General features: G+C 58.7%; 50 protein-coding genes (2 of these 50 cut by a window edge). 28 read left to right on the plus strand and 22 right to left on the minus strand.

All coding sequences use genetic code 11. From position 1 onward, the window contains the following. The 3 genes from EXY20_RS27715 to EXY20_RS27725 all read left to right on the plus strand — a co-directional run. On the plus strand, window positions 1–167 hold the final stretch of the coding sequence (locus tag EXY20_RS27715) for an AAA family ATPase (RefSeq protein WP_135555384.1). It extends 1,915 nt beyond the left edge of the window; only the last 167 of its 2,082 coding nucleotides appear in the window; its start codon lies beyond the left edge, outside the window; the stop codon is at window positions 165–167. A 102-nt stretch (window positions 168–269) separates the two neighbouring features. Next, window positions 270–1,331 (plus strand): discoidin domain-containing protein, encoded by a 1,062-nt coding sequence (locus EXY20_RS27720; RefSeq protein WP_135555385.1) that lies wholly within the window; start codon window positions 270–272, stop codon window positions 1,329–1,331. A 143-nt stretch (window positions 1,332–1,474) separates the two neighbouring features. Further along, window positions 1,475–2,818, plus strand: coding sequence for a DEAD/DEAH box helicase (locus EXY20_RS27725; RefSeq protein WP_135555386.1), 1,344 nt, complete (start codon window positions 1,475–1,477; stop codon window positions 2,816–2,818). Between the two features lie 261 nt (window positions 2,819–3,079). On the opposite strand, the gene EXY20_RS27730 is transcribed toward EXY20_RS27725, so the two are convergent. Further along, window positions 3,080–3,283: a hypothetical protein gene (locus EXY20_RS27730; RefSeq protein WP_135555387.1), complete on the minus strand. Its 204-nt coding sequence runs from the start codon at window positions 3,281–3,283 to the stop codon at window positions 3,080–3,082. Between the two features lie 90 nt (window positions 3,284–3,373). Here EXY20_RS27730 and EXY20_RS27735 point away from each other — a divergent pair, with 90 nt between their 5' ends. The 5 genes from EXY20_RS27735 (at window position 3,374) to EXY20_RS27755 (ending at window position 8,242) form a co-directional block, all read left to right on the plus strand. Beyond that, entirely contained in the window at window positions 3,374–4,903 is a 1,530-nt protein-coding gene (locus tag EXY20_RS27735) for a spore germination protein (protein WP_235886227.1), read from the plus strand. Next, window positions 4,900–6,102, plus strand: a complete 1,203-nt coding sequence (locus tag EXY20_RS27740) for a Ger(x)C family spore germination protein (RefSeq protein ID WP_235886228.1) — start codon at window positions 4,900–4,902, stop codon at window positions 6,100–6,102. The genes EXY20_RS27735 and EXY20_RS27740 overlap by 4 nt, the downstream gene beginning before the upstream one ends. Continuing rightward, on the plus strand, window positions 6,099–7,202 hold the full coding sequence (locus tag EXY20_RS27745; protein WP_135555388.1) for a GerAB/ArcD/ProY family transporter: 1,104 nt from the start codon (window positions 6,099–6,101) through the stop codon (window positions 7,200–7,202). The genes EXY20_RS27740 and EXY20_RS27745 overlap by 4 nt, the downstream gene beginning before the upstream one ends. Window positions 7,203–7,338: 136 nt before the next feature. Beyond that, window positions 7,339–7,788 (plus strand): Rrf2 family transcriptional regulator, encoded by a 450-nt coding sequence (locus EXY20_RS27750; RefSeq protein WP_135555389.1) that lies wholly within the window; start codon window positions 7,339–7,341, stop codon window positions 7,786–7,788. A gap of 58 nt (window positions 7,789–7,846) precedes the next feature. Further along, entirely contained in the window at window positions 7,847–8,242 is a 396-nt protein-coding gene (locus tag EXY20_RS27755) for a hypothetical protein (RefSeq protein WP_135555390.1), read from the plus strand. 99 nt (window positions 8,243–8,341) lie between these two features. Here EXY20_RS27755 and EXY20_RS27760 read toward each other — a convergent pair whose 3' ends face one another. After that, a complete protein-coding gene (locus EXY20_RS27760) occupies window positions 8,342–9,163 on the minus strand; it encodes an AraC family transcriptional regulator (RefSeq protein WP_135555391.1) in 822 nt (273 codons plus the stop codon). Window positions 9,164–9,302: 139 nt separating this feature from the next. Here EXY20_RS27760 and EXY20_RS27765 point away from each other — a divergent pair, with 139 nt between their 5' ends. Continuing rightward, on the plus strand, window positions 9,303–10,178 hold the full coding sequence (locus EXY20_RS27765) for a phytanoyl-CoA dioxygenase family protein (protein WP_135555392.1): 876 nt from the start codon (window positions 9,303–9,305) through the stop codon (window positions 10,176–10,178). Between the two features lie 22 nt (window positions 10,179–10,200). On the opposite strand, the gene EXY20_RS27770 is transcribed toward EXY20_RS27765, so the two are convergent. The 4 genes from EXY20_RS27770 to EXY20_RS27785 all read right to left on the minus strand — a co-directional run bounded on the left by EXY20_RS27770 (window position 10,201) and on the right by EXY20_RS27785 (window position 14,264). Further along, window positions 10,201–10,554 carry a hypothetical protein gene (locus tag EXY20_RS27770; RefSeq protein WP_135555393.1) on the minus strand — a complete coding sequence of 118 codons (354 nt, stop codon included), beginning with the start codon at window positions 10,552–10,554 and terminating at the stop codon, window positions 10,201–10,203. 66 nt (window positions 10,555–10,620) lie between these two features. Continuing rightward, complete coding sequence (locus EXY20_RS27775; protein WP_167859567.1) at window positions 10,621–12,258, minus strand: type 2 periplasmic-binding domain-containing protein; 1,638 nt, start codon at window positions 12,256–12,258, stop codon at window positions 10,621–10,623. Window positions 12,259–12,383: 125 nt separating this feature from the next. Then, window positions 12,384–13,268: a carbohydrate ABC transporter permease gene (locus EXY20_RS27780; protein ID WP_135555395.1), complete on the minus strand. Its 885-nt coding sequence runs from the start codon at window positions 13,266–13,268 to the stop codon at window positions 12,384–12,386. A 15-nt stretch (window positions 13,269–13,283) separates the two neighbouring features. Continuing rightward, complete coding sequence (locus EXY20_RS27785; RefSeq protein ID WP_135555396.1) at window positions 13,284–14,264, minus strand: ABC transporter permease; 981 nt, start codon at window positions 14,262–14,264, stop codon at window positions 13,284–13,286. A gap of 217 nt (window positions 14,265–14,481) precedes the next feature. On the opposite strand from EXY20_RS27785, the gene EXY20_RS27790 reads away from it, so the two are divergent. Then, the gene (locus EXY20_RS27790; protein ID WP_135555397.1) at window positions 14,482–16,311 is read left to right on the plus strand and encodes a sensor histidine kinase; all 1,830 of its coding nucleotides are present in this window, start codon (window positions 14,482–14,484) and stop codon (window positions 16,309–16,311) included. Then, on the plus strand, window positions 16,289–17,059 hold the full coding sequence (locus EXY20_RS27795) for a response regulator transcription factor (RefSeq protein ID WP_135555398.1): 771 nt from the start codon (window positions 16,289–16,291) through the stop codon (window positions 17,057–17,059). Before EXY20_RS27790 ends, EXY20_RS27795 begins: the two co-directional genes overlap by 23 nt. An 85-nt stretch (window positions 17,060–17,144) precedes the next feature. Here the strand turns inward: EXY20_RS27795 and EXY20_RS27800 are convergent, their stop codons facing one another. Beyond that, entirely contained in the window at window positions 17,145–18,275 is a 1,131-nt protein-coding gene (locus EXY20_RS27800) for a glycoside hydrolase family 172 protein (protein WP_135555399.1), read from the minus strand. Window positions 18,276–18,420: 145 nt separating this feature from the next. Here EXY20_RS27800 and EXY20_RS27805 point away from each other — a divergent pair, with 145 nt between their 5' ends. The 7 genes from EXY20_RS27805 to EXY20_RS27840 all read left to right on the plus strand — a co-directional run bounded on the left by EXY20_RS27805 (window position 18,421) and on the right by EXY20_RS27840 (window position 26,999). Beyond that, window positions 18,421–19,284 carry an AraC family transcriptional regulator gene (locus EXY20_RS27805; RefSeq protein ID WP_135555400.1) on the plus strand — a complete coding sequence of 288 codons (864 nt, stop codon included), beginning with the start codon at window positions 18,421–18,423 and terminating at the stop codon, window positions 19,282–19,284. A 731-nt stretch (window positions 19,285–20,015) separates the two neighbouring features. Further along, on the plus strand, window positions 20,016–20,891 hold the full coding sequence (locus EXY20_RS27815) for a radical SAM/SPASM domain-containing protein (RefSeq protein ID WP_135555401.1): 876 nt from the start codon (window positions 20,016–20,018) through the stop codon (window positions 20,889–20,891). A gap of 179 nt (window positions 20,892–21,070) precedes the next feature. Continuing rightward, the gene (locus EXY20_RS27820; RefSeq protein WP_135555402.1) at window positions 21,071–21,784 is read left to right on the plus strand and encodes a polyphosphate polymerase domain-containing protein; all 714 of its coding nucleotides are present in this window, start codon (window positions 21,071–21,073) and stop codon (window positions 21,782–21,784) included. 1 nt (window position 21,785) lies between these two features. After that, the gene (locus EXY20_RS27825; protein ID WP_135555403.1) at window positions 21,786–22,475 is read left to right on the plus strand and encodes a DUF4956 domain-containing protein; all 690 of its coding nucleotides are present in this window, start codon (window positions 21,786–21,788) and stop codon (window positions 22,473–22,475) included. A gap of 20 nt (window positions 22,476–22,495) precedes the next feature. After that, window positions 22,496–24,280: a CotH kinase family protein gene (locus EXY20_RS27830; RefSeq protein ID WP_135555404.1), complete on the plus strand. Its 1,785-nt coding sequence runs from the start codon at window positions 22,496–22,498 to the stop codon at window positions 24,278–24,280. 325 nt (window positions 24,281–24,605) lie between these two features. Beyond that, entirely contained in the window at window positions 24,606–26,369 is a 1,764-nt protein-coding gene (locus EXY20_RS27835; RefSeq protein ID WP_135555405.1) for a methyl-accepting chemotaxis protein, read from the plus strand. Window positions 26,370–26,417: 48 nt separating this feature from the next. Next, window positions 26,418–26,999, plus strand: a complete 582-nt coding sequence (locus EXY20_RS27840) for a DUF1273 domain-containing protein (RefSeq protein ID WP_167859574.1) — start codon at window positions 26,418–26,420, stop codon at window positions 26,997–26,999. A gap of 34 nt (window positions 27,000–27,033) precedes the next feature. Here the strand turns inward: EXY20_RS27840 and glsA are convergent, their stop codons facing one another. Then, window positions 27,034–27,987 carry a glutaminase A gene (glsA, locus tag EXY20_RS27845; protein WP_135555407.1) on the minus strand — a complete coding sequence of 318 codons (954 nt, stop codon included), beginning with the start codon at window positions 27,985–27,987 and terminating at the stop codon, window positions 27,034–27,036. A 350-nt stretch (window positions 27,988–28,337) separates the two neighbouring features. Between glsA and EXY20_RS27850 the strand changes: the two genes are divergently transcribed. Genes EXY20_RS27850 through EXY20_RS27860 form a run of 3 tightly spaced genes read left to right on the plus strand, consistent with a single transcriptional unit; the run spans window position 28,338 to window position 30,273 of the window. Next, window positions 28,338–28,700 carry a GntR family transcriptional regulator gene (locus tag EXY20_RS27850; protein WP_407944940.1) on the plus strand — a complete coding sequence of 121 codons (363 nt, stop codon included), beginning with the start codon at window positions 28,338–28,340 and terminating at the stop codon, window positions 28,698–28,700. Continuing rightward, window positions 28,697–29,593, plus strand: a complete 897-nt coding sequence (locus tag EXY20_RS27855) for an ABC transporter ATP-binding protein (RefSeq protein WP_135555409.1) — start codon at window positions 28,697–28,699, stop codon at window positions 29,591–29,593. The genes EXY20_RS27850 and EXY20_RS27855 overlap by 4 nt, the downstream gene beginning before the upstream one ends. After that, on the plus strand, window positions 29,590–30,273 hold the full coding sequence (locus tag EXY20_RS27860; RefSeq protein WP_135555410.1) for a hypothetical protein: 684 nt from the start codon (window positions 29,590–29,592) through the stop codon (window positions 30,271–30,273). Before EXY20_RS27855 ends, EXY20_RS27860 begins: the two co-directional genes overlap by 4 nt. 126 nt (window positions 30,274–30,399) lie before the next feature. Here EXY20_RS27860 and EXY20_RS27865 read toward each other — a convergent pair whose 3' ends face one another. After that, window positions 30,400–31,248, minus strand: a complete 849-nt coding sequence (locus EXY20_RS27865) for an HAD-IIA family hydrolase (RefSeq protein WP_135555411.1) — start codon at window positions 31,246–31,248, stop codon at window positions 30,400–30,402. A 277-nt stretch (window positions 31,249–31,525) separates the two neighbouring features. On the opposite strand from EXY20_RS27865, the gene EXY20_RS27870 reads away from it, so the two are divergent. Then, complete coding sequence (locus EXY20_RS27870; RefSeq protein WP_235886229.1) at window positions 31,526–31,957, plus strand: hypothetical protein; 432 nt, start codon at window positions 31,526–31,528, stop codon at window positions 31,955–31,957. 110 nt (window positions 31,958–32,067) lie between these two features. Here EXY20_RS27870 and EXY20_RS27875 read toward each other — a convergent pair whose 3' ends face one another. The 4 genes from EXY20_RS27875 to EXY20_RS27890 all read right to left on the minus strand — a co-directional run bounded on the left by EXY20_RS27875 (window position 32,068) and on the right by EXY20_RS27890 (window position 36,958). Then, on the minus strand, window positions 32,068–33,315 hold the full coding sequence (locus EXY20_RS27875) for a WD40/YVTN/BNR-like repeat-containing protein (RefSeq protein WP_135555412.1): 1,248 nt from the start codon (window positions 33,313–33,315) through the stop codon (window positions 32,068–32,070). Between the two features lie 12 nt (window positions 33,316–33,327). Continuing rightward, window positions 33,328–34,947 (minus strand): extracellular solute-binding protein, encoded by a 1,620-nt coding sequence (locus EXY20_RS27880; RefSeq protein ID WP_167859568.1) that lies wholly within the window; start codon window positions 34,945–34,947, stop codon window positions 33,328–33,330. Between the two features lie 151 nt (window positions 34,948–35,098). After that, entirely contained in the window at window positions 35,099–35,989 is an 891-nt protein-coding gene (locus EXY20_RS27885; protein WP_135555414.1) for a carbohydrate ABC transporter permease, read from the minus strand. Between the two features lie 12 nt (window positions 35,990–36,001). Further along, on the minus strand, window positions 36,002–36,958 hold the full coding sequence (locus EXY20_RS27890; RefSeq protein WP_235886230.1) for an ABC transporter permease: 957 nt from the start codon (window positions 36,956–36,958) through the stop codon (window positions 36,002–36,004). Between the two features lie 288 nt (window positions 36,959–37,246). Between EXY20_RS27890 and EXY20_RS27895 the strand changes: the two genes are divergently transcribed. Continuing rightward, a complete protein-coding gene (locus EXY20_RS27895) occupies window positions 37,247–39,487 on the plus strand; it encodes a helix-turn-helix domain-containing protein (protein WP_167859569.1) in 2,241 nt (746 codons plus the stop codon). Between the two features lie 235 nt (window positions 39,488–39,722). On the opposite strand, the gene EXY20_RS27900 is transcribed toward EXY20_RS27895, so the two are convergent. The 5 genes from EXY20_RS27900 to EXY20_RS27920 form a co-directional block, all read right to left on the minus strand. Next, entirely contained in the window at window positions 39,723–43,271 is a 3,549-nt protein-coding gene (locus tag EXY20_RS27900; protein WP_135555416.1) for a glycoside hydrolase family 31 protein, read from the minus strand. A gap of 1 nt (window position 43,272) precedes the next feature. Then, window positions 43,273–44,097, minus strand: coding sequence for a carbohydrate ABC transporter permease (locus EXY20_RS27905; RefSeq protein WP_135555417.1), 825 nt, complete (start codon window positions 44,095–44,097; stop codon window positions 43,273–43,275). Further along, window positions 44,087–44,995, minus strand: coding sequence for a carbohydrate ABC transporter permease (locus EXY20_RS27910; RefSeq protein WP_135555418.1), 909 nt, complete (start codon window positions 44,993–44,995; stop codon window positions 44,087–44,089). The genes EXY20_RS27905 and EXY20_RS27910 overlap by 11 nt, the downstream gene beginning before the upstream one ends. An 85-nt stretch (window positions 44,996–45,080) precedes the next feature. Continuing rightward, window positions 45,081–46,367, minus strand: a complete 1,287-nt coding sequence (locus tag EXY20_RS27915) for an ABC transporter substrate-binding protein (protein WP_135555419.1) — start codon at window positions 46,365–46,367, stop codon at window positions 45,081–45,083. Window positions 46,368–46,562: 195 nt separating this feature from the next. After that, complete coding sequence (locus tag EXY20_RS27920; protein WP_135555420.1) at window positions 46,563–47,591, minus strand: LacI family DNA-binding transcriptional regulator; 1,029 nt, start codon at window positions 47,589–47,591, stop codon at window positions 46,563–46,565. A 374-nt stretch (window positions 47,592–47,965) separates the two neighbouring features. On the opposite strand from EXY20_RS27920, the gene EXY20_RS27925 reads away from it, so the two are divergent. From EXY20_RS27925 to EXY20_RS27935, 3 genes are all read left to right on the plus strand, one after another. After that, window positions 47,966–48,334 carry a DoxX family protein gene (locus EXY20_RS27925; RefSeq protein ID WP_135555421.1) on the plus strand — a complete coding sequence of 123 codons (369 nt, stop codon included), beginning with the start codon at window positions 47,966–47,968 and terminating at the stop codon, window positions 48,332–48,334. 714 nt (window positions 48,335–49,048) lie between these two features. Continuing rightward, the gene (locus tag EXY20_RS27930) at window positions 49,049–50,089 is read left to right on the plus strand and encodes an ABC transporter substrate-binding protein (protein WP_167859570.1); all 1,041 of its coding nucleotides are present in this window, start codon (window positions 49,049–49,051) and stop codon (window positions 50,087–50,089) included. A gap of 24 nt (window positions 50,090–50,113) precedes the next feature. Then, window positions 50,114–51,724, plus strand: coding sequence for a helix-turn-helix domain-containing protein (locus EXY20_RS27935; RefSeq protein WP_135555423.1), 1,611 nt, complete (start codon window positions 50,114–50,116; stop codon window positions 51,722–51,724). On the opposite strand, the gene EXY20_RS27940 is transcribed toward EXY20_RS27935, so the two are convergent. Beyond that, on the minus strand, window positions 51,718–52,878 hold the full coding sequence (locus EXY20_RS27940; RefSeq protein ID WP_135555424.1) for a PepSY domain-containing protein: 1,161 nt from the start codon (window positions 52,876–52,878) through the stop codon (window positions 51,718–51,720). The two genes, EXY20_RS27935 and EXY20_RS27940, sit on opposite strands and share 7 nt — an antisense overlap. 203 nt (window positions 52,879–53,081) lie before the next feature. On the opposite strand from EXY20_RS27940, the gene EXY20_RS40075 reads away from it, so the two are divergent. Both EXY20_RS40075 and EXY20_RS27950 read left to right on the plus strand, forming a co-directional pair. After that, window positions 53,082–54,611, plus strand: a complete 1,530-nt coding sequence (locus tag EXY20_RS40075; protein ID WP_235886231.1) for a methyltransferase domain-containing protein — start codon at window positions 53,082–53,084, stop codon at window positions 54,609–54,611. 19 nt (window positions 54,612–54,630) lie between these two features. Next, window positions 54,631–55,416, plus strand: coding sequence for an ABC transporter ATP-binding protein (locus tag EXY20_RS27950; protein WP_135555425.1), 786 nt, complete (start codon window positions 54,631–54,633; stop codon window positions 55,414–55,416). A gap of 161 nt (window positions 55,417–55,577) precedes the next feature. Here the strand turns inward: EXY20_RS27950 and EXY20_RS27955 are convergent, their stop codons facing one another. The 3 genes from EXY20_RS27955 to EXY20_RS27965 form a co-directional block, all read right to left on the minus strand. Continuing rightward, a complete protein-coding gene (locus tag EXY20_RS27955) occupies window positions 55,578–55,850 on the minus strand; it encodes a YciI family protein (protein ID WP_135555426.1) in 273 nt (90 codons plus the stop codon). Window positions 55,851–55,995: 145 nt separating this feature from the next. Beyond that, window positions 55,996–56,922, minus strand: a complete 927-nt coding sequence (locus tag EXY20_RS27960) for an HD-GYP domain-containing protein (RefSeq protein ID WP_167859571.1) — start codon at window positions 56,920–56,922, stop codon at window positions 55,996–55,998. Between the two features lie 152 nt (window positions 56,923–57,074). Beyond that, on the minus strand, window positions 57,075–57,671 hold the 3' portion of the coding sequence (locus EXY20_RS27965; protein WP_235886232.1) for a sugar phosphate isomerase/epimerase family protein. The gene runs 213 nt beyond the window's last position; only the last 597 of its 810 coding nucleotides appear in the window; the start codon falls outside the window, past its right edge; it ends in the stop codon at window positions 57,075–57,077.

The following is a 57,671-nucleotide window of genomic DNA, read 5'->3' on the forward strand; positions in this document are numbered from 1 at the left end:
AAACGATCGCCGAATACGAACGCAAGGGCGTGACCTTCTTGTCCGCTGCTATCGGCCAGGATAAAGAGATCATCGGCGACATCTACGGCGGGGAGCGGTTTCTCGACATCGCCGATTTGCGGCAATTTCCCGCGCAGCTGATTCGCGCCATTTCGCGCTATTTGTAAAAGAAAAATAAAGCGGTCGTCGTTGCAGGAGAGCGGAAGCCGGAAGTGGAATTATCTTTGTTATAGAAGCAAATTCCAACACCGTTCCTACAGGGGGCCAAGATGTCGAAACACCGCTCGCAACAAAAGCTTATCGCCTACGGATTGACAGCTTTCATCGCCATTGCGCTTTTTTTCGCTTCATCCGCGCGATCTTCCGCCGAAAGTTCGCCCAATTTTGCCTTGCATGCGAACGGAGCGGCCTATCCGTCGATTACCGCGTCTTACACATGCAATTGCGGCGATAATGTCTCCTATTTGAATGATGGATTGTACGACTTTAATGACGGCGCGCATCACCGCTGGACCTCATGGCCGCAAACTACCGTGCAAACGGTCGACATCGATTTTGGCCAGCCGGTGACGTTCAACCAGATCAATCTTTATTTGTTCAATGACGGCGGCGGCGTTCAACCGCCATCCAGCTACGCGATTCAATTCTGGGATGACGGCGCCTGGACGAATGTGGCCAACGAAACCCACACGCCGGCGATTCCGACCGCCAAGGAACTGTTGACGGCGAACTCCGTCAACACGCTGAATACAGCGCTGTTCGACGCCGTGACGTCAACAAAAGCGCGGATCGTGCTTACGCCGAAAGTCACCGCTTCCGTCGGCCTGGTGGAACTAGAAATATTCGGACCGCCGACGACCGACACGAAGTTGTTGACGGCTTTCGGCAGCTCGGCAGGCGGCAGCGTCTCCGTCACGGTTTCTTCCGTACTGGACGCCGCCTACAGTATGCAAGCCGATCGGTTCCAACTCGCCGCTAACGGCGTCCCAATTGAAATCGTGGACGCCTTGTACAACCCGTTCGACCCGGGCGGCCATACGTTGATGCTGCTCCTCCCGGATGGTGCGCTGCTGGGAAGCGGCCCGCATACGCTGAGCTTGTCAGAAGGAGCGATCCGCACGGCTGCCGGCCAAAGCAATCTCGCCATCCCGGCCGTGCCGGTCATCACGTTTGCGATGCTCGACCAAACGTCCGACTACCGGTTCGGCATCGACGATCTTGTGCGGATCGCGGCCAATCCTGCGCTGCAAATCGACGTGAATCGGAACGGATCGTACGATCGCCAGGACCTGCAGCTTCTGCTCGGCAAAATATCGCTTTTCCCGTTCTGACGCATGAAACGCCTTCCCGATCGGGGGGCGTTTTTTTCATGCGGTCTCCCGGGCAAGGACAAGTTGGCCAATGTGCGTTATAATAAGTCATCCGGCACAACTTGCCGGCAATGCCAATCGTTAGCGACCATGAAGGAGAATGTATGAACTTTCGCGATTTGAAACTGATTGCCCCGATATTGAAAGCGCTGGAGAAAGAAGCTTACCGGGCGCCGACGCCGATCCAGGAACAGGCGATTCCCGCCGTTCTTGACGGCAACGATTTATTCGGCTGCGCGCAAACCGGCACCGGAAAAACCGCCGCCTTTGCGCTGCCGATCATCCAACTGCTCAGCCGGCAACAAGTCCGGCCGCATACGCTGCGCCGCATTCGCTCGCTGATTTTGACGCCGACGCGCGAGCTGGCCATACAGATCGAAGAAAACATCCGCGCGTACAGCCGCTTCCTTGATTTGCGCTGCACGTCGATCGTCGGCGGCGTTTCGCAAGCGGCCCAGGAGCGCGCCCTGCAAGCCGGCGTCGACATCGTAGTCGCCACGCCCGGCCGTTTGATCGATCTGATTCACCAGCAGCACGTCGATCTGCAGCATGTGCAAATTCTGGTGCTTGACGAAGCGGACCGGATGCTCGACATGGGCTTCATCAACGATGTCAAAAAAATTATCGCCCGCATGCCGGCCAAACGGCAAACGTTGTTTTTTTCGGCCACGATGCCGCCGGAAATCGCGCAGCTGGTGCAAACGCTGCTCGTCAATCCGGTCAAGGTGGAAATTACGCCCGTCTCTTCGACTGCGGAACGTATCGATCAGACGCTGTATTTTGTCGACAAGGAAAACAAGATCCGACTGCTGACTCACTTGCTGCAAGACCCGTCGATCGTTTCCGCGCTCGTGTTCACGCGGACCAAACACGGCGCCGACCGGGTAGCGCGCGGGCTGAACAAGGCCAACATTTCCGCGCAGGCGATCCACGGCGACAAGTCGCAGAACGCCAGACAGGGCGCGCTTAACAATTTCAAGAACGGCGCCACGCGCGTGCTGGTGGCAACGGACATCGCGGCGCGCGGCATCGACATCGACGAGCTTTCCCACGTGTTCAACTTCAACCTGCCGAACATTCCGGAAACGTACGTGCATCGCATCGGCCGAACGGGCCGCGCGGGGCTGAGCGGCATAGCGGTTTCCTTTTGCGAATACGAGGAAATTCCTTATTTGAAGGACATCGAGAAGCTGATCGGCCGTACGATCGCGCGCGTCGACGATCATCCGTTCCCGATGACGCAAACGGCCCCCGCCGCCAAAGCGGAAACCGCGCAAGCCGGCGGCAAACAAGGCGGAGCAAACAACGGACGATTGACCGGGAAGCAGCCCGGCGGCCATAACAGCCAACAGCCCGGCAAACAGCCGGCCCGCGCCGGAGGCGGCCAACCGCCAAAAGCGAAGTCCGGCAACAACCGGTTCTCCGGCGGAGGCAAGTCCGGCCGATAGGCCATAAAAAATGGCTTATTGGCTTCACCACGGCCGTCCTTTCAAAAATAGCCAGTGAAAACACTGGTTATTTCGGCCAAACAGCCCCAATTCGCGTTGATTCATACGAATAGCCAGTGAAATCACTGGCTATTTTGCGTCGACTGCCCATTTTAGCCCAAATAAGCAATAAAAGATGGCCTATCGGGGATCGCTCTGTCGAGCGGTCCTCTTTTCGCTGCTTATCAGGCATATTTTCCGCTGCTCCGAGGAAAACTACGATCACGGCTGCGCCTGATTTCCATTTTCTTGCGGCGATGGCTGTTTCGGCTGGCGAAACCAGCCTTGGACGCGGTTCCAGTTGATGATGCCCCAGACAATCAGCGGGCAAAACATATTGATCGCGAATACGAAATAAACAACCGTCCACATAAACCCTTCCGTGTTGACGACGTGCCGGTAAATCCAGGAATGATAAACGTCCATCGTTCGCCCCTCCGTACGTTCGGCTGATGGATCGTAGTGTGGGCCGCGGATCGTCGACTTATACTGCCGACTTAAGCGAGGTGATGGCCGATGCCGTCGGTACAGCAATTGATGCAGGAAGCCATCGTGCCGAACGTGGCCGACAATGCTGCGGCATTGGAAGCCATCCTGGGCAATAGTGCGGATCTCGTGATGCGGGACTTCAGCTTCTGCGCGAACCCCGCTTCCCCCGGGATATGTGTATATTTGGACGGCATGGCCGACGGGGCGATCGTGGACGCGGTGCTGAAAGCGCTGCTCATCCACGCAAGCGAGCTAAGTTGGAACCCGGAGCAGCTGCCGACGGCGGAGATGCTGCGCACGCACCTGATGTTCAACGCTGCGGCCAAGACATGCGGCAGCTTGCAGGAAGCGGTGTTCGGCATCTTGTCCGGCGATACGCTCGTGTTTGTCGAAGGACTCGACCAAGCCGTTCTCGTCAGCTCCAAAGGCTGGAAGGAACGAAGCGTCGAAGAGCCTTCTGCGGAAAATAACGTGCGCGGACCGAGGGACGGCTTCACGGAAAGCATTCGCACCAATACGGCGCATATTCGCCGACGGATCAAGGACCCGGAGCTGCGGATCGACTCGACGGTCATCGGCACAAGAACGCGAACCGACGTGAGTGTGCTCTACATTCGCGATTTGGTGAAACCGGGGCTTGTCGAGGAAGTAAAGCGGCGGCTTGACAGCATTCGTCTCGACGCGATACTGGAAAGCGGCTTCATCGAAGAAATGATCGATGACGCGCCGTTCTCTCCCTTCAACACGGTGCAAAGCACGGAACGTCCGGACAAAGTCGCTTCCGCGCTGCTGGAAGGGCGCGTGGCGATTCTGACCGACAATACGCCGGTCGCGCTGATTGTGCCGACATTCTTCTGGCAGTTCATGCAGGCGCCCGACGATTATTACCACCGCTACTGGGTCGGCACGTTTTTCCGCATCGTTCGTTATTTCGCTTTTTTGATCAGTCTGATTCTTCCTTCCACCTATGTCATGCTCGTGTCGTTCCATCATGAAATGATTCCGACTTCGCTTGCGCTGACGATCGCATCCGGCCGGGAAGTGGTGCCGTTTCCCGTGCTGCTGGAGGCGCTGCTGATGGAGCTTGCTTTCGAGCTGATGCGCGAAGCGGGGCTGCGGATGCCGAAGCCGATCGGACAGGCGGTCAGCATCGTCGGCTCGCTGATTATCGGCCAGGCCGCCGTTCAGGCCGGCCTCGTGTCGCCGTTTATGGTCATTATCGTGGCGATTACGGGCATTTCGTCCTTTGCCATACCGAGCTATTCGTCGTCGCTCGCCTTGCGCATCTTCCGTTTCCCGCTGCTGCTCGCTTCCGGCTCGCTCGGGCTGCTCGGGTTCGCCACGATGTTTTTCCTGCTGCTGCTGCACGCGCTCTCCATCCGTTCGTTCGGCGAACCGTACTTGGCGCCGCTCAGCCCGTTCCGGCCGCGCGACCAGCGCGACATGATGCTGCGGATGCCGCTGTGGATGCTGGACGACCGGCCGGGCTTCGCGCAAAACCGGCACCGGATGGCGAGCGGACAACAACCGAAACCGCCAAAGGAACAACCCGAATGAACAAGAAACGAATGGCAATCTGGATCCGGCTGCTGGCAACGCTTTTGGCGATCGTGCCGCTTACCTCTTGTATCGGCCAATGGCAAATAAACGACTTGGCGCTCGTGACGGCCGTCGGACTGGACGTGGGACAGAAACCGGGGACGGTGCTGCTGTCGGCCCAAATCATCCGGCCCGCGGACGCGCGCGGCCAGACAGGCGCTCCTTCCGGCGGCACCGGCGAACCGATCTACTCGATCAGCGCCGAAGGCAAAACGATATTCGAAGCGATCCGGAACCTGGGCCGCATCTCCTCGAGGCGCGTCTATTGGGCGCACAATTTCCTCATCGTCATGAACGAAAGTTACGCGCGGCGCGGCATCGGGGACATGATCGACTTCTTCACCCGCAACCACGAGCTGCGAATGAACACCTGGGTAGCGGTTACGCCCGACAGCCCCGATCAGCTGATTTCGACGATCACCGGTCTGGAAATCGTACCGGGGGAAGCGATCAACCGCCTGTTCCGCAACAACCATATCGTCGGCGTCGCCCCAAGAACGAACATGATGGTGCTCGAGGAATCGTACTTGACCCAAGCCACGCATCCGGTCCTGGCCAAGCTCAAGCTCGTGCGGCGGGGCATTTCGAACAAGAAGCCGGAGGAGCACGGCTCGATCGAACAAGTCGAGCTGGCGGGAGCCGCCGCGTTCGCCGAGGATCGTATGGCCGGCTGGCTGACGATCAAAGAGACGCGCGGTTTGCTGTTTTTCCTCGAACAATTGGACAACGGCATTGAAGTCGTTCCCTGCCCCAATGAAAAAACCGGCCAGGCAACGCTCGAGTTTCGCCATGCCAAGCTGCATGTCGATCCGGCGTATCGCAATGGAAAAGCGTCATTCCGCATCCGGCTCGCGACAGAGGCCGATATCGTGGAGAACGGCTGCCAGGCGACAGAGGCCGACATTCGTCAAGGAACGGAAGCCGAACTGACGCAGGAGCTGGAATCGGCCATTACCAGCGTGCTGGTCAAAGCGCAGCGGGAGTACAAATCCGATTTTCTCAAGCTGGGCGATGTGTTCCGCAACGAATACCCGCTCGAATGGCGGACATTGAAGCAATCGTGGGACGACGTATTCGCCGCGGCGGAAACGACGGTCGAAGTGAAGGCGACGATCAAAAGCGGCGTCCTGAAGGCGGCGGGAATGGGGGTAAAATGACGAAGCTGCGCATTACGAACGGCATGTACGTGGCGATGATCGTCAACTTTATTTATGCCAAAGCGATCGGCGTCACACAAGGCGTGCTTGCCATGGTGATCGGTCAGGACATGTGGATCGCCACGCTGTTCGGCACCGTCCAGGGCGCCGTCATGATTTATATCACCTACCTGGCCATCCGGCATACGCCGGAACGGGACTTTATCGGCCTGGGCGCGGCGCTGCTGGGTCAATGGTTCGGCAAACTGGTCGCCTTGGTGATATTCCTGTTTTTTCTTGCTGCGTTCGGCCCGCTGATGATTACGTTCGTGTACCATCTGCAAGAATACTTTTTGCCGGAAGCGCCGATCATGCTGTTCATCGTTTCCGCTTTAATCGTTGGCGCGGTCGGCTGCTTCTACGGGCTGGAAGTGATGGCGCGCATCTCGCTGATCGGCGTGTTGTGCATCGTGCTGTTAAACGTATTGATCGTGCTCGGGTCCATGAACGAGTTCGACATCCGCAATTTGCTGCCGGTGATGGAGCTCGGGTTTATTCCAACCGTAGTGGCCAGCGTCCACTACAACGAAGACTGGGCGCTCGCCACGATGATGGCCGCCCTCGTGCTGCCGCACGTCAAGGATGTGCAGAAACGCGGCGGCCAGTTGGGTGTTGCCGGGATTATGCTGAGCGGTCTGCTCGTCGGCATTTGGGCGATACTGGAAGCCGCGGTGCTTTCGTCGGAAGTGACCAGCAAATACACCGTCTCCTGCATGAAGCTCGCCCGCAACGCCCATATCGGCATTTTCCTGCAGCGGTATGAAATGATTATGATTGCGCTTTATTCGCTGCCGATCTTGTTCGGCGTCATGTTCTGCCTGTACGGCGCTTCGTTCAGCCTGTCGAAGCTGCTCGGGGTGCGCAGCTACCGCAAGCTGATCGCACCGGCCTGCCTTCCGGTCGGCGCCTTCGGCTACTGGATCGTCGAGGACCATTTTCGCGCCATCTATTACCTCGAGCATTATTGGCCGCGTATCGCCAATCCGGTGGCGTTCGGCTTGCCGCTGCTGATGCTCCTGCTTCGTTTCGTATTCGGCAAAAAGCTGTCACAAGCGAGCTGAGCGGCGGACTGAACGGCCGACCGTTTGCGGCTCACGCGGCGGCTGCCCATTTTTCGTCTGAATTTCATGAATTGTTTGACAACTTTAACTGTAACTTATATACTAACAGTAGATAGCGCGGGAAGGAGGGCGACGGGTGAACAGCGAGTTTACGATCGCCGTGCACAGCCTGGTGTTTCTGGCGTATCGGACGGACCGGATGGCGACGAGCGAGATGATCGCCCACAATGTCGGCACCCACCCGTCCCGCGTGCGCAAGGTGCTGAGCTGCATGAGAAAGCACGGCCTCATTGCCACCAAGGAAGGAATCGGAGGCGGCTTCCTTCTGAACTGCAGCCCCGATGAAGTGACGTTGGCCGACGTATACCTCGCCACTTCCATCGGTTCGATGAAACCGAACTGGTGCTCCGGCAATACGGAAGAAGGCTGTATGGTCGCCTGCAATATGGCGGATGTCATGGAACGCATCTTCATCGATGCCGAACGGCAAATGCTGCTTTACTTGCAGAATACCGTAATTCGCGACGTGCTCGACAGCGTCCAGGCAGCGCAAGGCAAGAAGGAGGCAGCCGCAGGGCTGTTGTAACAGCGGAATCGGTTGTTCCGGACAGGAACGAACCAGGGGGAAAGGACGGTGTGTCGATATGACAACGGCATGGAGCGAAACGATTCAAGAAGGCGACTGGATCGGCGGCGCCTCACATAGAGATGAGAAGTTTCTCGGGTTTGTGCAATCGATCGGGCCGGAAGGCGTCGTCAAGGTATGGGTGACGCAGTCGGACCGGCAGGAAATCGTCGGCGAGATGATCCAGACGAAGCTGCACCGGGTCAAGAAGCTGCCCGAATACTCGCCCTCGGCGCCGGAGGAGCTGCACGACTTGATCGGGCTTTCGCTCGATACGCACGACAAGGCGTGGTTCGAAGAGCTGACCGGCAAGCTGCAGACCGTAACGGCCGCGCAGCACGGCAGGAACAAAACGACGGCGATTCAGCCTTACAGCTGGTTCGGCAACGGGTTGAAAAACCGGCTCGACGTCTAAGGAACACATTCCAAGCGCTTCGGCGCTTTTTTTGTTGGGCCGGGGGGCCGACAACAAGCGGCAATAACTGTCCCTCTCTCTGTCAGGCTGATTTCAGCCTTATTCCATACCAATGTTTTGCTTGCGATAAACCAACGGCGCGCAGCCGGTCCGTTTTTTGAAAAAGTTCGAAAAGTGGAACGAATCGTTGAAGCCGAGCAGCAGCGCCAAATGTTCGACCGGGATGTCGGTTTGCGCGAGCAGCCGTTTCCCTTTGGCCAGACGAAGCTCCAGAATGTAATCGTACGGACTGCGGCCGAACTCGGCTTTGAACCGTTTGGTAAAATAGCTTCGTTCCATACCCGCATATTCGGCGACCATGCTCGCCGTGATGTTATTGTCGAAATGCTGCTGCATGAAATTGCGCGCCGCGATCATGCGGTTGTCGACCTGTCGTCCGCCGCCCGTACCGGCGCCGTCCCGGCTTAGTTCCGCCAGCAGCAAACGCAGGTTGCCCGAATAAAACAACCTGTCGGTCTTCTCGTCCCGCGCCGGTTCATAATCGAGCAAACTGTCGATCAGCGCGCTGATCCGCTCCGGACGGCGATGGCGAATGACCGGATGGGCCGTCGTAATCCCGGCCTGGTTCAGGATCGGACCGGCCGCCGCGCCGGAGAACGCGATCCACTTGTAGTCCCACGGCTCCATCAGATCCGCCTTGTAGCGGGTCAACACGTTCGGGAACAACACGAACGACTCGCCGCCGCGCAGCGGCGTTTCCTTGCCGTTCGCCTGGTACACGCCGCCGCCGTCGCTCACGTACACGAGCAAATAATGATCCCGCACCGCAGGACCGTATTCGAGCCCCGGGTCGCAGCGATGCTGGCCGTAGTAGCTCAGGTACAACTCATCTCTCGTATCCGGCATCAAAAATGTTTCCATGCTCCGCTCCACCCCGTCCTCCGCCAATTCTCTCCTCCATCAAACCACAAATTTATATATTTTCGCAACAAATCGTCATGGAGCTTGCCCGTCGCCGCTGTTATGCTGGAGACAATTCGAAAAAGGAGCTGGTTCGCCAATGATGGTCACGATCGGCGCGAAACAATTGGAGATGGGCGGCCGTTATTTGACGGAGCTGCGCGATGCCAACAGCTTGCTGGGCGATCCCGCCGCCTTGAAGCAGCGTTTGGAGGAAGACGGCTATTTGCTGATCCGCGGGTTTCACGACCGCGAGCAGGTGCTTCGGGCGAGGGAGGAAATCCTGCAGCGCCTGCAGCGGGACGGCAAGCTGGCGCCGGACACCGAAGCGGCGGAGGCGCGGATCGGCCCGGATAACAAGGGAGCGTTCTGGGGCGGCGTCAACGATTCGTTCCCTGCCTTCCGCGAAGTGGTCGATTCGCCGCGGACGATGGGCTTTTTTGCCGGATTGCTTGGCGGGGAAGTCATCACCTACGATTACAAATGGCTGCGCGCCATTCCGAACGGAGGCAACACGGGCGCGCATTACGACATCGTCTACATGGGCGCGGGCACCCCAAATTTGTATACGTTATGGACACCGTTCGGCGATACGCCGATCGACATGGGCACGTTGTGCATCCTGCTCGGTTCCCATCGCTGGGACCGCGTCATCGCCACCTACGGCAAAATGGACGTCGACCGCGACAAAACGGAAGGCTGGTTCTCGAAAGATCCGATCGAGCTGGTCGACAAGTTCGGCGGCCAATGGGCCACTACCTCGTTCCAGGCCGGCGACGCGATCCTGTTCGGGATGTACACCATGCACGCATCGACGGTGAACGTTACGCCGCACATGCGCATCAGCTGCGACACCCGCTACCAACTGGCAAGCGAACCCGCGGATGCCAGGTGGGTCGGCCGCAATCCCGTCTACCAAGGTCCGACTAACGTACGCCCGATGGAAGAAGCGCGCAAACAGTGGAACTTGATCTAGGCGCAAACGATCGGAACAACTGTCATGAAAGCGGCGGCGAGTTAAGCAGGGAAATCCGGCTTAACTCGCAGTCGCAGGCCGGATCGGAGCAAATAAGCTGGAAAAACCAGCTTAATTCGCTGCCGTTACCCAGATCGGAGCAAATAAGCAGGAAAATCCGCCTTAAATCGTCGCCGCTGGCCGGATTTTGCTTCATGCGCGCCATCCCCCCATCCGCCAACTTCCCCCTTGCAAAATAGGCCCTATTTTCTTGCCTGTTTCGCCAAAAACGGGCCGTCCATACGAAATAACCAGTGTTTTTACTGGCTATTGCAGACAAGCCGGGCGAAAGAGGGCAAATAAGCCATTTTTCATGGGCTATTTGGTTGCCGAGCAATAAAACGGGCCACCCGGCGGGGAACCCGATGTTCGCTCCCCCGCCGCTGCCGCACATTCATCTGCCTTATTTCACCATGAAATCGTTGTAAAGCTTCACCCACTCGTCCACTTTCAGGTTTTTGTAGCCGGCCAAGAAGCTGTCCCAGTCGCTCATCGGCTTCTGACCCAAAATAAATTTCAGCGCATTCTCCGACGTATACGTCTCGATCTGGTTGCTCAGCTCGGTCGCCCGCTTCAAGCCTTCCGTGTCGAACGATACGGCCGGCGGCGCTTCGTTCGTACCGCCCGTCTTGATAATGGCATCGCGGGATACGAGGTACTTCTTCGCCTTGGCGTCTTCGCCTTCCTTGGCGGAAATCGTATTGTAACGGTTAAATTCCGGAATGACGCCTGCCAGCCACCAGCTTGACAGGCCGAGCTCGGACCCGGTCTTGAGACCGGCCGGCTGTTTGCCGTCTGCGCCTGCCGTCCAAAGGCTTTGATAGCCGGTAATTTTGAAACCGGAAGGCGTCTTCGGATCTTTCACCCAATGCTCGCCCTCTTTGCCGAGAAACAAGGTTTGCACGCCTTCCACGCTGTACATCCAATCAAGCGCTTTGACGATGTCGTCGATGTGCTTCGATTTGTTGCTGATCACCCACGGCCCGCGGAAGGAGATGTTGTAGTGCGGCGCAAGCGGCTGCGTCTGAATTTTGCCGTCTACCGCAAAAGGAAGCATCGCCTCCATCGCCGGTTCGTTCGGGCCGGCCGTGCCCGCCGTGTTCTGCTCGCGAATAAGCGGGAACGCGCCGCTTGCATAACCGGTGAACAGGTCGTTGTCTTTCATGGTAATGAAGTCCGGGCTGAGCAGCTTGTTTTCGTACATCCAACGTTCGAATTCGACCCACATTTTGAACCGTTGCGGCGATGCGGTCGGTCCGTACTCGAACTTTTTCGCCTCCGCATTGTAGCGCGGATCTTTGCCGTTGTTCTCCCCGGCAATCCCGAACGGGGTTGACGAAGTCCAGAAGTAATACGACCAGCCGAGACGGGACGACGTAATCGGTTTGCCGCCGTTCTCCTTCTGCAGCGCCAACATCGCCTTCTTCAAATCGTCAAGCGACTTGATCTGGCCGACATCCATCCCTGCCTTCTTCAGCACATCGTTATTGAACCACCACACCCGCGACACCCATTCGAAATCCTGGATCATCGGAAAGCCGTAAAGTTTGCCGTCCTCCGTACTGCGCATCGCCTTTTCGATATCGGGGTACTTCTTCAAATAGGCTTGCAAATTCGGCAGCTTCCCGCCGGCCAAATACGGATCGAGCGCCACGAACAGCTTGGAGCCGTACTTCTTGTATGTCGTATCGTCCGAGAAAAAACGCGTCAGCTCGGGAAATTCGTTCGAAGCGATCGCCAGATTGAGCTTCTCCTTCTGCGAGTCGCGCGGAACTGTCGTCAAGTTGAAGTTGACGCCGGTTTTGCTGCCCCATTCCTTGATGTACCAGGTATCGCTATTGATTGTTGCGCCGGCGTCGATCGGCAGCGTCAGCTCGACGGTTGGCGGGTCCTTCGGCTTCTGCGAAGCCGGAGCGGCCGATTGCGCCGAAGACGGCGAAGGCGATTTGGTTTCTCCCGCCTGATTGCCTTTCCCGCTGCAAGCGGCAAGAGCCGATGCCGAGAGCAAAACGGCCAATGCGGTAAGGGCGGTTTTTTTCATCTGTTGCTTGACCTCCTTGGGTGTATTGTACCACGGCAATAAACGATGCACGCTAACGCATACAAGCGAAAGCGACATTTGACAACCCGCCTCCCACCTCCCGTACGTACTCCGCCCGGAGTTATTTATCCCTTTATCGAACCGACAAGCGCACCTTTGACAAAGTAACGCTGAAGGAAAGGATACAGCAGCACAATCGGACCAACCGTGACAAAAATGGTCGCCATCTGAAGAGAGGTGTTCATGCCCATCTGATACCGGGGATCAACTCCCTTGGTAGTCACCGCATCGTCAAATACTTCCTTGGTAATGAGAATGCGGCGCAGCACGATCGTCAGCGGATACATCGATTCGGACTTGAGATAAATAAGCGGCCCGAAAAACGAGTTCCATTGCCCGACAGCCGCGAACAGCGCAATGGTCGCGAGGATCGGCTTCGACAGCGGCAGCACGATGCGGAACAGCATGTGCCAGTCGTTAGCGCCGTCGATGCGTGCCGATTCGAACAACTCGTCCGGCAAGCTCTGGAAATTGGTGCGCAGCAGCAGAATGTTCCAGAACGAAAACGCACCGGGAACGACAAGCACCCAAATCGAATTGAGAATGCCCAGTTGTTTCATCAGCAGGAACGACGGAATCAGACCGCCGCCAAAAAACATCGTAAACGTCATCATGATAATGATTGGCCGTCGCAGCAGCATTCGTTTGGCGGAAAGCGGGTAAGCGGTCAAACAGCCGATGGTAAGAACAAAAAACGTGCCGACCACCGTATAACGGACGCTGTTCCAAAATGCCGTTAAAATAAGGTTGTCTTCAAATACCTTGCGGTAGCTGTCCAGTTGAAACCCGATCGGCCACAGCACGACTTCCTGGTTCGATACGGGCAACGGCGCGCTGACCGACAAGTTGAACAAATAGAGAAACGGGAACGCAATAACGACACATAGCAGCGCAAGAGCCGTATAATTGAGCGTGTCAAACACCCGGTTGGCTAACCCGGTATTTCTCATCGATGATCCTCCTTGTCACCAGAACGATTCCTGCCGCAAGCGGCTCGCCGTACGATTGGCAATCCACAGGATGAGCAGCGCGACGAGGTTGTTCATCAGGCCGATGGCTGCGCCGAAGCTGAAGTCGCCTCCGACAATCCCCCTGCGGTACACGTAGGTCGCCAACACGTCGGCTACCTCGTAAATCGTCGGATTCTGCATCAGATACACTTTCTCGAACCCGACCGATACGACATGGCTGACGCTCAGAATCAGCACAATGCTGATCGTCGGCCGGATGCCCGGCAAGCTGATATGCCACATCCGCCGGAACCGGCCCGCTCCGTCCATATAACTCGCCTCGTACAGCTCGGGGTCGACGCCTGTCAGAGCGGCGAGGAACAGGATCGAGTTCCAACCGACGGATTGCCAAATATCGCTGATGACGTACATCGACCGAAAGTACGCGATGTCGGTGAAGAAATGAATGCTTTCAATGCCGAATCGGTTCAGCAGCAGATTGATAATCCCCCGGTCGCTCGTCAGCTGCATCAGCATGCCGACCACGATGATGATCGCGATAAAATGCGGCAAATAGCTGATGCTCTGCACGATTCTCTTGAACCTGGCACGCTTCACTTCATTCAGCAGCAGCGCCAGCACAATCGGCGGCCAGAAGCCGAACAGCAGCGAATAGAAGCCGAGCAGCATGGTGTTGCGAACGATGCGCCAGGCGGTCGGTTCGGCGAAGAAGGAAGTAAAATGCTTCAACCCCACCCAATCGCTGTGCCAAAATCCCATGATCAGATCGTAATCCTGGAAGGCGATCACAACGCCGTACATCGGCGCGTAATGAAACAGCAGGAATCCAAGCACTCCAGGCAGCACCATCATGTATAAATGAGGGTTGCGCCGGATATTATCGATCAGCTTCCTCAGCGCCCTCGCCTCGCCGGATGCAAATCGGCTCCCCGTTTCAGGATGCGGTGAAGCAGATTGCGTCGGTGCACGGTTCATGGCATCCACTCCTTTTGGTTGTCAGGGGTTCCGCTCCGCTTCGCCGGTTGCCCCCGCTCATGCACATTCCACATGTTACGGCACATTTGTAAGCGTGTACATGCAACATTTCAAACACCATATGGACGATTTCGAGATCTTGCTCCCCGGTCATGTCCATCCGCAAGGCGATCTGCTATAATCAAAATCAATCGTTGGACGGAAAGGGGCGCCTTGCATGCGCAAGCCCTCCAGCTTTCATCGGCGGCTGTTCCTGCTGTATTCCTCCTTGCTGCTGGCTGTTGTCACGTCCTCTTTCCTCGTCTTTTACCAGCATGCAAGCCGGCAGCAGGAGAAGCTGTACGCCAATTCGTTCGAGCGCGAACTGAACGCTTATGTGGGACGCGTCGACAACGCGATCGCCAATGCCGACCGCCAGTTGGTGCAGATCAAGTCCAGCCAGACGATCGCTTCGCTCTTTCTCGCGTTGTCGCTACATGAGAACGCTTACGAAGCGATCAAAAGCAATCCGGAGTGGATCGCCACCGTTCGCGAGACGATCGACCTCATTCACGGTCTCGATCCGCAGGTGTTCCAGCGCGTAACGGTGATCAGCCGTTCGGGGGCCTATATCGGCACCGGCATCAACGCTCCCGACGTGCCTCCGGAAGTGATGCGGGAACGGCTCGTTTCGCTGCAATCGTATTGGTTCGACGATTCGTTCCGTCTCGTGCGCTACCCGGCGGTTGACCTGCTGGAGCCGCAGCGCCCGCCGGTCGTTTCGCTCATTCGCAAAATCACTTACTCCGGCCTCGCCCATTCCATCGTCGAAATTCAGCTTTCGGACGAATTTTTCGCCAAAATGGCCGCGCTTGCGCTGCAAGGAAACGATCGCATCAGCCGTTCCCTTTATGTCTACGGCTCGGATGACCGCTGGCATCCCGTACAGGGCGACTCCGCGGACGTCTCCAAACTTCCGCAGCAGCCGGCCGACTTGCCGGACAGCTATTTCGCCAAGTCGCGCGACGCGCTGCAATTTATCCAGCGTTCGGGCAACACCGGCTGGCTGTACGCCATGACCATGACGACCTCGCCGCTGAACCGTTCGCTTCGCGGTCTCTCCATTACCGTGTTTGCGCTCGGCCTGCTCGTCAGCGCGGCTGGCATGACACTGATCTACCTGCTGACTCGCCGTACGCTGCTCCCCTTGCACCGGCTGCGCAAAGCGATGGCCCAGCTTGACTTGGCGTCGATCGAATCCAGTGTCACCGATTCGCTGCTGCGGCTGCGGCCGAATCAGCTGCAGATCGGCGAAATCCGCGATTTGCACGCCTCGTTCCGGGACATGCTGCTGCGCTTGCAGCAATCGAAGCGCGAAGCGTCGAGCGCACGGGAAGCGGAGCTGCGGGCGCGGCTGATCGCCTTGCAGAAGCAGGTCGATCCGCATTTTCTGTACAATACCTTGTCGATTATCGGCATGCTCGGATTCGATCAGGGCGACGAGCATATTCTGGAATTGTGCCAATCGCTGATCAACATGTTCAAATATGTGACCTACGGCGATTCCTACACGTCCACGCTCGCCGAAGAACTGGACCACTTGCGCGATTATTTGCGCATTATGCGCATCCGGTACGGCGGCAAGCTCGAATACGAAATTCAGGTGCCGGAGGACATGCTTGCGCTGAAAGTGCCCAAGCTGCTGCTGCAGCCGCTGGCGGAGAACGCGTTCAAGCACGGCTTCACGGAATGGCAGGAACGTTGGATCATCGCGATCAGAGGAGAACGGGCGCCGGAAGGGTGGCGGCTGGAAATCGAAGACAACGGGCGCGGCTTCAGCGCGGAAGCGCGCGAACGGCTCGAGGCGTACTGGGCTTCGCTTGGACCGGGCGTTTCGCCGGAAGCGAACCGCGGGCTGACGAATACGATGGCGCGATTGCGCTTTTTGTTCGGACCGGATGTCCGCTTCTCCTATGCCGAGAGCTTTTCCGGCGGCGCCTTGCTTCGCATCGGCATGACGGAATCGAAAGGAGAGATCCCCGCCTATGCGGATCGTACTGGTGGATGATGAGCCGTTGTTTTTATCGATGCTGGAGCGAATGATCGCGCAGATCGCCCCCGAGCACGAGATTGCGGGCAGCTACACGGGAGCCGAACAGGCGCTGGCTTCGCTTCCGAATGACAAGCCGGACCTGCTCATCAGCGATATCGCCATGCAGGGCATGGACGGCCTGCATATGCTCGACCTGGCGCGCGAGGTGTGCCCCGATGCGCTTCGCGTCGTGCTGAGCTCATACCCCGACTTCTCCTACGCGCTGCATGCGCTCAAGAGCGAGGTAATGGACTATTTGCTCAAACCGCCGCATCCGAAGCAGCTCCGCGAGTTGTTCGACAAGGCGTCCGCTCTGACGGAGCAGCGCAAACAGGCGCGTCCGGAGCACGCGGTTCACGGCGCCGCAAGCGGCGAAACGCAGTCGGCGGCGCGTCCGTTGTCGGAGCACGAACGCATCGTGCAAACCGTCGAACGTTATCTCGAGCAGCACTATCGCAGCGCAGTCAGCCACCAGACGCTGGAAGCGGAATTCGGCCTGGTCGGCTCCTACATCAACAAGTTGTTCAAAAAACATAAAGGCAGCACGCTGATGGATTATCTGGCGCAGTACCGCATCGAGCAAGCCAAAATACTGCTGAAAGAAAAGCCGACGCTGATGCTCAAGGAAGTCGCTTCCCTTGTCGGATTCGACGACCCGCTTTATTTCAGCCGCGTGTTTCGCAAAATAACCGGCATATCGCCGTCGGAGTTTGCCAAGCGGTGAGGACGGCGTCTATACGCAAAAACGTCGAACCCGCAAGCCTGTTGCCTGCGGATTCGACGTTAAGCGAATGAAATAAACGCGCCGTTTACTTCTTGGGGTCCCGTTCATTCCCCCACAGCGTCGGCGACGCCCCCTTGGACTGCCGCCAGGCATGCCGCCAAAGATGAACGTCACTCGGCGTAATTTCCGGCATGTTGCCCCGCTCGGCTCGCGACCGGATTGCCGGGTACGGCTTATGCGGCTCCGCTTGATACCAGTAGGCCACCGTGCAAAGGTCCAGTGTCAAATTGTTGTCGTGTCCATGCTCGATCGAGGCGCGCAACGACTTGTCGAAATAAATCGGATCTTCGAACAGGAAACGATAGATATGCGTCCGCCCCATCCAGCCCAGCTTGTCCGGGATGCGCGCGCTGCCGAAATAGGGGTGCATATAAATTTCGTTAGGGCTCCACGAAGTGTTGAAGAAGTCCTCCGTCCCCGTTCCATGAAGCGAACCGGGCCATGCTTCCCCGTCGACCATCCACATGTCGTCGCCTTCTCCGTACCACATCGGTCCCGGACTGTCGACATAGTAGTTGACCCCGACGAAATGCCCCTTCCCTTCAATGTCGGCGAACAAGTAATTGTGCTCGTCGGTCTTGTTGGGGGCCTGCTTCGCCACGATCGCCCATTCCGTCTCCCCTTCCGCCGGATGAACCTCCGTCAATTCCCGGTTCCACCAGGCATGAAACCGCCCCTTCGTATCGGGCATGGACGGATAAACCTCGTAATGGATATAGAAGTAGAACGATTGCATCACATGCTCGGAATCGTTCTCCAGCGTCACGCGCGCGCCGTTGCCGAACGGCATCGGGAAATAGCAGTTCAGCGCCCTTCCTTCCCTGGGCGCCGCCGCAAGCGGCAGCGATTGGAACGAATACTCTTCGCCCCAGCCTTGTCCGAAAAAGTCGCCCAGCGGCGCTTCGACGCTCGGCTCGGTTTCGCCATCCCAGTACATGCGCAGAATCGCATTGCGCCTGATCATCTTGTCGGGCGAACTCAGCGTAAACCAGATATGCTTGATAATGCCAGCTCCTTCGATCGCGGCAAGCTCTGCGGTTTCGCCCGCAGCGATCCGGATGCAATCGGCATTGCCTCCGCTGCGATCGTAGCTGGAAATTCGTTTCGTTTTTATCCCTTGTTGCAATTCGGCAATGCCGCCAAGCGGACTATGCATTTACAGCACCTCCATCAATAATCGTTCGTACCCTACAATCATAGCGAAACAGGAACCAAATGACTTTAACCAATGCTGCCAACATGTTAACATTCCTTGCTATAATGGAAGAGGATAGATGACCCTCTGACAGAAGGAGCCGCATATGGCTATCTCGCTTTCTCCCTACATTCGTTTTGCCTCCGACAGCGTGATTCAGTCGCCTTGGTATATGAGGGAGCGCGATCTGTGGGACTACGAATTTCTGTACCTGATGGAAGGCGAAATCGTCGTAACGATTGCCGGTCATGCCTGCTGCGGCGTTCCGGGCGATTTATTCATTTTGCGGCCCGGCCGCAGACACACCATCCGCTCCGTCGGCGAAACGACGGTCAGGCAGCCAAACGTTCATTTCGACTTGGTCGAGCGGCCGGACAGCAGGGATGTAACCATATCGTTCCTCAGAAAGGAAGAGATGAGCGCGGCGGAAATCGGCTGGTTTCGTGAGGACCTGTTGTCGGCCGGGCCGTTCGAGTTGCCCGACCATATGCGTCTTCGCCATCCTGCCGTGTTCGAGAAGCTGCTGTTCGCCCTCATTGCGGAATACCGGATGAAGCTGCCTTTTGCCAAACTCCGGATGCAAGGACATTTTCTCAACTTGTTCGCCTACTTGCTCCGCGAATACGAATGGGGCCGCACCCCGCTCGTTCGCGATAAAATGCCGTTGCTGCTTCAGGTGGAACAATATTTGAACCATCATGACGCCGACATATCGCTGGACGAGTTGTCCAATAAATTCCACATTAGCAAATTTTATCTAGCGCGGCTGTTTCAGAACGCATTCGGTATGAGTCCGATCCGCTATCATCAACTGGCCCGCCTGGAGAAAGCGAAACAACTGCTGCGGTTCACCGAGCTGCCGATTCAGCAAATCGCGTACCAGCTTGGCTTTTCCAGCATCCACGATTTCAGCCGGGCGTTCAAAAAGCAAGAAGGGGTCGCCCCCTCCCATTACCGCCGCGCGTATTAAAACCGAAGCTGCGGCCGCGGCGCACCAGGGCAATCGCTTACGAAAGTAAACCCAAGCTGGAAAAGACAAGGGGAGTTGCCGTTGATCACACCTGCTCGATCTCAAAAGAAGTATCGTCACGATTGATGCGATGCGCACGCAAAAAGAGATTGCAGCCACGATCATCGAACAAGGGGCCGACTATGTCCTGCAAGTCAACGATAAAAACGATGCGAGAAGACATGGCGGATTACAGGGAACACGAAGTGCTCCTCCAAGTGAAAGCTCCGTTGCAAGCCGCGGGACAACGGGAGCCCAATCGGTTGAAACCAGCTATTTCATTCACAGTGAAAAGGGACAACCGCCGAGCCACGCTTGCAGGTCCGCCGCAGTCACCGGAGAATTGAAAACACCCTGCACGAGAAGCTGGACATGACCTGTGTAAAGCTGCGGCTTGGATCCCAATGATGTACGAAACGTCCTCCAGCTTCCTGAAAATGTATCGTTACGATTCACAGCCAGCCATAGTCCAGGGCCTCAAAGACACCTTGGCGCAATAGCGGAACCTCCTTCCGCTATATCATGGAATTGTGTCTCAGGAGCAGGGTGACGGTGAATCGTAACCATTCGTAAGCGATTGCCCTGCGCGGCGCAACGGTTTTCCCCTGCCGGCGGCGGCGTTGTGCTATAATCGGGGGTACGAGCGCCAGCCGTTTCGGCGGCGAAAGGCGAAATGGGGAGAGCCTGCGGCAATGAAATCGTTCAAAAAAGTGTATGTCGAAATTACAAGCGTCTGCAATCTCGCCTGCACGTTCTGTCCGCCGACGGAACGCAAGGCGAATTTTATCCAGCGGGACACCTTCTCGCATATTCTCGATCAAATCAAGCCGTACACGAACCACATCTACCTGCACGTCAAAGGCGAACCGCTGCTGCACCCGCGCATCGACGAATTGCTCGACGAAAGCGCCGCCAAAGGCTTCCGCGTGAACATTACGACCAACGGCACGCTGATCGCCAAAAACAGCGCCAAGCTGCTCGGCAAACCGGCGCTGCGGCAAATCAATTTTTCGCTGCACAGCTTTGACGGCCATATCGGCTCGAACAATCGCGAAGGTTATTTGCAGGCGATCTTCGCCTTCGTGCGCGAAGTCGTGAAACAAGGCGTCATCGTGTCGTTCCGGTTGTGGAATTTGCGGCGGGACAACGCAACGAACCTGGAATTGCAGCGCAACCGCGAAACGCTGTCGATGCTGGAGCGGGAGTTCGGCCTGGACTACCGGATCGAGGAAAAAGTCATTCCCGGAAGCGGCGTCCGCATCGCCCCGAACGTCTACCTCAATCAGGACCACGAATTCGAATGGCCCAGCCTGCACGCCCCCGAGGACGAGGGCCGCGGCTTCTGCCACGCGCTGCGCAGCCAGGCGGCGATCTTGTCGAACGGAACGGTAGTGCCGTGCTGCCTGGACGGCGAAGGCGTCATCGATCTTGGCAACGTGCATGAAACGCCGTTCTCCGTCATTGTCGAAGGCGAACGCGCGAACCGGCTCGTAGACGGCTTCTCCCGCCGCGAAGCGGTCGAGGAGCTGTGCCGCAAGTGCGGCTACCGCAAACGGTTTGGCGCATAACATAACCATACCCAACAGAACGGGGCCGCTCTCGGCAGGAGCAGCCCCGTTTTTTGTTGTTGCCGGCGTTCTAATCCAGTTCTCATGTGACACTCAGCGAATAATCAAGTAGGTCCGGTACATTGGGTTTGTGATTGTTAAGCCATTGTAAAGGTCCGAGTCGAAAGCGAGGTGCAACCATGGAGAACAAACTGAAATACCGCCACGAGTTGAAATTTTACATGAATCCGCTTCAGTATCGCATCGTTCGCCAGCAGCTGCGGCATCTGCTGGACCCGGACAAGAACGCCGGCGCAACCGGCGACTACCATATCCGCAGCCTGTATTTCGACGACATCGACAACAAGGCGCTGCATGAGAAGCTTGGCGGCGTACGCGACCGGGAAAAGTACCGGATCCGGATTTACAATTTCTCCGACACCATCATTCATGTGGAGAAAAAAATCAAACGCAACGAGTACATCGCCAAACGCAAAGAGTCTTTGACGCGAAACATGTGCGACGCGGTTATGGCCGGCGACTGCGAAGTGCTCAACCGGCCGGACCGGCCGCTGCTGTACGACATGTACCGCGAAATGAAAACGAAGCTGCTGCGGCCGAAAGTGATCGTCGATTACGTGCGCGAAGCGTATGTGGCCAAAGCCGGAAACGTACGCGTCACCTTCGACAAACAGCTGCGGACGGGCCTCGGCGCAACCGATATTTTCAACCGCAACCTCGGCACCGTTCGTGCGCTGGACGACCATTTAATCGTATTCGAAGTGAAGTACGACGAGTTTTTGCCCGAATATGTGCGGGCTGCGATTCAATCCGAAGGGCTGATCCGGCAGTCGAACTCGAAATACGTCATTTGCCGCAAATTCATTAAAACGAACGACTGGGAGGACCAATAAGATGGACCAGGAAAAAACAAGCTTTACCGATTTGCTCAAAAATTCCGTCGTGGACAATTTCAACACTTCCATCAGCATCAGCAAAATATTGCTTACGCTCGGTATCGCATTTTTGATCGGCTTGTTCATTTATTTGCTCTACAAACGGGTATTCAGCGGCGTGTTGTACTCCAAAAGCTTCAACGTTTCGCTGATCGGCATGACGCTCATTACGGCGCTCGTCATTATCGCCATCAACTCGAATCTCGTATTGTCGCTCGGGATGGTCGGCGCGCTCAGCATCGTTCGTTTCCGGACGCCGATCAAAGATCCGACCGACCTGATTTTCCTGTTCTGGGCCGCCGTTGCCGGGATTGTGACCGGCGCCGGCTTTTACACTCTTGCCGTGATCGGCTCCGTTGTCGTCGGCATCGTGCTGTTCCTGTTCATCAAACGCGCTTCGTTCGAAACGCCGTACCTGCTCGTCCTGAACTGCAGCGGCGACCGAAGCGAACAAGCCGTCATGCAGAAGCTGAAAGCCGTGGTCAAACGGTACAATGTGAAACAAAAAACGGTGACGGCGGACAATGTGGAAATGACAGTAGAACTGCGGCTTGGCGAAAATGAACCGGCTTTCGTCAACCAGTTGACGGCGATCGAAGGCGTCCGGGACGCGGTGCTGATCAGCTACAACGGCGACTACGTATCCTGAAGCGACAGGCGGTGTTTGGAATGAACAAACGAAACTCTGCGTGGCCGGTGATCGCCAGCTTCGTCGTCGCCCTGCTCGTCGTCGGGGTCACCGGACTGTATCAGCTGCTGCACCCGGACAACGCGCTCGGGCTGGCTGTCGACAAGGCGTCGGCCAATACGAAGCTGATCGAACAAACCGTGTTTCCGCGCGACAAGGTGGTCGACGTCAACATTACGATTGACGAGGACGAATTCCAATCGATGCTCGACAACGCGTCCGCCGAGGAATTTCACTCCGCGTCGGTCGATTACAACGGCATCCATTACGACAATGTCGGCGTCCGCACCAAAGGCAATTTGAGCCTGCGCAGCGTCGTCAACATGCCGGATTCGGACCGTTACAGCTTCAAGCTGTCGTTTGACGAATACATTTCGAGCCAGACGTTGTACGGCATCGGCAAAATCAACCTGAACAACAACTACAGCGACGCCACCTACATGCGCGAGTTTCTGACATATGAATTGGCCCGGGAAATGGAGCTGCCGACGCCCGAATATTCGTACGTCAATGTGTCGGTGAACGGCAAGCTGTGGGGATTTTACCTGGCGATCGAGCAGGTCGGCGATTCGTATCTGGAGCGCAACTTCGGCAATTCGTACGGCGCGCTGTACAAAGGCATAATGGGCGGCTCCGGCAGCGATTTGAAATGGGTCGGCGAAGATCCGTCCCTGTACACGGGGCTGGCGATGAAATCGAAATCGTCGAACGGCGACGTGCTGGTCGACATGCTGAACGAGCTGAACAACGGAAGCGATTACGCCCGCGTGCTCGATATCGACGACGCGCTGAAATATATCGCGCTCAACGTCGTAACGGCGAACACCGACAGCTACATCGGCGGCAACAAGCAAAATTATTATTTGTACGAGGATGACGGTATTTTCTCCATTTTGCCGTGGGATTACAACATGGCGTTCGGCGGTCTCGGCAGCCAAAATTTGCTGATCGACGAGCCGACGCAAGGCGCCGTCAGCGAACGGCCGCTCGTCGCCAAGCTGCTGGCGAACGACAAGTACAAGGAGGAATACCATCAATTGATTCGCGATGCGGTTGAAGGTTTCCTCGCGTCCGACACGTTCGAGGCGCGGGTGAACGAGCTCGCGGCGATGATCGGCGACTATGTCAAAGCCGATCCTACCTCGTTCTACACGTTCGAGGAATACGAGAACGGCGTCAAGCAGTTGATCTCCGGCAACGCGAACCGGGTGCAAAACATCTCGCAGCAGCTCGACGGCACCGCCGCTTCGACCAACAACGGCAACGGCAGCGGCGGCGGCATGGGCGGCGGCCGCGGCAACCGCGGCGGCGCCGGGGCGCAAGGCGGCGCGGGAGCGAATGCGCAGGGCGGCGCGGGAGCGGCGGCTGGAGCGAATGCCGCGGCGGGTTTAAAGCTGGCGGCAGACGAGGCGCCGGCTCAGCAAAATCAGCAGCCACAGCAAGGGCAGCAACCGCAACAAGGGCAGCAACCGCAAGGGCAACAGCAACAAGGGCAGCAACCGCAAGGGCAAGGCAACTTCGGCGGCGGACAGGGCTTTCCCGGCGGCGATCAAGGGCAAATCTTCCCGGGCGGCAACATGGGCGGCGGCCGCGGCGGGCAAATCTTCCCGGGCGGCGGATTCGGCGGTCCCGGCGACATGTTCGGTCAGCCTGCCGCAAGCGCCAAACCCGGCTCCGCCAAAGAAGCGTACACCGCGCTTGGAGCCGTAGCGATTCTTATGCTGGCATGCGTCTTCGTCGTCAACTTCCGGCGCAAACGCCTCTGATCAGAAAATAAGCCACTTTTTATGGTCTATTCGAGTAAAAATAACGCTCAGCAATGAAATAGCCAGTGAAATCGCTGGCTATTTTGCCCAAAAGGCCGATTGAAGCCAGTTTTGATCGAAATAGCTAGTGTTTTCACTGGCTATTTTCGACGTGGCAGAAAAAATGGAGGCAATAAGCCATTTTTCATGGCTTATTTTTCATCCGCAAATGCCCTTTCACCCTCAAGCTTCTTTATTCGCCTGCTGACCTTTCCCTCCGCTTGTCTTATAATAGAGCGTAGCCTTAGCAAATCCATCCATTATATCCCGAGAGGAACGTTCGCGATTGAATCCTATCGCCCTGCTGCAAAAAAGTGTGCTCACCCGCATTGTCGCCGCCATCGTCGCCCTGATTGCGCTGCTGTCCGCCGGCTACATCCTGCTCGAAATCGGCAACTCGCGCACCGCGGCCAAACAAGCGATCGCCGCATACGGCATGCGTCTCGCGGAAAGCTATGCGCAACAATTCGATACGCAGCCTTATGAAGCGTTCCTGCAGAAGCCGGAAGAAAACGACGGCTACTGGGCGATCCGCGGCCAACTGGATCAATACCGCACGCAGATCGGCGCGTTGTACGTTTACCTGGTCCGCTTCGGCGATCAAGACCAGCCGATCATCATGATCGACGGCCAGCCGAAAGGCTCAGACGCCGCGTCGCCGATCGGTGAAGTGACCGATATGCCGGCAGCCGCCATCGCCGACGTCAAGGAAGGACGCACCGCCGCCACCAAGCTGCTCGACAACCCCGAATACGGCTCTTACCTGTCGGCCTTCGCTCCGATCCGCAGCAAGGACGGCGCCGTGATCGGCGCGCTCGGCGTCGACACCGACGCGCGCGTCATCGCCAGCATCTCCGGCGCCGTCATCCGCGGATCGCTCGGCTTCTACGCGCTGCTGCTGGCGGCATCCGCGGCGGCGCTGGCGGCGATCGTCTTCCTGATCGTGCGCTCGCTGCGGCCGCTCAGGCTCATCCAGTCCGGCGCCGAGCTGATCGCCGCCGGCGAACTCGCGCAAGCGGAGCGGCTGCTCGCCGACCACCCGGTGCGATCCGCCGACGAGATTGGCGCCACCTACCGGGCGATGACGAAGATGTCCGGCAGCCTGCGCAGCTCGATGGGCGCGCTTGTGGCCGGCATCGCCGGCGCCTCCGAACAAACCGCCGCCTCGTCTTCCCGTTTCCGCGACGAAGCGGACCGTCTGCTCGCCAGCAACGAAACGGTGCAAGGCGCCATGCAGGAAGTGGCCGAAGGCGCGCAGACGCAGCGCATCGGCGCCGCGGACAGTGCCCGCGCAATCGGCGAAATGACGCAGGGCATCGTGCGCATTTCCGAAGCGGCGCAAGCCGTGGCCGACGCCGCCCAAGCCGCGCTCGGCGAAGCGGAAGAGGGAGCGGAGACGATGCGGCGGCTCGAACGGCAGGTGCGCGCCGTCTCCGCCACAGGCGGCGACGTGCTGGCAATGGCGCGGACGCTGAACGACTCCTCCGCCCTAATCGGCGGCGCGCTCGACATGATCGCCGGCATCGCCAGCCAAACGAAGCTGCTTGCGCTGAACGCCTCGATCGAAGCGGCGCGCGCCGGCGAACACGGACGCGGCTTCGCCGTCGTTGCGGGCGAAGTGCGCCAGTTGGCCGAAGCGTCGGCCCAGGCCGCCAGTCAGATCGGGGCGCTGCTGCAAGACATCCGGCTCAGCGCAACCGGCATCGGCGGCAAAATGACGACCGGCGTGCAGGAAATGACGCAAGGGGTTGCGATCGCCGCCAGTGCGGAAGTTTCCTTTCGCAACATGCTGGACAAGTTTAAGCAGGTTGGCGGACAGATGGAAGAAGTGTCGGCGGCGGCGGAGCAAATGTCCGCCGGATCGGAAGAAGTGGCAGCGGCCGTGGCCAATATTGCCGATATCGCCCAGTCCGCGTCGGAGCAAATTTTTCGCATTTACGAAATGACGCAGCAGCAGTCCGAAGCCGCGCGCCACATCGCGGAGTCCGCCGCGCAAGTAAGCGTGGCGTCGCAGGAAATGCGCCGGTCCGTCGAGCGGCTAAAGGTGTAGCCGGTCCAATCCCGGACTTGATGCGCAGGCGGAAGGAGGCAGAATTTCATCATCAACAGATTGCTGATTGCAGGGTACAAGGCGTCGGAGTTGGGCATTTTTTCGTCCAAGCATCCGGGTGTCGCCATTATCAAACAAGCTGTCAAAAGCCGGCTGCTGAGCATGCAGGACGAAGGGCTGGAATGGGTGATCGTCAGCGGGCAATGGGGCGTCGAAGTGTGGGCGGCCGAGGCGGCAATCGAGCTGAAGCAGGCAGGCTGCGGCCTGCAGTTGGCCGTCATTACGCCATTTCTCGAGCAGGAGGAGAACTGGAGCGACGACAAAAAAGACCGCTACCTGCACTTGCTGCAGCAAGCCGATTATGTGAACAGCGTGACAAAAACGAAGTACGCCGGACCGTGGCAATTCCGGGCCAAGGATACGTTCCTGCTGCGCAATTCCGACGGCCTGCTGCTCGTGTACGACGAGGAGAACGAAGGTTCGCCCAAATACATCAAGGAACTGGCCCTGCGCGAAGGCAGGTCGCGCGACTACCCGCTCCTCCAGATCGGCGCGGAGGAACTGCAAACGATCGCCGACGAGCAGCGGGACGCCGCCACTAACGAATACGCGGATTTCGACGACACGTAAAGCGCAGGCAGCAGGCCCTCCCGCCATCGCTTCTTCAGAACAAACTCCAGTCGAACTCGCGCGACAGCTTCTCCAGCAGATGGACGCCGGCCGTGCTGTTGCCTTTGCCGTTCAGCGCCGGTCCGACGACGCCGATGCCGTAACGGCCCGGTACGAGCGTCATGATGCCGCCCGCCACCCCGCTTTTGGCCGGCAGACCGACACGAATCGCAAACTCGCCGGAGGCGTTGTACATGCCGCAGCTGAACATGAACGTTTTGGCGATCTGCACGAACCGCCGCGGCACAAGCTGCTCGCCCGTCGCGGGATCGACGCCCCCGAGCGCCAGAACAAGCCCCATGCGGGCGATATGGCGGCATGTCGCCAAGGCGGAGCAATGCCGAAAGTAGACATCGAGCACCTCTTCCACATCGTCCTTGTCCTCAAGCACACGGTTGTCCTTCAGGAAGTATGCCAGCGAACGATTGCGAAACGCCGTCGCCGACTCGGAAGCGTACACCGCCTCGTCGCCGACGATCGTATCGTCCCCCGCCAGCCGGCGCAAAAAAGCGAAAATTCGCTGCGTTTTCTCCGCCGGCGTCGCCCCGGCAATAAGCGACGAAATCGCGATTGCCCCGGCGTTGATGAGCGGGTTGAACGGAATGCCCGGCTCAACCAGCTCCAGCTTCAGCATCGAATTGAAGTCGTCCCCCGTCGGCTCCATGCCCACCTTGCGAAATACGCCCTCTTCCCCGTTGTCCATCAGCGCAAGCAGCAGTGTGAACACTTTCGAGATGCTCTGCATCGTAAACCGCAGCCCGCAATCGCCCGCGGCGACGATACGCCCGGACGGCTCCATGACCGCGATGCCGAGCGCATGAGCCGGCGCACCCGCCAGCTCGGGAATATAAGAAGCCGGGCGGCCGAACGCCGTCATCTCCCGGCTGATTTCGACCCACGCGGGCAATTGCGCACCCAGCCGGCTCCACTCTTCTTCGGATCGATCCACGAATCTTTCCTCCCGCAACAGTCATCGCCATTGGGCGTGACTGAAAACCCGCTCGGGTGCATCTTGCACCGCCTTTTCGCCCCCTGCTGCGTCACTTTTGCTTGACTTACCCCCGGTAAGCCTGCGCAAAACTTCCTTGCATGGAACGAAAATTCGGCCCAATCTGCTGTCCTCGGAGTTCTCAGTCTCACCCTAGCGTACCGCATTTTTTACTTCCGGAAAAGGGAGTGAGTGCGACCGGCAACCCAATTCTTTTTCGGCAATCAAAAAGCAGTTGACTTCCAGCTTCATTATCTATATAGTTAATTACATGAGTAACTAACCAGTTAGGCGGTGAGGCGGTGGGTGGAATGATGGACGACAGCCGGCCGATTTTTGTGCAAATCGCGGAACGCATTGAAGACGACATTATTGCCGGCGTTCTGCCCGAAGAGTCGCAAGTTCCTTCCACGAACCAATTTGCGGCCTTCTATCAGATCAATCCGGCTACAGCGGCGAAAGGCGTCAATTTGCTGGTCGACGAACAAATTTTGTACAAAAAGCGAGGGATCGGCATGTTCGTGGCAACAGGTGCGAAAGAGGTGCTGGTGGAAAAACGGCGGCAGCAGTTTTACGAAACCTACGTGGTGGCGATGAAACGGGAAGCCGCAAAGCTCGGCATCACAACGGAGCAGCTGGCCGAAATGGTACGGAGAGGAGATGGCAAACAATGAACGTTACGGCAGAATTGAAGCATGTGTCCAAACTATACGGCAACGTCAAAGCCGTCGACGACGTCAGCTTCGTGCTGGAACCGAACAAAATTTACGGCCTGCTCGGCCGCAACGGCGCGGGCAAAACGACGCTGATGCACATGATGACGGCGCAGTTGTTTGCAACGAGCGGCGAGCTGAGCGTATTCGGCGAGCAACCGTACGAAAACGAGCGGGTGCTGAGCCAGATTTGCTTCATTAAAGAGAGCCAGAAATACCCCGATACGTTTCGCGTCGTCGACGTGCTTGAGTCGGCGGGCACGTTTTTCCCGAACTGGGATCGCGATTATGCATACCTGCTGGCGGAAGATTTCCGCTTGCCGCTCAAGCGGCGGATGAAGAAGCTGTCGCGCGGCATGCTCTCTTCGGTCGGCATTATCGTCGGACTGGCCAGCCGGGCGCCGCTGACGATGTTCGACGAGCCTTATCTCGGCCTCGACGCCGTGGCCCGGGCGATGTTTTACGACCGGCTGCTTGAGGATTACAGCGTATTTCCGCGGACGATCGTGCTTTCGACGCATCTGATCGACGAAGTGAGCCGGCTGCTCGAGCATGTCATCCTCGTCGACAAAGGCAAGGTGCTGATCGATGAAGACGCCGATACGCTGCGCGGCAAAGCGTTTGCGGTCGTCGGTTCGGCCAGCAAGGTCGAAGCGTTCCTCGCCGGCAAAACCGTCATCGACAAGCAGCCGCTGGGAAGCTTGCTGTCCGCTGCCGCATTGGGCGAGCTAAGCGCGCGGGAACGCGGGAATGCGGCGGCCGAAGGGCTTGAGGTGACGCCGGTTTCCTTGCAGCAGCTGATCGTTTACACAACGAACGGCAAAACCGAACGAAAGGCGGGGAACGCTCGATGAATCGGATCACAGGCGTCGTTCGCATGTATTATCGGGACAAATTTTCATGGTTTATGCTCCCGTGGATCATATTGTTGTCCAGCTTCGTCGTGAATTTGGCAACCGCCTACTTCGTGGAAGAGGAGATCTATACCGGCGGGATCATGTCGATCTTCATCTATTTTTTCGTGGCGGGCATTATCGGCTTGGCGCAAATGTTCCCGTTCGCGCTCGGCATGAGCGTCAGACGCAAAGATTTTATGCTGGGAACGGCTGGCGCCGTGCTGGTGAACAGCGTTATTGTAGCGGTTGTGCTTTACATGCTTGCGGCAATCGAAAGGGGATTGTCCGGCGGCTGGAACCTGGGGCTGCACTTTTTCTCCCTGCCCTATTGGAGCGACGGTTCGGCCGCGCAGCAGCTGTGGGTGAACTTTACCGTTATTTTCTGGATGTACGTATGCGGGTTTTTCATCTCGAGCATTTTTCGCCGCTTTGGACGGGGTGGCATGTTTGCAGCGGCGATCGCCTTTTCGCTGATCGGCATGATCGGCTCCTATGTGGTGACCTACAACAACTGGTGGGGAGCGATATTCGACTGGTTCGCCGGTTCGACCATGATCGAGCTTGCGCTTTGGATCGATGCCGTCATCGTGGTGCAGGCCGCGGCGGCGTACGCGATGCTGCGCCGGGCGACCGTCTGATCCAATCGCCCGATCTGCCTTTCGATCCGCCGCTTCCCGACGGCTGCCGGCGGTAATGCCAACAACCCGAAAGCCTGTTGAGGATGCTCAACAGGCTTTCGTCCGTGCCGACAAATTCGTCCATTCTTATATTCGAGTTCCCCGGTATGCCTCCAGCAAGTCCGCCAACTGATCGACGGCCAGGTCGGGCATCGGACCGGTTCGTCCTTCCTCCTCTGCGGCGATGCGTTGATTCATCCCCGCCCCGCGAATCCAGACCGTTCGCATGCCGGCCTGCGCGCCCCCGGCGATATCTGTAAGCAAATTATCTCCCACCATGACGCACTGCTGCGGCCGAACGCCGTACTTGCGCATGCCGTACTCATACATATAAGCACCGGGCTTGCCTACGTAATTCACAGCTTGGCCCAGGATGGTCTCTACCGCTGCGGTCAAAGCGCCGGTTTCGGGAATTTTCCGGCCCTGCCCGCCGGGATGGAACGCATCGGGGTTGGCGGCAATGACACGAGCGCCTGCGCTTTCCAGGTCGACAATCCGCTGCAGCTTATCGAAGCTAAAATCGGTATCTCTGCCGATGACGACGGCATCTGCCCGGCCAGCCGTCTCCCAATCCGCCACTTCATGCCCGCATTGACGGATGGAAAGCGTCAGGCTCTCCGAACCGATAACCGCCACCGTCTGACGTCCGTATCGTTCCATGAGATAGGCTCCCGTCAAATCCGTTGCGGTAAAGATTTCATCCGCTGCGATATGCAGATCCATTCGGAGCAATTTCCGCTCAATTTCCGCAGCCGTCTGGCGCGAGTTGTTGGTGATGACGCCGATCCGTTTCCTATCCTGCCGCAATAATTGAAACAATTCCCCGGCGCCCGGAGCTGGCTGGTCCTGATGATAAACGCATCCGTCCAGATCGAAAAAATAGACCGCCGCATTTCGCAGATTCATGCTTTCGCCGTTCGTTTCCCGCTTCTCCATGCTTTTCCTCCAGCGCAAGTTTTCTGCCGACGTGGCAACGATAAAACAGAAAAGAGAAAGTTCTTCACCAGGGCGCACGAATGCATCCCGTGTGTGAAGAGCTTTCTCTCATTCGCCGCTCTTATCCAAACAGGTCTTTCATCTGCTATATTGCAAAACCATATTACCTTTCTGCGAACAAAGGTGTCAAGACAATTGCGGCCAGGAGACCGAAGCCGCATCCCGTTATACTAGCGGAACGCCGGATCAGTTGACAGGGAATCAGCGGTAGCCTATAATGTTCCCGATTATGGACCGGCCGAGAGAGCCGGCCGATGATACGGAGATGAACCACGTGGAGAAGGCGATGTTTCAGAAGCTGCATTACAAAAACGGCCGCGCCGCCGTTCTCGAAGCGCCAGAAGGCTACGAGCTCGGCATCGATGCGGAGAAGGAACTAAACGGCAAGTTCGACTTCGTTCAGCTGTTCGCCAAGGATTCCGGCGAAGTCAAGGAATGGGTGCCGAAGATCATTCCGGCGCTGCAGGACGACGCGATTTTCTGGATTTGTTATCCGAAGCAATCGGGCAAGTTCAAACCGGACATCAACCGCGACAGCTTGTGGGTGTTGATGGAATCGATTTCCAGCTACCGGCCGGTTTCGAATGTCGCCGTTGACGCGACATGGTCGGCGCTGCGCTTCCGCCACAAAGACAAGGTGAAGAAGTAGGTTGGCTAGAGGAGGAGGGCCCGATGGGCCCTCCTTTTTTCTTCGCATGTCCGGTACAGACGCTGTCGCTCCGGGGGAGGGGCGTTGCGGCCCTGGCTCGTTTGGCCGCCTCAATCCGGGTACAACTTCAGCGCCAGTCGGCGGAAATCGCGCACGCGATGAAACGTGGCGCAATCGGCGTCGTGCCGGTTGGGCGCGTTGATGCTGGAGCGGGCGATGACGGCGAGATCGTCGCCGGCGATGACCGGCACGGCGTACATGAACGACTGCGTCAGCTTGTCGGCGCGGGCGATGCAGCCCGCCTGGAACCAATTCAAGCCGTCCGCGCTGTAGAGCAGCATCAGGAACCGGCGATCGTCGCCTCCCGGCACATGGGCGTATACTTCGTCCCGCTTGCCTTCCGCGTCGTTCCAGTCGACGAGCCCCTGGCTGTCGGCGGCCATGTTGGCGACCGCCCAGAACAGGCGCGACGCTTCGTCCCGGACGATGCAGAACTTCAGCTGGCCGCCGGGCATCGGCGAATACTGGCGGAACGTCAGGCCTAGCTTGCCGTCTCCGTCTCCGCCTTCGCCTTCGTCGGTTATGTCGAGCACAGCGCACAAATTGCTTGCCGATTGGCCGCGCAGCTTGACCGTCGCGAGCAGCCGCAGCCGGCCGTACACATCGATGACGTTCGGCTCGAGATAATGGCTGGTGCCGCGCTCCTCGAATTGCGCGTTGACAATCGCATCCGGCGCGCCGGGGAACGGCACCGGATCGGACATACGCCAATTGCCGGGATCCATCGGATCGCCCGTCAAGTCGCAGACGATCGCGCGCGGCGCGCGGGCGCCGCCGCGGGGAATGTCCGTCGGCGATTCGTATACGCCGCCCAGTCCCAGATCGTCAATCGCCCAATACAAGCGGTCGTCCCTGATGACCATGCCGGTGTGGCAGTTCCAGAAGTGCCCCTTGAACAGCGTGACCGGAGCCGACCAGGTGGCTCCGCCGTCGCCACTCCTCAGCAGCAGCAAGTCGTCGTTGCGGTATTCGGTTCCGCCGGTGAAGGCGAACAAGTACAGATCGCCGCCGTATCCCCACGGACAAGCGGAGTAGTAAGGCAGCTCGCCGAGCTGCTGCCACGTTTCGCCGCCGTCCGTGCTGCGAAGCATATGCGTGCGGCTCTGCGCCGCGCGGCGCTCGCGGCTCCAGCGGAAGCGCGGGACGACCGGCACCGCCGCAAGCAGCGACCCGTCGCCCGCCAGCGTCATGCCGCAGCCTTCGACGTAACGTTCGCCGTCGTCGTTGCGCCATATCGTCGTGTACGATGGCGCGAGCGGCAAGGCGCTTTCGATTGCAGATGTGTCGGATCGTTTCATCGGCTGCTCCCGTTATTTTTTGGCTGTCGCCTTATAGTTGTCGTACGTCTTCTGGTATACCGCCAGCAATTTGTCCAAGCCCAGCGAACGGATTTTGTCGACAAACTTGTCATAGTTGGCGAGCGGCTCCGAGCCGAGAATGAATTTCGCTTCCATCTCCTTGACGTAGGTCAGGATGTCGTTCGACGTCAAGTTGATCAGCTTCAGATCGTCCTCCGAGAAGAAAATGTCCGGATACGCCACGCGGCCGTAATTGTCGAACAAATTGTACAACCCGTCGAGGAACACCTTCTGCGCGCCCGTCTTCGGAGCGGTCGCCTTCAGCTCCTTGTCCGTCTGGTAATAGTAAGGGTACGGCGCGGCGATCGGCGCGATCTCCGCATTGACCCAGCCGAAGTTATTGCCGGCGAACGCTTCCGGCAGCTTGTCGGGCTGGAGAATGCCGTCCTTGTATATCGGCTCGGGATGACGGATCGCAAAGGCAAAGTCTTCCTCGTACCCCTTGTCGATAATCCGCATCGTCAACTCCTTGTTCTTGTTCGCCTTCGTCATCGCAAACGCGATGTTGTTGCTGTTGTCGGTCACCGGCCATATCGGCGCAGGGTTCGACGGGCTCGTAAGCGGCAGGAGCACGGCGTATTGCAGCTGCTGGGCCGGATCGGTCAGCATCGTATGCGCGGCGGAGTAGCCGAACACTCCATATTTCAGCGCGTTGCCCTTCGCCTTGTGCTGCGCGTCCGTTTGGGTAAAATATTCCGGATCGAGCAGCCCTTCCTTCTGCAGCTTGTTCATGTAAGTCAAATATTCCTTGTAGCGCGGATCGGTCATGACAAATTTGACTTTGTCCGCGTCCGTAAAGAAGAAATTGCCCAAATTGTTCAAATCGTTGACAACCGGGAATCCGAGCCCCGTCAAAACGATCGTGCCGACGTTGTACATCCCGTTGCCCGGCAAACCGGACAGCGGAATCGCCTTTTTCTCCGTCTTGAACGCCTGCAGCACTTTGTAGAAGTCGTCCAGCGTCTTTGGCATGTCGAGCTTCAGCTCGGTCAGCCATTGCCGGTTGATGAACATGCGGGAGCGCACCTGATTGTGGCGGCCGTTGTCGACGAACGGCAGCGTATAAATGTTGCCGTCCGGCGCCGTTTGCGACGACAGCATTTTCGGATACTGTTGATTGACCCGCTTCACATTCGGCGCGTATTTATCGACCAGTTCGCCGAGCGGCACGATTTGGCCGGACTGGCTGAAGCGCAGGATATCCTGCTTGCTGAGCAGGCTGCCGATGATATAATCCGGCAAATCGCTGGCGGAGAACGCCAGATTGACCTTCTCCTTCGCTACCTCGCGTTCGACGGGGATGAACTGGAACTTGACGTTGAACTCCTTCTCCAGCTCGGTGAACACCTTCATCTTTTCCAGCGGCCCGGTCACCGTATCTTTGGCGATCATCACCTTGAGCGTCACCGGCTCCGCCGACTTGCCGCCGGCCGGCGTCGCTCCGGACGCCGTGCTTTGCGGCGACGCCGATGGCGCCGAGCTGCCGGACGATCCGCTTTTGGAGCATGCAACGGCTGTCGTCAGGACAAGCGCAAGCGACAACCCCACCGCTGCCAATCGTTTTGTTTTCATTCCGTTTCCCCTCCGGTTTGCCTCGTTTTCGTTTGCACCTAACGCTGTTGCCCGTTTCCGGTTCCGCTTCCGATTCCGTGCCTTGCGAATACATTCTTGCCGCATTGCCGGTTCTCCTGCCCGCCTCACCTCCCTTGCGCGATGCCGCGCATCAGCTCTTGATCGCGCCGACCAGCATGCCCTTGACGAAAAACCGCTGCAGAAACGGATACACGATCAGGAGCGGCGCTGCAGCGACGATGACCAGCCCGTATTTCATCATGTCGGCCAGCCTGGATCTGCGGGTAAAGTCGGTCAACGCCTCCACAGAATCGTTAAGGCTGCCGCTCGACTGCTGCTGCAGAAGCAACGTGCGCAGGACGAGCTGCAGCGGGTATTTGGCGTCGTCATTCAAATAAATAAGCGCGCTGAAAAACTGGTTCCAGTGGCCGACGCCATAGAACAGCGCCATGACGGCGACGATCGGCGCCGACAGCGGCAGCGCGATGCCGACGAACATGCGGAAGTCGGAGGCGCCGTCCGTTTTGGCCGATTCGTACAGCTCGTACGGGATGCTGCTGGCAAAATACGTCCGGCAAATGATGATGTTGTACATACTGGCGGCACCGGGCAAGATGAGCGCCCACATCGAATTGCGCAAGCCGAGCTCGGTGACGAGCAAATAGGTCGGAATGAGACCGCCGCTGAAAAACATCGTAAGCGCGAACAGAAAAGCGATGACGTTGCGGCCTTCCGTCTCACGCCGCGACAGCGCGTAGGCCGCGCTCAGCGTTACCGCAAGATTGATGAGCGTGCCGACGACCGTATATACAATTGTGTTCGCATACCCGCGCCAGATCGGCGCATAGTCCAGTATTTCCCTGTATCCTTCCAGATTAAAGCCGGCGGGCAACAGCACTACCTGCCCGCTGTTGACCATCTGCGGCTCGCTGACCGAAGCGCTCAGCACGAACAGCAGCGGATAGGCAACGACAAGCGCCGCCAGCAGCAGGAACGCATAGATGACGACAGTGACCGTTCTATCTTGAGCCGAATCTTTCACCGCTTGCCCTCCTCACCATAAGCCCGTTTGGCTGACCCGCTTCGCCGCGCTATTCAGCAGCACTAGCAGGATGAAATTGACGACCGAATTGAACAGGCCGATCGCCGCCGTGTAGCTGAACTCCCCGTTCAGGATGCCCGACTTGTACACGTACGTCTGGATCACTTCCGACACGCCGAGGTTCACCTGGTTCTGCATCAGGAAGATGCGCTCGAAGCCGACGTTCAAAATGTGACCGCAGTTGAGCAGAAGCAAAATGACGATCGTCGGCAAAATAGCCGGCACATTGATGAAGCGGATGCGCTGCAGCTTGCCGGCGCCGTCGATCGTCGCCGCTTCGTGCAGCTCGGGATTGACGCCGGCCAGCGCGGCCAAATAAATAATCGCGTTCCAGCCGGTATGCTGCCAGACGATCGAAAGCAAATACACCGGCAAAAAGTTGTCCGGATCGAGCAGGAAGTTGACTCTTTCCATGCCGAGCGCGGCCATTGCGTTGTTGACCGCCCCCGACGTCGGCGACAGGAACAGGTTGACCATTCCTACGACGACCACGATCGAGATGAAGTGCGGCGCGTAAGTAATCGTTTGCACAGCTTTGCGGAAGCGGGCGTTGCCGACTTCGTTCAGCATAAGCGCAAGCAAAATCGGCAGCGGGAACGTGACGACGATTTCGCAGGCGGAGATGAGCAGCGTGTTGGTCAGTATTTGCATGAATACGGGCCGCGTAAGAAACAGCTGGAAGTTCTCCCAGCCGACCCAGCCGCCGCCTAACAAGCCGTCGCCGATGCGGTAGTCTTTGAAGGCAAGCGTGATGCCGTACAGCGGAACATAATGGAACAGCACGAAGTACAGCGCCGCAGGCAGCAGCAGCAGGTACAACTGCGGGTGCTTGCGCAGCGCCTTGACCAATACGGAGCGGCGTCTCATCCGGGTAACGTCCGCAGGCAAATCGAGCGGTTGTGCGTTCAAGCGAATCTCATCCCCTGTTCGTTCGATCTGTTGCTCCCTCACTATAGCTGCCGGTCGTGCGGCAGTATAGTTGTGAATCCCACGGCAGGTGGCGATAACGAGCGGATGGTCGAACAAGCGAAGGTTGTAAAAGCGGGGATAGGTTGTAAATGCGGGGATCGGCCGTTTGCCCGGTTGAAAGCGGTTGCTTCCCGGGACGCAACGTTGTTACAATGATGCTGTCGCGGCCCATAAGCCCGCGCAAGCTCGCATTCGACTCAATATGAAGTGGGGATAAGGATGAAGCGAATGCCGGATGTTATTTCCCGAAGCGTACTGTTCAAATTTCTGCTCTCGTTCCTTGCCGTGTTCATGCTGCCGATGCTGTTGCTCGGCTTCGTTATTTATCGCGATTCCTATGTCAAAGTGAAGTCGACGCTGGAGCAATCCGCCCTCGATTCGCTCGTTCAGCTGCGCGGCTATGCCGATTCGCGGCAGCGCGAGCTGCAGTATACGACCGAACGCATCCGTCACGATTACACGCTGCAGCACTATTCGATTCTGGAAGGCCCGGAAGCCCAGCTGCGCGCGATCGATCGCCTCAATATGTACAAAGCCGACGATTCCGCCGTGCAGGAAATCATGCTGTACGTGCGCGAAGGAAGCGACCTCGTCTTCACTTCGCGCGGCATTATTACGCTGCAGGCGCTGGCCGCCTCCTCGCTGCGCTCCTCGTCGGCCGAGCAGGAGCAGTTTCTGAACATGATGCGCACGGCGGCAGCGCCCTACGTTCGTCCGTCGGGCCCGGTCTTCACGAGCACGGGCGCTCAGTCGGATATCATGATGTATCTGTTCCCGATTCCTCCCGACGTCGACGAGCCGCAGGCGTCGCTGCTCTATTTTGTCCCGCAGTCCGGTTTCGCGGCGATCACGCAAAGCCTGCTGCAGCGGACGGGCGGCAGCGCGGGCATATTGGACGAACAGGGGCGGTCGCTGGCGGTATTCGGAGACCGCGCGGAGACGCAGCAAGCGGTTCGTCCGGATGACAATCGTGCCATTTCGTCCGTTCGTATCGACGGCCGTTCCTATACGTACATTCGCAGCGTGTCCGACCGCAACGGCTGGACGTATTGGGCGCTGCTGCCGCAATCCGCGTTCTACAAGCCCGTCTCGCAGAAGCAAACCGGGCTGCTGCTGAGCGGCGCCGGCTTGCTGCTGATCGGTTTGCTGCTGATCGGCACGCTGTCGTTCCTGCACTATCGGCCGATGAACCGGTTCCGGCATGCGTTGCGCCGGCATTTTCCGGAATCGCGACGCACCCGCCCGCGCAGCGAATGGAAAGAAATCGAAGCGAACCTCGACGCGCTCCGTACGCGTCAGGCGGTCACACGGCGCCAAATCATCGAAAATTTGCTGCATCAACGCGAGACCTATGCGGCGAAACGCCATTATGTCGCTTCCGGGCTGCTGCTCGATTGCGAATGGACGGCGGTCGTGCTGATGCGTACAGAGAAGGAAGAGGCGGGGCTGCTGAATGCGGAGATGGAGGCGCTGATGGACCGGCTCGAGGCGGAGCACGCCGAAGCCGGCATTCGTTTGTATTGCACGGGTCTCGAACGGCTGAGCGATTGCGCACTGCTCGTGAACGCGCCGGAACCGGACTTGCCGGCACTGCGCCTGCGGCTCGCGGCGATTCGCGAATCGCTGGCGGACCGGCAGCTTCGCTGCGCGTTCGGCATCGGCAGTTGGCAGGCCGGGGCGGACGGCATTCACCGCTCCTATGTGGAGGCGTCGGCGGCGCTTGACAAGGCGGACAGCTTGACAAAGGAGGAGCCGGCAATCGTGGCATTCGTGGAAATGAAGGCGATCGCCGCCCCGGACGTCGATTGGTTCCCGCTGAAGGAGCAGCTTCGCTTCTTGCACAGCTTGAAGCAAGGGGATGCGGAGGAGGCGGAAGCGTGTCTGGACGAAATTGTCGCTACCGTTCGCCGGCACGCCTCCTCGTTTCTATTGTCCAAGTATGTATGCCTGGACCTCATTACACAGGTGATCCGCACGCTGCAGCAGGAGAAGCTCGACTACGACCCGGAGCGGCTGCACCACCTGCTGCAGTTTACCGGCATCGACGAACTGGAGGCGATGCTGACGCAAATCGCGCATGCGATCTGCGCCGAGGTGGCGCTGCGCAAGTCCCGGCATACGTCGACGCTGGCCGCGCAAATCGTCGAAGGCATCGATCGCGAATATACCCGCGCCGAGTTTGGGCTCGACTGGGTCGCCGACCGGTTTCAGCTATCGCCCTCGCACGTAAGCAAGCTCGTGAAGGCGCAAACCGGCGTCAGCTTCGCCCAATACTTATCCGATCTGCGCATGGAGGAAGCGAAGCGGCTGCTCGCCGAAACGGCATGCCCGATTCACGACATCGTCCAGCGCATCGGTTATATCGATCCGAAAAATTTCATGCGCAAATTCAAAAACGAAGTCGGCATCACGCCCGGCGAATTCCGCAAGCAGCACAAACGGGAGCAGCCGTCGGTCAGCAGACATTGAGCAGCGGCAGCGAGGAACTGGAAATTCAAATCCTTCGTTCGAACAAGCGGCGCTCCCCGAGCCGTAGCGGGATTATGTATGAAATTTCGCATACATTCGGCGCGATCCGGGGCGGTGGCGGGATTAGGTATGAAGTTTCGCATACATTCGGCGCGATCCGGGGCGGTGGCGGGATTAGGTATGAAATTTCAAAGCCGGCATGAACGTTGCTGCGTTCGTGTCGGCTTTGACGATTTTACAGTGAGGAAACGAGGTCAACGCGCACGTCATGCGTGCCGCGCTCCAGCTTGACGAGCACGTCGGCACCGCGCTGCAGCCAGACGCCGCTCTCCTGAGGCACCGTCACCTCCGCACGCTTCAGTGATGCGGCATTCGCTCCAACCGACGCCGCGTCGCCGATCGCGCGGAACAGGAGCGCGATCGGTTCTCCGGCGGGAAGCGCCGCCTCGAGCTTCGCCGTAATGGCCCCATTCTCGCGCTGCACGGTCAAACGAATGGAGCGGCCCTCCTCCTCTTCATCCTCGTAGGCGACATGACCGCCGCAAGCATAAATCATCAGCGTCAACCTACCGTCCATCCGGTTGCCGACATCGTCGCCCAGCTCGCAGGCGGCGCCCAACTGGAGCGGAATGACGCTGTCCTCGCGGACAAAGACGGGAATGTGCGCCAGCGGCGCTTCTATGCATTGCGTTTGTCCGCCTGCGATCGGCTGGCCGCCGAACAGCGGCAGCCAGTTGCCGGCCGGCAAATAGACGTCCTTGCGCTCCGCGCCTTCTTCCGTCACCGGCGCCACCAGCAGCCGCGAGCCGAACATGTATTGCTCCGTCAGCGCGCCGCACGCCGGATCGTCCGGATAATCGAGCAGCATCGCCCGCATGAGCGGGTGCCCGGTAAGCGAGCTGTGCCGCGCCTCCCGGTAAATGTACGGCAGCAGATTCATGCGGATATCGGCGTACCGCTTATAAAGCGCAAGCACGTCCGCCCGGCCGGTCCGCTCCGCGATGTTCCACGGCGTGCGGTCCATGTTGAACTGGCCTTTACTCTCCGCGTGGTATTGCATGACGGGACAGAACGCCGCCATTTGCGCGGAGCGGATGTACAGCTCCGCCGTCGGGATTTCGCCGGAGAAGCCGCCGAGATCCCAGCCCCAGAACGGGATGCCGGACAGACCGCTGTTCAGCCCGGCGACGATGCTGGCGCGGAAGGCGGCGAACGTCGAACGCTCGTCCCCCGCCCAGTGCAGCGGCGTCGCCTGCGCGCCCGCATAACCGGCGCGGCTGAATGTGATCGCGTCCCCGTCCTTGTGCCGCAACGCATATTCGTGAAACGCGCCGATGTACACGTTCGGGTATTCGTTGCGCATTTCGGCGCCGGAGCGTCCGACGTGAAACGCCGTTTGCGAGCCATATATGCATTCGCCGCCGTCGGTTTTGAACCCGTCGATGCCAATTTCGTCGAGCAAATAACGCCGCTTGCCGAGCCACCATTCCGCTGCCGCCGGGTTGGTAAAATCGGGCACCAGACTGCCGCGGAACCACTCGTACGGCGGAATGCGGTACGCGCTGCCGTCGCCGTTCTTCACCGCGTAGCCGGCGGCCAGCATCGCCCGCTCGTCTTCGTCGCGCTGCCGGTGGGCGATGCCGTCCATGAACTTCATCACCGGCGCCTGCCACAGCAGCACCTTGATGCCCGCATCGTGGATGCGCCTCACAAGCTGCTGCGGATCGGGCCAGCGCCCCCACGCCGGGAACGTAAAGTCGCCGTACGCGAACCGCTCTTCGCCCGCTTTCACCGCATATTCCGCATCGTTAAAAATATAGAAGCTCGCTTCGTCGCTCCACTGCTCGATGACCATCACCGTACTGGGGATAGCATGCTCCGCCGTCTGCGCCAACTGCCAATCGACTTCGCGCTCGCTGTCCCAGTTGTTGCTCGACATCCACGGGCCGAACGCCCACTTGGGCGGCAGCTTCGGCAAGCCTGTCGCTTCGGCGAGCAACGCCGTCATGGCAAGAGGCGTGCCCGTCATCAGCCGAAAATCGAGCGACAGCCGGTCCGGCGGCAGATCTGCCTCGATTTGCAGCAAGTCGGGGCGCAATGTGCCGAAACGAAACACCGCGTACAAGGAGCTGTCCAGCAGCAGCCCGTAGCCGCCCGAGCTGAATGCGGCCGGCACCGGCATATAAGTGCGGTTTCCCTGTTCCTTGTATTGGTTGAATACGTAGTTGTCCAGCTCCTGTCCGCGATGGTTCAACCCGCCGAACCGTTCGCCCATGCCGTACAGCATCTCCCGCTCGCCGATGCGCCAGTTCAGGCGCAGCTTGCGCGCGCGGCCGTCGCGACCGGTCAGCAGCTCGAGCAGCGGCGGCTCGCCTTCGAGGCCGGCAAGGCCGGCGAAGCCGCGAGACAGCTCCGTGCCGGCTTCGCCCAGCAGCCGGAGTACCGCCGCGTCACCGGCGACGCTCGCCTCGACGCAGCCGACGCGGCTTGCTGCCGGCAAAACCGCCGCCGGCGATGACGGCTCCTGCGGCAGCAGCGCCACGCTCAGCCGCGCGGAGTAGGCGCTCCCCGCAGCAAGCGACGCCACCGTCAGCTCGCACGTGCCGCCGACGCCGCCGGGCAGAGCCACCACGCAGCGCATGGCGACACGTTCGCCGCTTGACACCACGCCTGCGACACGTCCGACCGCCACCCATTGCAGCACATCATAACCAAACCACTCGGACTCCGCGGTCATTTCGCCTTCTTCGGCTTCCGCCACGAAGCGGTAGCGAACGCCAACGCACTCATCCAACGCCGGCAGCGCCGCCGTCCAGTACGCCTCGCCGTCCGGCTCCGAAGCGGCGGTCATCGCCAGCCGGAGCGGCTCCTGCCCGTCCGCCGCGAACTCGACCGCCACCGCCATCGCCGGATCGAACGGTTCGGCGTAAACGCTCACCGTCACGGCGTCGCCGACTGTCACAACGCGCGGCGAACGTTCGTTGCGGCCAAAAATATACGGGCATTCGCCGCCAAGCGGTTCGTGGCGGAAACGCACGCCCCCGAGCGCTGCGCCTCCAGCGCGTAACGCCAACCGCAGCGCGGCGATGTCGAACAGCGGCGAATCGCCGCCAGCCGCCTCCGCCCCCGCTGCCGCCTGCGCCAGCAGTCGCCGCGCCCGCGCAGGCTGGCCGTTTTCGCCGCAGTACCACGACCAGAGCGCCGCCGTATCGCCGGTCAACCGCTCGTCGTCGATCGGGCGAATCGCCGCCAGCAGCGCCAAATCGCCGGCGCTGATCAGCCCGAACGGCACCGCCGCGGCGACGATATCGGGCCGCACCGCAACGCCATCGCAATCGCTGACGAAATGATCGCCGCGCATGAACCGGGCGAACGCCGCTTCGCGAATCAGCTTGCACGCTTGCCTCGCCGGAGCGGAGTCCCAGCGCGCCGCAGCCGTGCGCAGCGCGGCGAAGCTCAGCGCCGCGTTCACAAGCCCGACGCCCGCCGCTTCATCGCCGGGCAGCATCGCATGCGGCGCCGGCTCCAGCCAGCCGGCGGCAATCTTGCCCACGCAGGCGGCGATCAGCTCGCCTGCTTCCTCATGCGCCGCCTGCGTCTCGCCGAGCGCCCATAACCACCAGGCGCACGACAACGCGTCCGCCTCATCTCCCAGCTGCCGCAGCCGCTGCTCCATGCGCGCGCTCGTCGCCCGCGCCGCAGCCTCGTCGCCGCGAAGCGCCGCCGCATACACGCGCAGCGCATCGTCGCGGAACGCCGTATGTTTTTCCGCCGCCATCGCCATGCTACTTCACTCCCCCCAACTGCAATCCCGCTTTGAAAAATTGCTGCGCAAACAAATACAACACGATGATCGGCAGCATCGAAATCAGGCTTCCGGCCATCAGCGTATTGTACTCGCTGCTGTATTGCCCGGATAACGAACTGAGCGCCAGCGGCAGCGTCATGAGCGCCTTGTCGGACAGAATGACAAGCGGCCAAAAATAATCGTTCCACGAACCCATGAACGTAATAATCCCGAGCGTCGTAATGATCGGCACGCTGAGCGGCAGCATGATGCGCCAGAACACGCTGCGCCGCGAAGCGCCGTCCATGTAGGCGGCGTCGAGGAAATCGTTGTGCACCGTCAGCATGAACTGCCGCAGCATAAAGATCGCAAACGGGTTGAAAATCGTCGTGCTCATCAGCCCGGCGTACGTATTAAGCAGGTGCAGGTGCTTCAGCACAAGGAAGATCGGAATAATCGTCACCTGGCCAGGCACCATCATGGTCGCCAGGAACAAAGCAAACAGCGGACCTTTGCCGCGAAAATCGATCTTTGCAAACACATAGGCGGCCATCAGCGCCGAAAGCAGCGTAATCAACGTGGAAACGACAGACACGAACAGGCTGTTGCCGATCGCCTGCGCGAACGGGAACGCGGTGAACACTTTGCGATAGCCTTCGAAACTGATCGTCTCCGGAATCCACTGTATCGGCACGACCAGCAGCGCCCCTTTGCTCTTCAGCGAGGTGCTGACCATCCAGAAGAACGGAATGAGCGCAAATAAGGCCAGCAGCGTGGCAAGCACATAAAATACGGCAGGCTTCCAGAAGCGTCTAAGCGTCATAGTGCACCCACCTTTTTTGCAGCTTCATCTGCACGTACGTAAACAGGAAAATGATCGCGAACAAAATCCACGAAAACGACGAGGCGTAGCCCATTTTGTAATATTTGAACGCGTATTTGTAGATCCGCTCCACCATCGCCTGCGTTGCTCCCGCCGGCCCGGCGTCCGTCGTCATAATCATCACCTGGGGAAACAGCTGAAACGAGTTGATGATGCAAATAATCATCACGAAAAACAGGAACGGCGACAGCAGCGGCAGCGTGATGCGGCGCAGCTTCTGCCAGAAGCCGGCGCCGTCGATTTCGGCCGCTTCGTAGTAGCTAGGGCTGATGCCCTGCAAACCGCCGAGGAAAATTAGCGCAAAGAAGCCGAGGTCCTTCCACACGCTGGCCAGCACGATGCCCGGCATCGCCCAATACCGGTCCTGCAGCCAGGCGGGACCTTCGATGCCAATGTACCCGAGCAGTGCGTTGACCGGACCGTAATCGCGGCTGAGCAGCCATTTCCAGATGAGCGAACCCGCCACCCACGACGTCAGCACGGGAATAAAATAGAGCACGCGATAGACGCTGATCCCCCGGTACCGGTTGTTCAGCAGAATGGCGGCGCCGATGGAAGCGATCAGAATGAGCGGGATGTACAGCACGATGTAGTACAGCGTGTTGCGCAGCACCCGCCAAAACTCTTCCCCGGCCAATATGGCGTGGTAGTTGCCGAAGCCGACGAACTTGGGCACGCCCGCGGCCAAGTTCCAGACGTTCAGCCCGTCCCAGGTCGTCAAGCTGATCAGAAACGAATACACAATCGGTATGAAGCTGATGACGACAAGGCCGACCGTCGACGGCAGCAAAAACAGCACGATCGTAATCCACTTGTCCCGCCGCTGGCTCCCGTTCATTCCCGCACCCCTCAAGGCGCGCGAAATGCCGGCCGACCGCTGGCGTAGCGGGCGCGGCAAGCATTCCGCACGATTCATATTCGGCTTACTGCAGCTTGATCTTCTGCTCGAGCTCGGCTTGCGCTTCCTTCAGCACCTGCTCCGCCGGTTTCGTTCCTTGCGCGGCTTCCTGCAGGTGGCGGCCGATGATGTCGTTCATTTCATTAAACTGCTCGATCACCGGCGGCGTAATCAGGTAGTTCAGCGAATCGAACACCGCTTTGCGGTTTTCCGGCGGCTTCGCTTTGAGGTACGTGTCGAGCACGTCCTGGTAAGTCGATGCCGGCAGCTCCCAGCCCGCGTCTACGCGGATTTTGGCCGCTTCCTTGCCGGCGGACATGAACTTGATCCATTCGAAGGCGGCGCCTTGAACCTTCGAGTCCTTGTTGATCACGAGGCCGTTGGAGAAAAAGTGCGTCGCCTTCTTCTTGTTGCCCGGTTCGATCGCTACGTCCCAGTTGAACTTCACATTTTTGATGAAGTCCGGGAACGCCCAGACTCCGGTAATGATCATGCCGAGCCGGCCCGCCTTGAACAAATCCCAGTCGCCCGTGCCGCTCAATTGCGCTTCCGTCGGCATCGAGTTGGCGACGAGGATACGGTCGGTCAAATGCTTGAGCGTTTCGACGTTTTCCGGCGTATTGACCGTAAATTTCGTTTTGTCCGCGTTCAGCAGGCTGCCGCCGTTTTGCTGCGCCGCTTTGAAAAATTCAAAAAACTGCACGCCTTGCGAAATGCCAAATGTGTTTTTGTCGAGGGCGCGGATTTTGATCGCGGCGGCGTCCATCTCTTTCCACGTCCATTGATCCGTCGGGTAAGTTACCTTCGCTTTGTCGAACAAGTCCTTGTTGTAGATGAGCAGCACGTTCGAGAAGCTCGCGGGCAAGCCGTACTGCTTGCCGTCCGCCGCAAAAGCGGCGAGCGCCTGCTTGTTGACCGTGCTTTGGTCGAATTTGGTCGTTTTGAACTGGGCGGCGAGGTCGAGCAGCACGCCTTTTTTGGCGTAGGAATAGAAGTTTTCGAAGTTGAGCTCGTAAGCGTCGGGCGCCTGGCCGGCGGCGACACGCGTCTGCATCTGCGTGAAGTAGTCGCCGAATGCGATCGTTTCGATCTGCACTTTAATATTCGTATGCTGCTTCTCGAACTCGTCTTTCATTTGAGCCAAATATTTTTCGTTGTCGCCCGAGCTGGAGAAGTTGGCGAACTTGACGGTGACGGTGCTGCCGGACGATGATGTGCCTTTCGAGCCGCTGCTGCAGCCGACGGCCGCAACGGCCAGCAGCGCTGCCGCCGTGGCGGCTGTAAACGATTTGCCGAATAACCCTTTCTTCATGGAATGATTCCCCCATAATCAGATTTTCGCGCTTCCTTGCACAGCTCATGAACTGCCTTTCTTCCCGGTAACGTGCCGCGTCACCAACTCCTTTCGCATGGAAAAGAAAACGCTTTCAAATAGCGTTTGCCATCATGGTTGCCGCCATAGCCATGTTCGGCTCTTCTGTTGCTGCTGCCGGCTGCCGGGCTGCGGTCAGGGACGCAGCCGTTTCACCGTTTGCCGCTCGACCAGCTCCAGCGGAAGCATCAGCTTCTCCGTGCCGTTCGGGGCGATGCCGTCGATCGTGTCGAGCAGGCAGCGGGCCGCCGTGATGCCCTTTCCTTTAATATCCTGGCGGACGGTAGTCAGCTGAGGCATAAACATGCGCGCCATCGGGATGTCGTCGAAGCCGACGACAGAGACGTCTTCCGGCACGTTGCGCCCGCCGGCCGTCAGGCCGCTGATGACGCCGAACGCCATCATGTCCGCCGTGGCGAATACCGCCGTGATGTCCGGATGCTTCTCCGCTATCGTCCTGCCTGCGGCGACGCCGTATTCGTAGCTGACGGAATCTTCGAACACGTAATCGGAATCGTAGAACAGCCCCGCTTCCTGCAGCGCGCTTTTGTAGCCGAGGAACCGTTTCTCGACCACGCCGTCCTTCTTGATCGTGCCGGTGACGAGCGCAATGTTCGTGTGGCCGTTCGCGATCAAATAGTCCGTCGCCAGCTTGCCGCCGGCCGTATCGTCGATGCCGATTTTGCGGAAGGCGGTGTCGTTGATGTAGCTGTCGATCAGCACGATCGGGATGTTCACTTGCTTCAGTTCTTCGTAAAACTTCTCGTGGTAGATGCCCATGATGATAGCGCCGTCGAGGTTGCGTTGCATGGTGATGTCGAGGTAGCTTCTGCCTTTATCCACGCCGGACAGGATGAAGTGGTAGTTGTGCTTGCGCAGTTCGGATTCGATGCCGCTGACGACTTCGCTGTAGAAAGGGTTTTCAAGAATAAGCTGGCGATGCGATTCGGTCTGCGGAATGACGATGCCGATCAGGAACGACTTGTTGTTGACGAGACTTCGGGCTGAATAATCCGGAATGTAGTTCAATGCTGCGATTGCGGCCTTGATCTTCTCGAGCGTTTCGGCGGACACTTTGTCTTCCTTGCCGTTCAGCGCGTAGGAGATGGCGGCTGTCGATACACCGGCCGCTTTGGCGACGTCTTTGATCGTTACCCGCCTCATGGCATCACACCTTTAGTTAATCGTTTAACTCATTATAAAATGGAAACTCGGGGATTTCAACCGTTTTTTTTGGAAAATCAATCGATTTTCGCGTGAACGTGTCCAAGTCGAGTTGGATTTTACTTAAACGTAAAACTAAAAGGAAACCTGCCCTGTTTCCATTGCGCCGGCGACCGATCTGCCGCCGTGCCCGCGAAAGCTCCCTTTTTGGCCGATTGTGCATGCCCGTTGTTGGCGCAAGTGGTGACGCATAAGACAATTAGCCAAATTTTCATCGAACCTGACGCAATAAACCCTTTACAGGACACCAAAAGGTGTTATATCATAAATACGACACCAAACGGTGTCCAATTACAGCGCAAAGGAAGAGGATTATGCACATTTTAGCTATCGTACTGCAAAGTTGGCTGCTTTTCTCCATGGCTTTTTTTAGTATCAGCAAGCTGACGGGGGCCAAGCATCAGGTAGAGTTGTTCGACTCGATTCAATTTCCTCAGTGGTTTCGCATCGTTACAGGCCTCGTCCAAATGGTCGGCTGCATCGGACTCGTCATCGGCTACTGGCATTCGGGAGCGGCTGCATGGAGCGGAATATTGATCGGGATCATGATGCTGGTTGCGATTTTTGCCCATCTCCGCGTGAAGCATTCCTTCGGCAAACTGTTTCCCGCGGTATTGAATCTTGCTTTGGCTGTTGCCGTTCTGGCGTTGTTTGCGGACAACCTCTCTCATCCGTTCGGTTAAATCTTCCGCGAGCCCCCGTCCGCCGGCCGGACGGGGGCTCGTTTGCGCGCCTGCCTATCCGCTCCCGTACTACCTTTACGTGCCCCGTCTGTCACCGCTATCTCCTCCTCTCATCGGACCAAGGCCTCATCGCCCCATGTATTCAGGTTAAGCCCTGCAGCCGCGCTCGCAGTCTGACTCCGGCTTCGGCGGTGGCCAACTTCATATGCCTATCCGAACGGGGAGGTCAATTTTGCATCAGATCGCTGATTCGGGTCGTATGTGGTTCATTCTGTATGAAATTTCGCATACATTCGGCCGACTCGGGCCGAGTGGGGCTCATTATGTATGATTTTTCGCATACAATCGACAGGTTCGGGCGATGTGGGGCTCATTATGCATGAAATTTCGCATACAATCGACCGGTCCGGGCCGAGTGGGGCTCCTTCTGTATGATTTTCGCATACATGCTGCGTTCTTCCTCTGACTTTTGAGGCTAGTCGCCGTTTGCCGCAGGTACTCGAAAATCTCGCTTTGCCGTTAACCTGACAACATCCCTCGTATTCCCCTTCCGAGGCTCCCGAGCGCAATACCGCACAGGGAAGCTCAGCCCCCCCCTCGCTCCCTACGATAATCCAAGCTTTTTCGCAAAAAAATCCATTGTCCGCAGCGAATGAAACGACTACAATATGAATGCAAATGAGAATCATTATCAAATTCTGGAGGGGAATTATTTTGTTCGCCAAAAGCAAGCTGCTTCTGCTCGCCATCTCGCTGCTCGCGGTCGCTTTCATCGCCGCATGCGGAGCCAAAACCGAAACGAACGGCGCCGCCGCAAGCTCTTCGCCGTCGCCTTCCGCCAGCCCTGTGCCAACCGCTTCCGCCAGTCCGGCAGCCGCGTCGAAAACGCCCGCCGCCTCGGCGTCGCCGGCCGCGACCGAACGTACGATCACCGACGGCCAGAACCGCACCGTCAAAGTGCCGGCCAACCCGAAACGCGTCGTAGTACACCTGTACGCGGCCGAACTGACGGCGCTCGGCGTCAAGCCGGTCGGCACGAACCTGATCAATGCTTCGCAGGTGCTGTCCGCCGATCAGCTGAAAGGCATCGAGGATACGGGCGCAACTGCGCCAAGCGCGGAAAAAGTGCTTTCGCTAAATCCCGACCTGATCGTGCTGCCGGACTATTTGGACCCCAAGGATATCGAAGCCATGTCCAAAATCGCGCCAACGGTCGTGCTGAAATATGCCGACGACGTGTTCACCCGACTGCGCACAATCGGCGACGTGCTGGGCAAATCGAAGGAAGCGGCCGACTGGATCGCCAAATACGAAGCAAAAGCGAAAGAAAAGAAAGAACTGCTCAAATCGACGGTAAAACCGGGCGAAACGGCGGCGGCGTTCATTTCCTACCAGGACAAAATGCTGTACGTGTACGCCGGCCAAAATCTGGGCACGACGCTCTACGACGGACTCGGCTTCACCCCGCCGCCGAAAGTGGCGGAACTGCTGGCCAAAAACAAAAACCTGCCCTGGCAAAGCATCTCCGTCGAAGCGCTGCCGGAATATGCGGCCGACCGGATCTTCCTCGTCGTCAACGAAGCCAACGCCGACGTGAAGAAACGTTCGGACGAATTGATGAACAGCCCGGTCTGGCGCAATTTGCCCGCCGTCAAGAACGGCAAAGCCTACGTCATCGGCTCCAACTGGGCGCTGTACAATCCGCTGACGCTCGATATGCTGCTCGACGAAATGCCGAAGCTGCTGATGAAATAACCATGCCAGGCAGGTGAAGCCGCCATGAAGCTTCCGAACCAAACGATTCCGATCGTCCACAAACCTCCGCACTTCTCGCTCGTTTCCGTGCAACTGGTGCGGCTGCCAAACGCCTGGGAATCGGGCAAAACCGTGCAACACGACCGCGAGCTGCTGGCGGTGACGTCGGGCCGCGGCACGCTCGCGCTGAACGGCGCGCGGTATTCTCTCGTCCGCGGCAAGCTGTTCCTGCTCGCGCCGGGCGCGAACGCGGCGTTCGAAAGCGCGGCCGATTCGCCGCTGGAGCTGTACCGGCTGTCGTTCGACCTGCGGGTTGCCGATGCGGCGCCCGGCACGATCAGCGCGTGGCTGCTGAAGAGCGGCGAGCTTGCTTTCGATCCGTTCTACCGGGTCGAGGAGCTTCTGCAGGATGTATACATGAGCCGCGGCGGAGCCAACGATCTGGACGCCTTCCGGCACTTGCTCCGGTTCCAGGAGCTGCTCGCCGCGCTGTACGACTATAACCGCACGCATACGCCGCAGTCCGGCGCCGTGCAGGAAGTGGAGCGGTCGATCGCTTACATGCATCGGCATTACCACGACGAATTGTCGGTCGACCAATTGGTGAAGGAATCCGGCATCGGGCGCTCGCAGTTCCACGCCTTGTTCAAATCGTTGACCGGCCGCACGCCGATCGACTATTTGAACGGCTTGCGCATCAATCGCGCCAAGGAGCTGCTGCTGCAGCCGGGCCACAAGCTGCGCGACGTCGCGCGCCGGGCCGGCTTCCGCGACGAATATTACTTCAGCCGGCGGTTCAAGCTGGCGGTCGGGGTTTCACCCGGTCATTTTGCCGAACGGCGCGGCGGAACGCAACGCGTGGTGGCGTTGCAGTTTCTCGGCGAGCTGGCGGCGCTTGGCGTCGTCCCGGTCGGCGCCCCCGTGTCGCTGCTGCAGTCGTGCGGCGACACGGCGCCGAAGATTCAGCGCCTGGACGAGCCGCTCGACGTTGGCCAGATCGGCGCGCTCCGGCCCGATCTCGTCATCGTGCCGAGCTTCGCCCCGCGCAGCTTGACCGCTCAATTGGAGCAGCTTGCGCCCGGGGTTATCGTCAACTGGTTTGACGATATCGAAGCGCGGCTTCGCGCCATCGGCGGCATGCTGGGCAAAATGGCGGAGGCCGAAGCCTGGATCGCCCGCTACGAGGCGAAAGCGGAGCAAACGCGGAACAAGCTGGCCGGCTCGATCCGGCCGGGCGAAACGGCCACCGCCTTCATTTACGACGGCGCGCACCGCAAGCTGTTCGTTTACGGCGGCCATAATTTTGGCCACACGCTTTATCGCGGGCTGCGCTTCTCCGCCCCTGCCGGCTTGCGGCGCCTGATGGAAACAAACAGCCAGTTCAAATGGTCGCCAGTCGCGTTCGGCGCGATGGCGGACTTTGCCGGCGACCGGATTTTCCTTGCGGTGACGAACGACGAGGAGGCCCGGCACGATGTGCGGGACCTGCTCGGCAGCGAACACTGGCTGCAGCTGCCGGCCGTTGCGAACGGCACGGCTTATGTCGTCGACGCCAAATGGGGCCATTACGATCCGCTGATGCTGGAGGCGCATCTGGATGAGATGGCACAGTTGCTCGGCGATCCGGGTCAATAAGGTCCGGGAGGCTCCGATTCGGACAAAGCCAGTTGCCTGCCCGTTTCCGCATCGATGTAGACGGCCATTTTGTTGCCGGCCGGGTAAACGGCGGTCACGACCCATACCGGTCTGCCTTCGTCCCGTTCGTCGATCCGATAATCGTCGGTGAACGCAACCGACCACTCGGCGGATCCGCTCGAATCCATCTTCTGCCCGATCCGCAGCGCTTCCTGCTCGCCGATCGCCACTTTTGCGCCGAAAGGTTTGATCCAGGCGTCCCCTTGCCAGGAGGCGATGCGAATCCACAGCGTGCCTCCCGGCGACGTCCATTTGGCGCTGGCCTTCACCTGCTGCGGCGCAATCGCACCCATCGGAATGACGTCCACATCCGGATATTTATGCAGCATCGTTTGCGCGGCGATATCGAACGTTTCCTCCGTTTCCGTCGCGCCTTCCGGCACGGCGAACGCCCGGTTGATCCACGTATCGATCCCGGTCGCCGTATGAACGTGAAACCACCGATCCCCGTATTTTTCAAAAGCCTGCACCGTTTGCGGTTGGATCACGCCACTGTCGCCGCCGTAGGGTACCGGTTGGTCGAACGTCGACGTCGTCGTCGGCAGCACGATCGTTTCGTTCCATTTCTGCACCGGAAACGTGCCGTCGCTAGCGGCGATCCACTTCGGTCCCGCCCATGTGTCGAGCAAATAGCCGGTGCCGAACTTGCTGAAGTACATCGCGGTGGTATGCACCGTTTGCGGCGCGAGCGCCAGCCCCGTATCGCCGTTCGTTACCGGCGAGTCCAGCAGCGCCGCCGGCCGGCTCAGCCACAGCTCACCCTCCTCCTGCTGCACGTTCCCCAATTGCCGCAATTCCAGCGACAGCCAGCGCGTTCCTTGCCATGTCTGCGTTTGAAACCATCTGCGCTGCATGCCTTCGAACGGCGCCCGGCTCCATCCGGCTTCCGCCCCGGTCACGCGGATCTGCTGCGGCGCAAGCGCCCCGCTTGCCGCCGGCGCGTCCGGCGACGCATAGATCGACGTCTCCTGCAGCAGCGTTACGTTCACCTGCATCGGCGTCACCTGCGGCTCCTCTGCCGCCGCATGGCCGAACGGCAGCGTTGCCGCGCCGATCAACGCGAGAGTCGCCAGGCGACTCATCCTTTTTCCCATCGTTCGTTTCTCCCCCGTCCCACATTCACTGGCACGATACATTCGTATATTAGACGTCATTAATGGTAAAATGTTGCTCGGCAGCACTTCCAATCGCAATCGGCCCGGCCGAATCGACGAACCGAAACCGTTCGTGATATGATAAAGGACGATCGAATACAGACGGGCCGGCCGCCGGCCCGGAAACGAACAGGTGAATCGAAATGGATTACATCGTACTCGACATTGAATTCAACGGGCGCAAATTCGCCAGCGACAAACCGATGGAAGTGATCGAAATCGGCGCCGTCCGACTGGACGACAAGCTGCGCCGGGTCGACGAATTTTCTTCCTTGGTCAAACCCGTCTATTTTGCCAAGCTGAACAGCTTCATCCGGCAAAAAACCGGCATCGAACAGGAAGGCATCGACCGCGCCCCCGGCTTCCCGGCCGTCATCCGCGATTTTATCGGCTGGCTGCGCCGCAGCGACTCGTTCCTGCTGCTTACCTGGGGCGGCGAAGATTTGAAGCGGATCATCTTCGATACCCGCATGCACAAGCTCGACGATTCCTTCTGGATGTCCGCGCCTTACTACGATTTGCTCAAAGGGTATTTGCGCAGCAAAGGGCTGACGAACGACGTCAGCGTGGAAGCCGCGGTGCGCGAGATCGGCATCGAGCCCGGCGCCGCAGCGCACCGCGCGCTCGAAGACGCGAAGATGACGGCCGACTTGTTCGTCTCCGTGTTTGCGAAGCTGGATATGAGCCGGACGCAATTTTTCAAAGACACGTTTACGAACGCCAAGGAGCGCCGCCTGATCAAACAATGGGTGCGCACGATGCGTTCGCGCGGCGGTGCGCTGGATTGGCTGCCATTCACGGAAGCGTTCCTGCAAGGCAAGCTCGCGCTCGACGATCCGCGCAAGGCGGCGGAGCTCAAGGAAATTTTCGATGCCGAAATGGCCAAACCGGTTCCGGTCAAACCGGCTAAAGCGCTCGATTCCACGAAGCGCTTCACGAGCCGCGTCGGCAACTACGTCAAATTCCGGCCGAGCTACCCGCAGCAGGCGATCGACTTTTTATATAAGGAGCTGGGGTTTGCCGCCGCATCCGCTATCGCCGACGTCGGCTCCGGCACGGGCATTTTCACCTCGCTGCTGCTGGATCGCGGCAGCCGCGTGTACGCCGTCGAACCGAACGATGCCATGCGCGAGGCGGCTGAACGCCAGTTTGCGGGTCGCCCCGGATTCGTGTCCCGCATCGGCACCGCCGAACAGACGGGGCTGGACGACGAGGCCGTCGACCGGATCGTGTGCGCCCAGTCGTTTCACTGGTTCGACCAGGAGAAGACGAAGGCGGAATTTGCCCGTGTGCTGCGCCCCGGCGGCATCGTGGCGCTCGTCTGGAACAATTGGCATTCCGTGCTCAACCCGTTCACGACCGATTACGAGGCGCTGCTGAACAACTTTGGAAACGACTACCAGCGCGTGCGACACACGAACATACAGGCGAGCGACTTCGAACGCTTTTTCAAAGACGGCGCCGTCCGCAAAATCACGTTCGGCAACTCGCAGCATTTCGATCTGGAAGGCGTGCAGGGAAGGCTGTTGTCTTCGTCCTACATTCCGGAAGAGGGAGAACCGCAGTACGACGCCATGATCGATGAGCTGCGGCGCATTTACGCCAAACATGCGGACGGGAACGGACAGGTCGCGTTCGACTATGTAACGGACATTTACTACGGGGAATTGTAATTCGTCAGGGGGCTTTAAGATGAGCGACATCATCGACGTGCGCGGCGTTTCATGGCGGCGCGACGACAAGACGCTGCTTCACGATATCGATTGGCAAGTGGCGCAAGGGGAACACTGGGCGATTCTCGGCCTGAACGGCTCCGGCAAAACGACGCTGCTGAACATGGTCAACGGCTACATCTGGGCGACCACCGGGCAAGTCAGCGTGTTCGGGCACCCTTTCGGCACGGTCGATTTGCGCGAGCTGCGCAAGTCGATCGGTTGGGTCAGCTCGTCGCTGCAGGAACGGATGCACATGAACGACCGCACGCAATCGATCGTGGTCAGCGGCAAATTCGCGACGATCGGCTTGTACGACAAGCCGACGGCCGAGGATATGGCCAAAGCCGAGCGGCTGATGACGCAGCTCGGGGTTCGACATTTGTACGACCGGACATACCAGACGTGCTCGCAAGGCGAAAAGCAGAAGCTGCTTATCGCCCGCGCGCTGATGGCTTCGCCGCGCCTGCTCATTCTCGACGAGCCGTGCAACGGCCTCGACGTCTTCTCTCGCGAGCAGTTTCTCGACGGCATCGGCGAGTTGGCCGCGCAGCCGGATGCGCCGACGCTCATTTACGTGACGCACCACATCGAAGAAATCGTTCCGGCATTTACGAAGACGCTGCTCATTCGCAGCGGGAGCGTGTACCGCTCCGGCTCGACGCGCGACGTGCTGTCGTCGCAGCTGCTGAGCGACTTCTTCGGCTCGCGCGTCGAAGTCGACTGGTCTTACGACCGCGCCTGGCTCAAAGTCGCAACGAAGTAGGAAAAACTCCTATCGGAGTCCATTCAGGATGAGCGACCGCGTTTAGCGGAAGTTTTTCATGCCAATCGGCAAGTTTCGGTGCGCTTCTGCGCTTCACCGAACTTAAACTTTCCGATGTGGTAAAAAGGAGCCGGGCAACCGGCTCCTTTTTACTTCGCGGCTTATTTATCCAGCGGGAACTCCAGGGCGCCCCATTCGCGCAGCTCCAGCGTGCGCGCCTTCTCCGCGATGACCGGATCGGCTTCGGCCAATTGTTGCGCTTCCTCGAACGAATCGGCACGGTAGATGACCATTCCGCCTTTTTTGTCGGTGAACGGTCCGGCCATGACGACCTTGCCTTCCTTGTACAGCCCGTTCAAATATTCCAGGTGCGCGGGACGCACCTTGGCGTTCAGCTCGGCATCGATAATCGTTAAAGCGGCGACATAAAGCATCCGTTTCATTCTCCTTTGGGATAGGTTCGATAAGGCAGCGCTGCTTGTAGTGGATTCGCCGCCTGGCGCAAAAATCCTTGTCGCCGCCGCAAACTTTTCCATGGCACGCAAAAGCGGTTCCGGCATTCGTCCCGGAACCGCTCCTTTACGGCGATGGCTGCTGCACTGTCACGTGTTCGATATGCAGTTCGCTGGTTCGACTCAAATCGACAAAATCGTCGTCGACCCGAACGAGCGGATGAAGCGGATTTTGCTGATTGAGCAGCACAATGACGCCCGTCCGGCCGTCGGTGAGCGACACCTCGTTGCCGAGCAGCGAATGCATGACGCGGTGGTAGAACAGATGGGCGATTTGCGGATCGAACGAACCGAACGCGTTATCGCGCATTTCCCGCAGCACTTCGTAGAACGGGGAACGATCCTTGTACACGCGCGTCGACATCATGGCGTGAAACACATCGGCAACCGCCACGATGCGGCTGAACAGATCGATTTTGTCGCCTTGCAGGCCAAGCGGATACCCGCTGCCATCGAGCCGTTCGTGATGCTGCAGCGCAACAAGCGCCTGCCGGTGCGACGTGCCTACCGTTTCGCGAATCAATTCGTAGCCCCATACCGTATGCTGCTTGACAACTTCGAACTCCTGCTCGCTGAGCCGGTCGCGCTTGTTCAGGATATGCTGCGGCACGCGAATTTTGCCGATGTCGTGCAACGTTGCCGCTGTGGCCAACTGCAGCAAATCGCGTTCCTCGAGCTTGATCCATCTCCCGATCAGCGAAGCGACGATGCCGACGCCGACATGATGTCGACTGTCATAGGCGTCATTGGCCTGAATCGAAACGAACAGTTCGTACAAGTCCGGCTGTTCCGTGATGCGCAAAATATTCGAGACGACATGCTGGCGCACATCGGTTATCGGCAGCTTGTGCGTAAGCCGCGTTTCGTCGAGAAAGACTTGCATATGCCCCGTTATCGTTTCCAGTTCCGTTGCCAGATCGGCTGCCGCCCGCGAACCGAACTCCTCGGCCGCCTGCTCAGGCAAACTTGCGCCGTTCCATGGTGACTCCTGCAAAGACATCATTCCTCCGTTCCAACCGGATGATGGCGGTGCTGTTGTCGAACATTACCTTTCATTGTACTTGCCCTTTCTGAACAAATTCTCAACAGTTTTCCGGAAAGAAAAAAACCGCCTGCGCAGGCGGTTCGAATCTTCGGACGGAGAAATTACTCGGAAGCGGCTACCGCTTCTTTCAGCGTTGCCGCATCCTGCAGGAACTGCTCGTCCGATTCGCCTTTTACAAACTCGAGCATGGCGAATGGCGAACGGCCGGCTTGGTTGATGGTTCGCAGGAAGGCGATCCAATCCTCTTTGCCTTCGGCCAGAGGATGTTGAACGAGCTTCCGCTGCTCCGTAAGGGACGGCGTCCAATGAAACACATGAACATTGGCAAGCCACGGCAACATGCCGCGCAACGAATCCAGCCGCTGCGCCGCATCCATTTCGAGCGGGGGTTGCCAGTTGCTGCGCACGTTCGTATGGTCGATCTCGCGCAACAACTGCTCTGCCGACGCCGGCGTATCGGTCAACGTATGGTTGTGGTATTCAAAATCGATCGTGATGCCGGCTTGAGCGGCCAAGTCGGCGATTCGCCGCGTATCGTCGGCCACCGTACGGCGCCATTGCTCATCCGCCTCTTCCGAGGGGCGATCGCCCGCCCATACGCGGATGGCGGGAACGCCGAGCGCAATCGCCGTCTCCAGCACATTCTCGAAGCGCGGATTGTCGGAGTTGCCTCTCGTTTTGCCACCCGTATAATAATA

The sequence above is a fragment of the Paenibacillus cymbidii genome, from assembly GCF_004764705.1.
Classification (GTDB): Bacteria; Bacillota; Bacilli; order Paenibacillales; family NBRC-103111; genus Paenibacillus_AN; species Paenibacillus_AN cymbidii.

What these genes read in the sequence shown, in the direction of transcription:
- EXY20_RS27720 (WP_135555385.1), top strand. Translation starts at nt 270, where the DNA reads ATGTCGAAACACCGCTCGCAACAAAAGCTTATCGCCTACGGATTGACA.
- EXY20_RS27725 (WP_135555386.1), top strand. Translation starts at nt 1,475, where the DNA reads ATGAACTTTCGCGATTTGAAACTGATTGCCCCGATATTGAAAGCGCTG.
- EXY20_RS27730 (WP_135555387.1), bottom strand. Translation starts at nt 3,283, where the DNA reads ATGGACGTTTATCATTCCTGGATTTACCGGCACGTCGTCAACACGGAA.
- EXY20_RS27735 (WP_235886227.1), top strand. Translation starts at nt 3,374, where the DNA reads ATGCCGTCGGTACAGCAATTGATGCAGGAAGCCATCGTGCCGAACGTG.
- EXY20_RS27740 (WP_235886228.1), top strand. Translation starts at nt 4,900, where the DNA reads ATGAACAAGAAACGAATGGCAATCTGGATCCGGCTGCTGGCAACGCTT.
- EXY20_RS27745 (WP_135555388.1), top strand. Translation starts at nt 6,099, where the DNA reads ATGACGAAGCTGCGCATTACGAACGGCATGTACGTGGCGATGATCGTC.
- EXY20_RS27755 (WP_135555390.1), top strand. Translation starts at nt 7,847, where the DNA reads ATGACAACGGCATGGAGCGAAACGATTCAAGAAGGCGACTGGATCGGC.
- EXY20_RS27760 (WP_135555391.1), bottom strand. Translation starts at nt 9,163, where the DNA reads ATGGAAACATTTTTGATGCCGGATACGAGAGATGAGTTGTACCTGAGC.
- EXY20_RS27765 (WP_135555392.1), top strand. Translation starts at nt 9,303, where the DNA reads ATGATGGTCACGATCGGCGCGAAACAATTGGAGATGGGCGGCCGTTAT.
- EXY20_RS27775 (WP_167859567.1), bottom strand. Translation starts at nt 12,258, where the DNA reads ATGAAAAAAACCGCCCTTACCGCATTGGCCGTTTTGCTCTCGGCATCG.
- EXY20_RS27780 (WP_135555395.1), bottom strand. Translation starts at nt 13,268, where the DNA reads ATGAGAAATACCGGGTTAGCCAACCGGGTGTTTGACACGCTCAATTAT.
- EXY20_RS27785 (WP_135555396.1), bottom strand. Translation starts at nt 14,264, where the DNA reads ATGAACCGTGCACCGACGCAATCTGCTTCACCGCATCCTGAAACGGGG.
- EXY20_RS27790 (WP_135555397.1), top strand. Translation starts at nt 14,482, where the DNA reads ATGCGCAAGCCCTCCAGCTTTCATCGGCGGCTGTTCCTGCTGTATTCC.
- EXY20_RS27795 (WP_135555398.1), top strand. Translation starts at nt 16,289, where the DNA reads ATGCGGATCGTACTGGTGGATGATGAGCCGTTGTTTTTATCGATGCTG.
- EXY20_RS27800 (WP_135555399.1), bottom strand. Translation starts at nt 18,275, where the DNA reads ATGCATAGTCCGCTTGGCGGCATTGCCGAATTGCAACAAGGGATAAAA.
- EXY20_RS27805 (WP_135555400.1), top strand. Translation starts at nt 18,421, where the DNA reads ATGGCTATCTCGCTTTCTCCCTACATTCGTTTTGCCTCCGACAGCGTG.
- EXY20_RS27815 (WP_135555401.1), top strand. Translation starts at nt 20,016, where the DNA reads ATGAAATCGTTCAAAAAAGTGTATGTCGAAATTACAAGCGTCTGCAAT.
- EXY20_RS27820 (WP_135555402.1), top strand. Translation starts at nt 21,071, where the DNA reads ATGGAGAACAAACTGAAATACCGCCACGAGTTGAAATTTTACATGAAT.
- EXY20_RS27825 (WP_135555403.1), top strand. Translation starts at nt 21,786, where the DNA reads ATGGACCAGGAAAAAACAAGCTTTACCGATTTGCTCAAAAATTCCGTC.
- EXY20_RS27830 (WP_135555404.1), top strand. Translation starts at nt 22,496, where the DNA reads ATGAACAAACGAAACTCTGCGTGGCCGGTGATCGCCAGCTTCGTCGTC.
- EXY20_RS27850 (WP_407944940.1), top strand. Translation starts at nt 28,338, where the DNA reads ATGATGGACGACAGCCGGCCGATTTTTGTGCAAATCGCGGAACGCATT.
- EXY20_RS27855 (WP_135555409.1), top strand. Translation starts at nt 28,697, where the DNA reads ATGAACGTTACGGCAGAATTGAAGCATGTGTCCAAACTATACGGCAAC.
- EXY20_RS27860 (WP_135555410.1), top strand. Translation starts at nt 29,590, where the DNA reads ATGAATCGGATCACAGGCGTCGTTCGCATGTATTATCGGGACAAATTT.
- EXY20_RS27865 (WP_135555411.1), bottom strand. Translation starts at nt 31,248, where the DNA reads ATGGAGAAGCGGGAAACGAACGGCGAAAGCATGAATCTGCGAAATGCG.
- EXY20_RS27870 (WP_235886229.1), top strand. Translation starts at nt 31,526, where the DNA reads ATGTTCCCGATTATGGACCGGCCGAGAGAGCCGGCCGATGATACGGAG.
- EXY20_RS27875 (WP_135555412.1), bottom strand. Translation starts at nt 33,315, where the DNA reads ATGAAACGATCCGACACATCTGCAATCGAAAGCGCCTTGCCGCTCGCG.
- EXY20_RS27880 (WP_167859568.1), bottom strand. Translation starts at nt 34,947, where the DNA reads ATGAAAACAAAACGATTGGCAGCGGTGGGGTTGTCGCTTGCGCTTGTC.
- EXY20_RS27895 (WP_167859569.1), top strand. Translation starts at nt 37,247, where the DNA reads ATGCCGGATGTTATTTCCCGAAGCGTACTGTTCAAATTTCTGCTCTCG.
- EXY20_RS27900 (WP_135555416.1), bottom strand. Translation starts at nt 43,271, where the DNA reads ATGGCGATGGCGGCGGAAAAACATACGGCGTTCCGCGACGATGCGCTG.
- EXY20_RS27905 (WP_135555417.1), bottom strand. Translation starts at nt 44,097, where the DNA reads ATGACGCTTAGACGCTTCTGGAAGCCTGCCGTATTTTATGTGCTTGCC.
- EXY20_RS27910 (WP_135555418.1), bottom strand. Translation starts at nt 44,995, where the DNA reads ATGAACGGGAGCCAGCGGCGGGACAAGTGGATTACGATCGTGCTGTTT.
- EXY20_RS27915 (WP_135555419.1), bottom strand. Translation starts at nt 46,367, where the DNA reads ATGAAGAAAGGGTTATTCGGCAAATCGTTTACAGCCGCCACGGCGGCA.
- EXY20_RS27920 (WP_135555420.1), bottom strand. Translation starts at nt 47,591, where the DNA reads ATGAGGCGGGTAACGATCAAAGACGTCGCCAAAGCGGCCGGTGTATCG.
- EXY20_RS27925 (WP_135555421.1), top strand. Translation starts at nt 47,966, where the DNA reads ATGCACATTTTAGCTATCGTACTGCAAAGTTGGCTGCTTTTCTCCATG.
- EXY20_RS27935 (WP_135555423.1), top strand. Translation starts at nt 50,114, where the DNA reads ATGAAGCTTCCGAACCAAACGATTCCGATCGTCCACAAACCTCCGCAC.
- EXY20_RS27940 (WP_135555424.1), bottom strand. Translation starts at nt 52,878, where the DNA reads ATGGGAAAAAGGATGAGTCGCCTGGCGACTCTCGCGTTGATCGGCGCG.
- EXY20_RS40075 (WP_235886231.1), top strand. Translation starts at nt 53,082, where the DNA reads ATGGATTACATCGTACTCGACATTGAATTCAACGGGCGCAAATTCGCC.
- EXY20_RS27950 (WP_135555425.1), top strand. Translation starts at nt 54,631, where the DNA reads ATGAGCGACATCATCGACGTGCGCGGCGTTTCATGGCGGCGCGACGAC.
- EXY20_RS27955 (WP_135555426.1), bottom strand. Translation starts at nt 55,850, where the DNA reads ATGCTTTATGTCGCCGCTTTAACGATTATCGATGCCGAGCTGAACGCC.